This is a genomic window from Roseinatronobacter bogoriensis DSM 18756, assembly GCF_004366635.1.
Taxonomy (GTDB): Bacteria; Pseudomonadota; Alphaproteobacteria; order Rhodobacterales; family Rhodobacteraceae; genus Roseinatronobacter; species Roseinatronobacter bogoriensis.
Genome location: NZ_SORN01000016.1, coordinates 1 through 41,174, shown reverse-complemented (window position 1 = coordinate 41,174; position 41,174 = coordinate 1). Strand labels below are relative to the sequence as shown.

General features: G+C 57.5%; 36 protein-coding genes, 1 tRNA gene and 2 pseudogenes. 20 read left to right on the top strand and 19 right to left on the bottom strand.

Annotated elements, in window-relative coordinates; genetic code table 11:
- Positions 1-556 precede the first annotated feature (556 nt).
- Entirely contained in the window at positions 557-1,459 is a 903-nt protein-coding gene (locus EV660_RS17985; protein ID WP_084634772.1) for a glycosyltransferase family 2 protein, read from the bottom strand.
- 535 nt (positions 1,460-1,994) lie between these two features.
- Positions 1,995-2,372: a hypothetical protein gene (locus tag EV660_RS18875; RefSeq protein ID WP_211116220.1), complete on the bottom strand. Its 378-nt coding sequence runs from the start codon at positions 2,370-2,372 to the stop codon at positions 1,995-1,997.
- Between the two features lie 1,000 nt (positions 2,373-3,372).
- Between EV660_RS18875 and EV660_RS17975 the strand changes: the two genes are divergently transcribed.
- The gene (locus EV660_RS17975; RefSeq protein WP_134014125.1) at positions 3,373-4,260 is read left to right on the top strand and encodes a hypothetical protein; all 888 of its coding nucleotides are present in this window, start codon (positions 3,373-3,375) and stop codon (positions 4,258-4,260) included.
- A gap of 144 nt (positions 4,261-4,404) precedes the next feature.
- Positions 4,405-5,223, top strand: a complete 819-nt coding sequence (locus tag EV660_RS17970) for a capsular polysaccharide synthesis protein (RefSeq protein ID WP_071480129.1) — start codon at positions 4,405-4,407, stop codon at positions 5,221-5,223.
- A 429-nt stretch (positions 5,224-5,652) separates the two neighbouring features.
- Here EV660_RS17970 and EV660_RS17965 read toward each other — a convergent pair whose 3' ends face one another.
- From EV660_RS17965 to EV660_RS17940, 7 genes and pseudogenes are all read right to left on the bottom strand, one after another.
- The gene (locus tag EV660_RS17965; RefSeq protein WP_084634770.1) at positions 5,653-6,423 is read right to left on the bottom strand and encodes a sulfotransferase family 2 domain-containing protein; all 771 of its coding nucleotides are present in this window, start codon (positions 6,421-6,423) and stop codon (positions 5,653-5,655) included.
- Positions 6,424-6,657: 234 nt separating this feature from the next.
- A pseudogene (locus EV660_RS18980) lies at positions 6,658-6,995 on the bottom strand (IS5/IS1182 family transposase); the annotation flags it as partial.
- 409 nt (positions 6,996-7,404) lie between these two features.
- Positions 7,405-7,479, bottom strand: a tRNA-Gln gene (locus EV660_RS17960).
- Between the two features lie 422 nt (positions 7,480-7,901).
- Entirely contained in the window at positions 7,902-8,774 is an 873-nt protein-coding gene (mmsB, locus tag EV660_RS17955) for a 3-hydroxyisobutyrate dehydrogenase (RefSeq protein ID WP_071480127.1), read from the bottom strand.
- 2 nt (positions 8,775-8,776) lie between these two features.
- Positions 8,777-9,820, bottom strand: a complete 1,044-nt coding sequence (locus EV660_RS17950) for an enoyl-CoA hydratase/isomerase family protein (protein WP_071480126.1) — start codon at positions 9,818-9,820, stop codon at positions 8,777-8,779.
- Positions 9,820-10,962: an acyl-CoA dehydrogenase family protein gene (locus EV660_RS17945; protein WP_071480125.1), complete on the bottom strand. Its 1,143-nt coding sequence runs from the start codon at positions 10,960-10,962 to the stop codon at positions 9,820-9,822. Before EV660_RS17945 ends, EV660_RS17950 begins: the two co-directional genes overlap by 1 nt.
- Before the next feature lie 134 nt (positions 10,963-11,096).
- The gene (locus tag EV660_RS17940; protein ID WP_071481970.1) at positions 11,097-12,596 is read right to left on the bottom strand and encodes a CoA-acylating methylmalonate-semialdehyde dehydrogenase; all 1,500 of its coding nucleotides are present in this window, start codon (positions 12,594-12,596) and stop codon (positions 11,097-11,099) included.
- Between the two features lie 117 nt (positions 12,597-12,713).
- Here EV660_RS17940 and EV660_RS17935 point away from each other — a divergent pair, with 117 nt between their 5' ends.
- Positions 12,714-13,607, top strand: a complete 894-nt coding sequence (locus tag EV660_RS17935) for a LysR family transcriptional regulator (protein WP_071481969.1) — start codon at positions 12,714-12,716, stop codon at positions 13,605-13,607.
- 12 nt (positions 13,608-13,619) lie between these two features.
- On the opposite strand, the gene EV660_RS17930 is transcribed toward EV660_RS17935, so the two are convergent.
- Together EV660_RS17930 and xth are read right to left on the bottom strand one after the other, a co-directional pair.
- Positions 13,620-13,961, bottom strand: coding sequence for a PilZ domain-containing protein (locus tag EV660_RS17930; protein ID WP_071480124.1), 342 nt, complete (start codon positions 13,959-13,961; stop codon positions 13,620-13,622).
- 89 nt (positions 13,962-14,050) lie between these two features.
- On the bottom strand, positions 14,051-14,860 hold the full coding sequence (gene xth / locus EV660_RS17925) for an exodeoxyribonuclease III (RefSeq protein ID WP_071480123.1): 810 nt from the start codon (positions 14,858-14,860) through the stop codon (positions 14,051-14,053).
- Between the two features lie 273 nt (positions 14,861-15,133).
- Here xth and EV660_RS17920 point away from each other — a divergent pair, with 273 nt between their 5' ends.
- The 8 genes from EV660_RS17920 (at position 15,134) to ureG (ending at position 20,433) form a co-directional block, all read left to right on the top strand.
- On the top strand, positions 15,134-15,940 hold the full coding sequence (locus tag EV660_RS17920; RefSeq protein WP_071481968.1) for an urease accessory protein UreD: 807 nt from the start codon (positions 15,134-15,136) through the stop codon (positions 15,938-15,940).
- A 10-nt stretch (positions 15,941-15,950) separates the two neighbouring features.
- Complete coding sequence (locus EV660_RS17915; protein ID WP_071480122.1) at positions 15,951-16,262, top strand: urease subunit gamma; 312 nt, start codon at positions 15,951-15,953, stop codon at positions 16,260-16,262.
- A gap of 3 nt (positions 16,263-16,265) precedes the next feature.
- Positions 16,266-16,571: an urease subunit beta gene (locus EV660_RS17910; RefSeq protein ID WP_071480121.1), complete on the top strand. Its 306-nt coding sequence runs from the start codon at positions 16,266-16,268 to the stop codon at positions 16,569-16,571.
- Positions 16,572-18,290, top strand: coding sequence for an urease subunit alpha (gene ureC / locus EV660_RS17905; protein ID WP_071480120.1), 1,719 nt, complete (start codon positions 16,572-16,574; stop codon positions 18,288-18,290).
- A 145-nt stretch (positions 18,291-18,435) separates the two neighbouring features.
- A complete protein-coding gene (locus EV660_RS17900) occupies positions 18,436-18,669 on the top strand; it encodes a hypothetical protein (RefSeq protein WP_071481967.1) in 234 nt (77 codons plus the stop codon).
- A complete protein-coding gene (locus EV660_RS17895) occupies positions 18,666-19,166 on the top strand; it encodes an urease accessory protein UreE (protein WP_071480119.1) in 501 nt (166 codons plus the stop codon). The genes EV660_RS17900 and EV660_RS17895 overlap by 4 nt, the downstream gene beginning before the upstream one ends.
- Positions 19,167-19,171: 5 nt before the next feature.
- Entirely contained in the window at positions 19,172-19,807 is a 636-nt protein-coding gene (locus tag EV660_RS17890) for an urease accessory protein UreF (RefSeq protein WP_071481966.1), read from the top strand.
- Positions 19,804-20,433, top strand: a complete 630-nt coding sequence (gene ureG / locus EV660_RS17885) for an urease accessory protein UreG (RefSeq protein WP_071480118.1) — start codon at positions 19,804-19,806, stop codon at positions 20,431-20,433. Before EV660_RS17890 ends, ureG begins: the two co-directional genes overlap by 4 nt.
- Before the next feature lie 175 nt (positions 20,434-20,608).
- On the opposite strand, the gene EV660_RS17880 is transcribed toward ureG, so the two are convergent.
- The 4 genes from EV660_RS17880 to EV660_RS17865 all read right to left on the bottom strand — a co-directional run bounded on the left by EV660_RS17880 (position 20,609) and on the right by EV660_RS17865 (position 26,907).
- Positions 20,609-21,079 carry a hypothetical protein gene (locus EV660_RS17880; protein ID WP_134014123.1) on the bottom strand — a complete coding sequence of 157 codons (471 nt, stop codon included), beginning with the start codon at positions 21,077-21,079 and terminating at the stop codon, positions 20,609-20,611.
- Positions 21,080-21,521: 442 nt separating this feature from the next.
- Positions 21,522-24,956, bottom strand: a complete 3,435-nt coding sequence (locus tag EV660_RS17875; protein ID WP_071480116.1) for a PAS domain S-box protein — start codon at positions 24,954-24,956, stop codon at positions 21,522-21,524.
- Complete coding sequence (locus tag EV660_RS17870; protein ID WP_084634767.1) at positions 24,949-26,241, bottom strand: FIST signal transduction protein; 1,293 nt, start codon at positions 26,239-26,241, stop codon at positions 24,949-24,951. Before EV660_RS17870 ends, EV660_RS17875 begins: the two co-directional genes overlap by 8 nt.
- Before the next feature lie 60 nt (positions 26,242-26,301).
- Positions 26,302-26,907: a response regulator transcription factor gene (locus tag EV660_RS17865; protein WP_071481964.1), complete on the bottom strand. Its 606-nt coding sequence runs from the start codon at positions 26,905-26,907 to the stop codon at positions 26,302-26,304.
- 586 nt (positions 26,908-27,493) lie between these two features.
- Between EV660_RS17865 and EV660_RS17860 the strand changes: the two genes are divergently transcribed.
- From EV660_RS17860 to EV660_RS17845, 4 genes are all read left to right on the top strand, one after another.
- Positions 27,494-28,567: an ABC transporter ATP-binding protein gene (locus EV660_RS17860; protein WP_071480115.1), complete on the top strand. Its 1,074-nt coding sequence runs from the start codon at positions 27,494-27,496 to the stop codon at positions 28,565-28,567.
- 22 nt (positions 28,568-28,589) lie between these two features.
- Positions 28,590-29,549: an ABC transporter substrate-binding protein gene (locus tag EV660_RS17855; RefSeq protein ID WP_071480114.1), complete on the top strand. Its 960-nt coding sequence runs from the start codon at positions 28,590-28,592 to the stop codon at positions 29,547-29,549.
- 66 nt (positions 29,550-29,615) lie between these two features.
- Positions 29,616-31,289 (top strand): ABC transporter permease, encoded by a 1,674-nt coding sequence (locus EV660_RS17850; protein WP_071480113.1) that lies wholly within the window; start codon positions 29,616-29,618, stop codon positions 31,287-31,289.
- Complete coding sequence (locus tag EV660_RS17845; protein WP_246028981.1) at positions 31,255-32,052, top strand: metallophosphoesterase; 798 nt, start codon at positions 31,255-31,257, stop codon at positions 32,050-32,052. Before EV660_RS17850 ends, EV660_RS17845 begins: the two co-directional genes overlap by 35 nt.
- A 187-nt stretch (positions 32,053-32,239) precedes the next feature.
- On the opposite strand, the gene EV660_RS17840 is transcribed toward EV660_RS17845, so the two are convergent.
- Positions 32,240-32,497 carry a hypothetical protein gene (locus tag EV660_RS17840; protein WP_134014121.1) on the bottom strand — a complete coding sequence of 86 codons (258 nt, stop codon included), beginning with the start codon at positions 32,495-32,497 and terminating at the stop codon, positions 32,240-32,242.
- Positions 32,498-32,962: 465 nt separating this feature from the next.
- On the bottom strand, positions 32,963-34,048 hold the full coding sequence (locus tag EV660_RS17835) for an SLC13 family permease (protein ID WP_084635082.1): 1,086 nt from the start codon (positions 34,046-34,048) through the stop codon (positions 32,963-32,965).
- A 426-nt stretch (positions 34,049-34,474) separates the two neighbouring features.
- On the opposite strand from EV660_RS17835, the gene EV660_RS17830 reads away from it, so the two are divergent.
- Together EV660_RS17830 and arsB are read left to right on the top strand one after the other, a co-directional pair.
- The gene (locus EV660_RS17830) at positions 34,475-34,819 is read left to right on the top strand and encodes an ArsR/SmtB family transcription factor (protein WP_071481962.1); all 345 of its coding nucleotides are present in this window, start codon (positions 34,475-34,477) and stop codon (positions 34,817-34,819) included.
- Between the two features lie 10 nt (positions 34,820-34,829).
- Complete coding sequence (gene arsB / locus EV660_RS17825; protein WP_071480110.1) at positions 34,830-35,864, top strand: ACR3 family arsenite efflux transporter; 1,035 nt, start codon at positions 34,830-34,832, stop codon at positions 35,862-35,864.
- 417 nt (positions 35,865-36,281) lie between these two features.
- Here the strand turns inward: arsB and EV660_RS17820 are convergent, their stop codons facing one another.
- Positions 36,282-36,785 (bottom strand): EF-hand domain-containing protein, encoded by a 504-nt coding sequence (locus tag EV660_RS17820; RefSeq protein ID WP_157798911.1) that lies wholly within the window; start codon positions 36,783-36,785, stop codon positions 36,282-36,284.
- A 206-nt stretch (positions 36,786-36,991) separates the two neighbouring features.
- On the opposite strand from EV660_RS17820, the gene EV660_RS17815 reads away from it, so the two are divergent.
- The 3 genes from EV660_RS17815 to EV660_RS17805 are packed head-to-tail and all read left to right on the top strand — an operon-like array spanning position 36,992 to position 39,580.
- A complete protein-coding gene (locus EV660_RS17815) occupies positions 36,992-37,981 on the top strand; it encodes an ABC transporter substrate-binding protein (RefSeq protein ID WP_071481961.1) in 990 nt (329 codons plus the stop codon).
- Positions 37,971-38,795 (top strand): ABC transporter permease, encoded by an 825-nt coding sequence (locus tag EV660_RS17810; protein ID WP_157798910.1) that lies wholly within the window; start codon positions 37,971-37,973, stop codon positions 38,793-38,795. The genes EV660_RS17815 and EV660_RS17810 overlap by 11 nt, the downstream gene beginning before the upstream one ends.
- A complete protein-coding gene (locus EV660_RS17805) occupies positions 38,792-39,580 on the top strand; it encodes an ABC transporter ATP-binding protein (RefSeq protein WP_071481959.1) in 789 nt (262 codons plus the stop codon). The genes EV660_RS17810 and EV660_RS17805 overlap by 4 nt, the downstream gene beginning before the upstream one ends.
- Before the next feature lie 838 nt (positions 39,581-40,418).
- On the opposite strand, the pseudogene EV660_RS17800 reads toward EV660_RS17805, so the two are convergent.
- Positions 40,419-40,866, bottom strand: a pseudogene (locus EV660_RS17800) (transposase); the annotation flags it as partial.
- Positions 40,867-41,174: the final 308 nt, after the last annotated feature.

Genomic DNA, 41,174 nt, shown 5'->3' with positions numbered 1-41,174 from the left:
CCGCGTCGCGATGCCCCTCCACCAACTGGAGATAGCGTCGACCGCCTGATTTTGAGATGCGCGTATACATTGGGCTAACGTTAAGTCCGAATACGTCAAATATGCAAGCGATTGATTACCAAAACGTGTTACAACAAGGCTTCACCAGAACTGGAGGCTCGGGGACGGTAACTCATTGAAAACTATAGCATCGGAAAACTGCAGATGGTGAATTTACACAATTTGCTGTCGAACTTCGGGGGCTTTGCTGCGCAGGGGCAAGCGTGTTGCCCGCTCTGGATTTCCGTGGGCATGGACATCGGTGCGTATTGTGACATGGCGCTCTAGCCTCTGCGCTGGGCTGTATCAGACCCCTGCACTAATGATCCCGATAGTCGTTGTAACTGCCATCAGGATACAACTCATACCACCCTTGGTCGGTCTGACGCTCAAAGTAGACCGCTGCTCCCCCGAGCACCGAGATCGCTGGCGCCAACCGTAGCAGTCGTGCCTTAGCGATCGCTCGGGCCATAACTCTGCGGCGTTGATCAGCCAGTTCAGCAGCGCGATAGGTCAGTTATCTTCTCGACCGCAAGGAAACAGAACGTCTGACAAGTCTAATAAACTCTTTTGTAGTTCGTATCGTTATCGGGCCTTGCAAAAAAAACATGGCTGACTTCCAAATTGGCCTCGTTCCGGCAGGCGCTTTCGCATCCCACATCAGCTGTTTTCGTACTGCAAAAATATGCTGGAATCTCCTGAATCTTTTCCCCTGATTAATGATATTATTCTCACTGAATGAGATCAACGCAGGATGTTCCATACTTGTATCAAAATTTTTAACGGTAATTCCACTATTACGAATATCCCAAACAGCCGTAACCTCTGGGACCAATACGACGCGTTTGGCATTGGCCAATAATCGCGGCCAAAGCTCAGAGTCACCACCACGCAGCCAACCGCGATCCTCAAAAAAACCACCTGATTGCGTGAAAGTCTCTCGCTTAATAGCCACAGCGTTGATATGGAAAATATCTTTTTCACTAAGATATTGCATCGCCTCTGGGGCAGTCAAATCTTTCATAGAGGAAGAACAGATTCGCTCAGTCTTTTTTCCTATCTTTTCGAAGCCCGTAAAAAAAAGTGGAACATCTGGAAACTTCGCTATGGCTAATCTAACTTCTTCAAGATGATGTGGAAGCCAATAATCATCGGCATCAAGGAAGGTCAGCCAGTCCGTGCAGGCATGCATAGCACCAAAATTTCTCGCCGCATAGCCTCCTCGTCCTGGATTTTCTCTGCTCAGTATCTTGATCCTAGTATCATCAAATGACCGAACAATTTCCACGCTCCGGTCAGATGAAGCATCGTCTATCACCAAAACTTCGAAGTTCTTAAAGCTTTGATTAAGAACAGAAGTAATGCATTGATGAATGTGCTGTTGCTTGTTGTAAAGTGGAATAACAACAGAAAAGCACATATCGCGATCTCTTTCCAAACCTCTCAGTTTCACACCTTACCTCGTCGATTACAAAAAAAGTAAAACTGCATCGCTCCCCCCCCAAATTGCACTTCATTAATAAACACTTTTTCCATTTATTCAAATAAAAAGACTTCGGTATTTCAGGGGCATACAGGGCTTTGTTGCACAAGTTCGGAGAGGGATTTCGTGCTTGAATCCAGCAGGGTACCACCGCCGAAGTCGCGCAGGGACGAAGATGCGACTTTCGTCAAACTCCTTGGCCAAGGCCTCATGGTCAAGACTTCGACCGACAGATCGCTGAGCTTTAGATCCGGATGCGATACTGAACCGCTACAGCGCTCCTAGCATACCCGTCACGGAACCCGTAAGAAAAGTGTGCCCGGAGAAAACGGAAGCGCGCTCAAACCTCGATTTGTGCTATAAATCCGAATCGTTTACGAGCAAATGGCGAGGGCCGCTGGAATAATCCAGAGCGTGTTTGCGATTTTATGGCACACTTCACAAGGAATTAACGCGACCCCTGAAACGTGCGTCATTTAAAATGGCGCAGCCTGCCGAGAATCGAGCGACGTTGGTATGAATCCGCTTTGTTCAGCGCGGCATTGTGTTTGATATCCCACTCAGCAAGAGCTGCTTCGAGGTTGCCCGAAAGTTCGAGATGCGCCCATAGCTTTTCTGTATCATCGCATGCAGACTCAAGCCTGAATTCCATTTTGTTTGGCTTGTCCTGCAGAAATAGGCGGATATTCTCCGTGACCGTATCGACGTAGTCGCGTGCGAATTCATAGGGAGAGATATCCTTTGGGAGTTTCGATGTATTTAGCAAAATGCCGCGCGCATAAGCTCTCATAATGCCCTTGTTGATGCGCTGCTCATAAGATCGGGCCACTGCCTCGGGATCGCGGGTCAAATGAATGTAGAGCGCCCGTTTTCCAAAGGCCCGGTCCAATCGGCCGAGTATCCAAGATAGCCGATTGTCAGCTTCAATATGCCAACACGGGTAGTTCAATCTGTCTGGGCCAAGTAGATGACTGCGGGTCTCATGGCCACTTGTCCAGTTCGACGCGTGCTCGAATGCTCTGGTAAAAGTTGTGGAACCGCATCGCCCGGTGCAAAGGACAAAGACGTTCTTAACTTGCGTATTTTGACGCATAATGGCTCGCCCCTCTTTTCGCCTAGCAATAAGGCATCCGCGCGCGGCGCACAATAGCGCGAAGACTTGAGCCGACTCTCCCAATTTGTGTTCTGGCGAACGCGAATACCGCCTGGTCTTCTCTCCAGAGAGGCGTTTTTGGTCCGGAGTGATGCCAGCAGTCGCGCAGACTGCTGAAATCGAGCGATTCGGGCCGCGAAACCACCGCGTTGTAGCCCGGAGGCGCCGTATTTCTGCGCGGAGGGCAGACCTGCGCTGTCGCGCTTACTCGTTCTCAAGCAATTCACCAACCACCGTGTGCTTGGTGGATAGGTTTCTTTCATATCGACATCGGCGCGGTGCAGACGGCAGAGGGCAAGCTCTTCTTATCTTTAGACACTGTTCACACCAGCGAATTTGCTGTTGTTCAAATGGATGGACGGCAAACAGGAGAGCTGGCCATGACCGCGCAACCTTGGTTAATCGTACCAGTCTCTGTGCAATTGAAGGGGCACACCCCCTCGACACTGGTCAGGTAAAACCCTAGACTCGCAGCCCGAAGGCCCCATATGGCCTCATCAAGAAGCCGCTATCAGCCCCACCTGACATCAGAGACGCTGCATGAAACCGGCGGACAACTTGTTTGACAAACACCGATAATGCTCTGTACATTGCGTCACCTCAGTGGAAAGAAACCTGTTCAACCAAGATAATCGAGCGATCCAATTTGTCATATTTGGGTCACATGAGTGGATAACAGTTAATATGGTTGAAGTACGTGATTAAACTGGTACCTTACAGAATACCTGACCGCATCGCCTTACTGCGGGATTGTTTAGTCGGACCGCCTGTGTTACCTTATCTTGAGGTTCCGGGCGAGAACATCTACTCTCATAAGTGGAACCAAAACTACAAGACCCACGCATTCGCCCCGAACCTGAGGTTTATTCATATTGGGAAATGCGGCGGCACGACAATAATGGCAGAGTTTTTCGAGCAGGGGATCTATCTAGAGCAGGATCACCTTCGAAAACCACGTCAGCTCCCAGGTTGGGTTTTTCTATGGGTTCGACACCCAATCACCCGGTTTGTATCTGCATTTAATTTCGCAAAATCTCTTGTGGAATTTGACCCAAGCGGCCTTGATCCCGACAAGCTTACCCTAGATAATTGCCCAGAACCTGGGAGAATACGCAAAAAGATAACTCAAGGATATACGTTCACGCCAGAGTATGACGCACTCATCACTAAGTTTGAAAGTGCCAATGCGCTTGCAGAAAGTTTGTCGAGCTCTGAACCACGGCTGGAAAATCAAGCTGAAGAGCTGTTCTGCCATCCGAAAGAACATATTTCAAAAGGAATAGGCTTCTATCTTTCAAATGGACGCTGGGTCGCAAGAAATAGCCGGAGAATTCTTTTTGTAGGGTGCCTAGAAACAATGACGCAGGATTTTCGTCGGCTAACTGATATATTGGGCTGGGAAAACCTAGCGCAAACAATTCCTTCTCATCGGCGCTCTGGCTCTCCAAACTATAGCACCGACCTGTCGCCAACCGCCAGAAGGAATCTTGTTGCGCGCTTCCAGAAGACTGAGTATCCCGCGCTTCAGGCGCTAGTGAAATATGGGCATCTTACTCGTGAAAGGATTGATGAGTATATGAAGTGAACTCATTAGCCCTGTCCTTGCAAGGTTTTAGGTTACCCTAAAGTGCGAAAGCTGTTCTAGACTTGGTGCAAATGAATGCATGTGTCGGTTCGCCCTCAATTATACAATGCAAGTTAAGAAAGCGACTTGGGCTGGAGGCATAGAATGGCTAGAAATATTATTCGAGACATATTTACCTCAAATCTATTGAGAAGGATAACTCGGAAAGTAGAGAAGTCAAAGCATTGGAGGCAAAACCCTCCCATCCAATCATTAGAAAGAAAAATTTGGATATATTGGGCACAGGGATTGGAAGAGGCCCCAGAGATTGTTCAGTACTGCATCAACAGTTGGAAGCAGCACAATCCAACCTGGGACATCGTTTTTTTGGATGATCGAACAGTAGGCAACTTTATCAACGCATCTGACTTGAATAAAAGGATAAATAGGACTGCTTATTCAGATATTTTGCGTTGCCGTCTATTGAGGCAGTATGGTGGTGTTTGGGTGGATGCGACAGTTCTTTGCACCAAGCCTCTTGATGACTGGCTCAATGCGTTGATGTATAGTGGCTTTTTCGTGTATTCATGGCCGACGTCGGACCGCCCTATTTCGAGCTGGTTTATGGCTTCAGTTAAGGGTGGGAAGACTATAACGCGACTCACCATTGAGGTTGACGACTATTGGAGAAATAATCGTTGGAAACCTTCAACATATTTTTGGCTTCACTCCATATTTTTATATCTCATTGTCATAGATGCAGATTTCAAGAAATCTTGGAGGATGATGCCGAAAGTGAGTGCGGTTTTTCCACTTATGTTGCAGCGTTTTTTGTTGGGTTACATTCATGGTGATTACATCGATTCAATTCTTTCGTCGCCAGTCCACAAGCTTACATGGAAAAAAGAATTAACTGTTTTTCAATTGGAGAAAACTCTTGCTAGAGGGCACAACATCAATCAGCCCATATCAAGCGGCCTTTAGCAGGCTGTCGAAATAATCCCGCCTCGACAGCGGTTTGAATTCGTCATTCACTACCTGTCAGATCTTACGCCGAGGGTGTCGCGACAAGATACGCTCTTCTAGATAAAAGTAGCTGAACAACTACCCGCCCGTCTCGTCCGTACCGCGGGCCTTCACCCCCGCAATGATCACGCCAAGGGTGAATCGTGCTCACAGATCGCTGTCGAGACAGAAGTATTTCAGCAGCCTGTTAAGACCTTACTGCCAGGGCACAGGGGTTTCGGGATCGAGGGCATTCCTGGCAAGTTCTGGCCAACTATCTGATAACAAATCGGCTATCATGAAAATGGGGTCCCCGGAGGCGACGTCGGGTGCTTATTGAAGGGATAGAAACCAAAACGGTGTTCTCGCCCCCGATAAGTAGATATGAACTTTCCCAATCAAAGCCAGTCACGATAGTGGGTCTGGAAACTCTGTCGAATAGTTCAGCGCCTCGAAATCCTTGGCGTAAATGCGACGAACGATCTCGACCCTTTCTGGGGTATAGAACTGTGTCAGCTTGCTGCTCGCATTTGTTTCGTGCCCCCGATAGGTTGGATAATACTCCTCCAGCGCGCCTGCAGGCACATTCAGCCCACGCCCCTCCAGAAAACGACGCATGCTGCTGCTATACTCTTCAAAGCGGATAACAGTGTCATATTTCTCCAGTGGCAGCATCATCAGCTTTACCTGCAAGTCCCAGTGCTGGTCGCCCGTCAGGCCACCGTTTTCCAGCCATTTCAGGAATTTCCCAAAACCCTCTGGTGTCATGTCAAACACGCCATGAGCTTGTTGATAGTGCTTCTTTTTCATCTTACCAAGAAAGGCAGAAAGCACTCGGGAGTAGGGGTTTCTGATAATAATAAACAGGTTCAGATCACCGATATTCTGGAGTTCTTGAGCGGACAGATCAAAGTAAAGCCTCATCCCGGATTTGGCAGCATTGCCCTTGACCACTTCACCAGTTGAAAGCTGCTGCAACAGGATCATCGTGGACGTATTTGCATTTTTCTTGATGCGGTTATAGGCAAGGCCAAGCTCGGGGAAAACGGCTACACGGCGTATCGCAAACATCCTCACAGGGCCATAGTTTGCTCTTAAAGCCAGAGTTCCGCGAGCGCCCTTTGCCAAGAGCTTTGCTGCGCGCAAAAACTTGGTCACGACGTTTTTTTGTTTGGACATAAGCAGCCTTTACTATCTGGTCGTTGAGAAATGTCATACTACTAGAGAGGCCCGCTGTGATACAGGCGTGACGCGACACTTTTCTACTAAAGTCGTGGTTTACCCCCTGCCGCCAAAAGAAGCAATCCACTCAGCCGACACTTGTGTTTAGCTAGCAGTTTAACACTTAGATAGCCCCGCAACTCTGTTGCGCAAATCGGGTGGAAGACAGGGTTTCGAAATCCCCGGGCAGGCTCATCCCACGGTTTCCGTGACGGGGATACCGTGAGCTGTGAAGCGAATGAGCGGAGCGATACGGATATGGAACTCTACGACCCGACGCTCACAGTCCCTCGCGCTCTAACATTGCCTGAGTTGCTTCACTCAATGATTTTTGGTCTCGACACGGTTTCGGCGGCAACTCCCCGTTCCATCGTCGGCAGATGGCCCGCCCAACGCGCTTCGATGAGCGCGGGATCTTGTTCCGGGCAATGGCTTCCGGCGATGTCGGGCTGCGAGGGTTTTGGGTTTAGGTGCGCCAGGATGATCGCTGCCATCCTACGCGCGGCGATGACGTCATGGCACTTGCAGGTAACATGGACGCGCGCTCAAGCGCATTTCTGTCGCGCCGCTCGGAGAACTGCAAGAACGCCGCAGTGACGAGGGGCCATATCACCCGACTGCTCCCCCCTAAGCGCGCAGGCATGCGTGCGATCCTGCATCCACCGTTCAAGCTATTTTCGGCTGCTTTCCGGCGGGGCCTCAGCCCAGCGCGCCGCATCGATCTGCGCATGGTGTGGTCGGGCCGTGCCATCTCTCGCCCCTCTGGTTCAGGTCGGAGGGCGCGAAAAGCCTGTCGCGGATCGGGGCGGCTCAAGGGGCGATTATGGCCCCTGTGATGCACCGATGTGATGCAGTCCTGTGTCGCAGTTACCCCGAAAACAGGGGGTCACTGGGAATCAGGCCGCATTCCGCATTGTATATCAATAACTTAGGAAAGACTGGCTGGGGTGGTAGGATTCGAACCTACGATACACGGTACCAAAAACCGATGCCTTACCACTTGGCTACACCCCAACTCTGCGGCGGGTTTTATCCAAGCATGCGCGGGGCTGCAAGCCTATTCTTCGTACAATTTGGCAACAATTCAAGTTGCGTTTCATGCAAGGCAGAGTCGCCTTCATACGCTAGATCGGCCTACAACCGACAGGTGCGAACAAACAACGTCACAAACCAGGCCGATGCGTGTTGTGTGGCCTCGAAGCTTTTCAGACACGCAAAACAAGCAGTCATTCTACGAAAAACACCTGCCGCCTTGCTCTCAATGCGCTTGAAGAGAGCCTAACAGGTCAACGTCATCACGCCTGATGATTTGATTCGCAGAAGCGCCAGACAGCCGCCAAGAGGCGCGCCGTCGCGGCGCAGGCTTCGCCCGACGCGCTTCGCCCCTTATCTGGCCCGCTGGCTGAAGGTCATTGCAACAAAGCCTGCCCCCTCGTTCAAGACCTGCTGCGTGACACAAATCTTGGCAGAAGAGCAGAAAAGTCGCGGCCCTTGCCATCCTCGTTATCGACAAAGCTGGCATATAGCTCAGTAGCCCGTGCGCCCATCGGTGTATCGGCATTGACTGCTTCGGCTGCCTGCTGCGACAGGCGCAGATCCTTCAGCATCAACTCGGCCGCGAAACCCGGTTTGTAGTCGTTATCGGCCGGGCTTTGCGGGCCAATGCCCGGCGCCGGACAATAGGCATTCATCGACCAGCTATATCCTGAAGAGGTCGAGACGACATCGAACATCCGCGCGCGGTCCAAGCCCAGCTTGTCAGCCAGCGCGAATGCCTCGCAGGTCACGGCCATGGTGGCACCAAGGATCATGTTATTGCAGATTTTCGCAGCCTGTCCCGCGCCTGCCCCCCCGCAATGCACAGCCTTCTGCCCCATGATCCCGAACAATGGCTCCACAATTTTAAATGCCGCATCGGGTCCGCCGACCATGAATGTCAGAGTGCCCGCGCTTGCGCCGCCAACGCCACCGGACACAGGCGCATCCAGAGCGCCAATATTCGACGCCTGCGCCAGCTTCGAGACAGCACGGGCACTGTCCACATCGACGGTCGAGCAATCGCACAGCACCGCGCCCGCCTTCATCGCCGGGATGACCTGTGCAGCGACATCACGCAAAATCGCGCCATTGGGCAACATGGTCACAACAACATCGGCATCGCGCGCGGCCTCCTGCACATCTTGCGCGGACGTAACCCCCTCGGGACAAGGGGCGACAAGGTCGAACCCTGTCACCTCGTGACCTGCGCGGGCAAGATTGGCGGCCATGGGCGCGCCCATGTTTCCTAGCCCGATAAACCCGATTTTCATATCTACTCCTCCTCAATTATCTCGAATGTCAGTTCCTCTGATCCTAGCGCGGCCAGCATGGAGTTGACCTCCGCCTCGGTCACATCTGCAAGGCTGGCATGTCGCCAGCGCGGGTTGCGGTCCTTGTCGACAATGGCAGCCCGGATTCCTTCGAGGAAATCTGCGTGCTCCATCGCACGCCATGTGAAACGATATTCCTGCGCCAATGCCTCGCGGATACTGGACGCGGGACCAAGATTGTGCAGCATGGCAAGCGTGCAGGCCATCGCCAATGGTGAATTGCGCCGCAACGCCTCAAGGCTCTTGGCGGCAAAGGGACCCTCCATATCGCCAAGCTCTCGCGCGATCGCCACGACACTGGTTTGCATGAATGCTGCGTCAATAACCTCTTGATGCGCGGCGAATACAGGCTCCGGCGCGGGCGCAGCTTCCAGCGCAGAGACATCGCCTGACGCTATCAATTGAGCTTTCGCACCTTCCCACAAATCTTGCGGGATAAACATATCAGCAAAGCCTGCGCGCATCGCATCTGCCGGCCCCATGCGCGCCCCGGTCAAGCCCAGATAGGCCCCCAGCCCGCCCTTGGCGTGCGCCAAAATCCACGAACCGCCCACATCGGGCACCAGCCCTATTCCACATTCAGGCATAGCAACCTGGCTGGACTCTCCCACAATCCGATGACAGGCATGGCATCCCACGCCGACCCCGCCACCCATGATGAACCCTTGCAGGAAACTGACCACAGGCTTGGGATAATCTGCAAGGCGCGCATTCATGCGGTATTCGTCGGCCCAGAACTGGCGTCCATAGGTAAAATCGCCCGCCATTCCTGTAGAATACATCTTGGCAATATCGCCACCAGCGCAGAATGCCTTGTCACCTTCGGCATCTATCAAAACCAGGGTGACCGTTTCGTCGCTGACCCACGCTTTCAGCGCTGCATCAATCGCCAGACACATATCATAGCTCAGCGCATTCAGTGCCTTGGGGCGGGTCAGCGTTATCCTGCCCGCGCGCCCTTCCTTGCGAATCCATATATCCGCCATCAGCGTGCCGCCAGCATTTGCCGCGCAACGATCACACGCATGATCTCATTAGTCCCTTCCAGAATCTGGTGCACGCGCAGATCACGCACCAGTTTCTCGACCCCGTAATCCGCCAGATACCCGTAACCGCCATGCAACTGTAAACACTGGTCGGCAATCCGGCTGCCCGCCTCGGTCACGAATTTCTTGGCCATCGCGCAATATTTGGTGGCATCCGGTGCGCCCTGATCAAGCTTCCACGCAGCCTGCCGCAAAAACACCCGCGCGGCCTGTAACTCGATCTCCATATCCGCCAAGCGAAATTGCAGCGCCTGAAACTGGTCAATCGTCTGGCCAAAAGCGCGGCGCTCGCGCATATAAGCCAGCGTCGCATCAAGCGCCGCCTGCGCGCCGCCCAGCGAACAGGCAGCAATATTAAGCCGGCCGCCATCAAGCCCCGCCATCGCATAGCTGAACCCCCTGCCCTCTTCCCCCAGCAGCGCGTCGGCCTCCACCCGGCAATCATCAAGCTGCACTTGCCTTGTGGGCTGCGATCGCCAGCCCATCTTGTCTTCCAGCCCGCCAAAACTCAGCCCCGGCGCGCCATCCATCACCACCAGCGCAGAAATCCCGCGCGGCCCCTCTTCACCAGTGCGGGCCATGACGATATAGGCATCCGAATAGCCCCCCCCCGAAATGAAGGCCTTTGTGCCGTTCAACACATAGCCCGCATTGTCGCGCGCGGCCCGCGTCTTCAGCGCGGCGGCATCGGAACCAGACCCCGGTTCGGTCAGGCAATAGGACATGAAACACTCCAGCCCGACCACGCGCGGCAACAGCTCCTGACGCATCTGGTCTGACCCGAATTTGTCGATCATCGCCGCACACATGTTATGGATCGACAAAAACGCCGCAACCGACGGGCAGGATTGTGACAGGGCCTCAAAAATCAATGTCGCATCCAGCCGCGACAGCCCCGCCCCGCCCGCTCCTTCGCGCACATACAGCCCGCCAAACCCCAATTCCGCGAATTTCGTCCACAAATCTTTCGGGATTGAACCCTGTGCCTCCCAGTCACGTGCAAATGGGGCAATATGCTCATGCCCGAAGGCCAGCGCCATATCGTATATGGCCTGAGATTCTTCGCTCAGATTAAATTCCACAGCATCCTCCCTGCTTCAATCCAATCCGTTTATGGCTGGAATCTTTCTGTAATATTTCACCTTTGTCCAAATATCCTGCGGGGGTGAATTGGCCGCAGGCCAAGAGGGGGCCGCACAGGCCCCCTCCCTTTCATTTACTCCATCGCCTTGAAGTTGAAAGCCGCACCTTCCTTGATACCCGAAGGCCAGCGCGATGTGACGGTCTTGGTCCGGGTATAGAACTTGAAGCTGTCCGGCCCGTGCTGGTTCAGGTCGCCAAAGCCCGATTTTTTCCACCCGCCAAAGGTGTGATAGGCCAGCGGCACCGGGATCGGCACATTGATCCCCACCATGCCGATATTGATCCGGCTGGCAAAATCACGCGCGGCGTCACCATCGCGGGTGAAGATTGCCGTGCCGTTGCCATATTCGTGATCCATCGCCATGCCGATGGCCTCTTCATAGGTATTTGCGCGCACCATCGACAAAACAGGGCCAAAGATTTCCTGCGTGTAAATGTCCATATCTGTGGTGACATGGTCAAACAGATGCGGGCCTACGAAAAAGCCGTCTTCGTAGCCCTGCAGACTGAAATCGCGCCCGTCAATGACCAGTTCTGCACCCTGTGCTATCCCGGTTTCCACCAGCCGCAAGATGTTCGCTTTCGCCGCCGCCGTGACAACCGGGCCGTAATCCACATCATCACCAGCCGTCCAAGGGCCGACTTTCAGCGCCTCGATCTTGGGCACCAGCCGCTCGCGCAGCGCTTCTGCCGTGCCTTCACCCACCGGCACTGCGACCGAAATCGCCATGCACCGCTCACCCGCTGCGCCGTAGCCTGCGCCTACCAGCGCGTCAGCGGCCTGGTCCATATCGGCATCAGGCATGATGATCATGTGGTTCTTGGCACCACCAAAACACTGCACACGCTTGCCATTCGCGCAGCCGCGCGAATAGATATATTGCGCAATCGGGGTGGACCCGACAAAGCCAACCGCCTGAACTGTTTCATTATCAAGGATCGCATCAACGGCATCCTTGTCGCCATTGACAACCTGCAACACGCCATCAGGCAGGCCTGCTTCCTTGAAAATCTCGGCCAGCATCAGCGGCACGGACGGGTCGCGCTCGGAGGGCTTGAGGATCATCGCATTGCCACAGGCCAGCGCCGGGCCCATTTTCCATAGCGGGATCATGGCGGGAAAGTTGAAGGGCGTGATGCCGGCAACAACCCCCAGCGGCTGGCGCATGGAATACATGTCAATTCCGGGACCGGCGCTATCGGTAAACTCGCCCTTCAGCAGATGCGGTGCGCCAATGCAGAACTCGATCACTTCAAGCCCACGCTGAATATCCCCTTTGGCATCGACAAAGGTCTTGCCATGCTCGGATGACAGCTTTTCCGCTAGCTTGTCCATATCACGGTTGATCAGGCCCACTGCAGCCATCATGACACGGGCGCGTTTCTGCGGGTTGGTTGCGCCCCATTTGATCTGCGCCTCTGCGGCGCGGGCAACCGCATGATCCAGCTCTTCCTTTGAGGCTAGCGGGACACGCGCCTGCACCTCACCGGTCGCCGGGTTGAAGACATCAGCAAAGCGGCCGGACTGGCCCGCAACACGCTGTCCGTCTATCCAGTGCGAAAGTTCTTCCATCTCATCCTCCTCAAGGTGGTTCCGGCGCATGATAGGCTTGCAAATTCGCCCTTGGAATAGGGAAATTTCCAAATTGGCCTTGCAAAATTGCAAGGGGATGTCAGTGTCGGCAGCATGATTGATTGGGATGATATGCGCGTTTTCCTCGCGCTGGCACGAATGGAAAGCCTGGGGCGCGCGGGCCAGCAGCTTCGGCTTGACCCTGCCACTGTAGGACGGCGCATCGCGCGTCTGGAAGAAGGGCTGGGGCGGCGTCTGTTCACCCGCTCACATCAAGGCTATGCGCTGACAGATGAAGGCGCGCGCTTGCTGCCGCATGCTGTCGCCGCAGAAAACACCATGGCCGCCGCCGCACAGGAAGCGGGAGAGGCCAGCACCGGGCTAAGCGGCCAGATCCGGGTCGGCGCGCCGGATGGTTGCGCCAATTATCTGTTGCCTCAGGTCATCGCAACCATATGCGAGGCAAATCCCGCGCTGGATGTCCAGATAATCGCCCTGCCGCGCGTGTTCAACCTGTCCCGGAGAGAGGCGGATATGGCCATCGGCGTTTCGGCGCCGCAAACTGGGCGGCTCAGCGTGCAGAAAATCAGCGACTATCACCTGCATCTGGCTGCCTCGACCGATTATCTGTCGCGCCATCCGCCCATCACGCAACTTGCCGATCTGCGCCAGCATCGGATCATCGGTTATATCCCCGATATGATTTTCGACAGCGAGCTGGATTACCTCTCGGAACTGGGGCTGGAGCGTGTGGCACTTGGGTCCAATTCAGTTGCCGTTCAATTCAACTTCATCCGCCATGGTGCAGGGCTTGGGGTTGTGCATGATTTTGCCCTCCCCTCTGCACAGGGGCTTGCACGCATCCTGCCGGACCAATTCAGCCTGAAGCGCAGCTTTTACCTGATTCGTCATCTGGATGATCGCCGTGTCAGCCGCCTCAACCGCTTTGCCGAAATCCTGCACAAGGCGATCCGCAAGGAACTCACCGCGCTGGAAGGGCAATTGCAATAACGCGTGCAGCGATCACTGCATCCGTTTCGCGCTGCTTAGCTCGTGGAATGTCGAATCGAACCGCAGCCGGCCTTTATCATTTCCAAGAACTGCGCGCAGGAAGCGGGCAATCTCATCGCGCCCGGTATCCAACTGAAACTGCGCGCCGCAGGTCAACCCTTGCGTCCAGACAATCTTGACGAAGAAGACTGTTCCCTTTGAATGAATTTTTACAATCTCGCCAACCTCGATATTCTTGGCGCCACTTAGCTTGACCCCCTCAAGCGACACATCTTCAATACGGACAAGATCACTTTGTGTACCCCGGATAAGCTGACCGGTGGCATTTGAAACAGAACGCTTACTATGACGCATGGAACACTACCCTACTACCCTTCAAAAACACCGGAAGGATAGCAGATTAATCTTTAAAAGTGATTAACGTATCTCGCCAGCGATCGTCATCAAAGCGCTAGCTGTGCCCAGATCGGCACATGGTCGGACGGTTTCTCGCCCGCGCGCACCTCACTGTCGATACGGCAGTCCGCAAGCAGGTCAGCGGCATAGGCATTCAGCAGAATATGATCAATCCGAATGCCGTCATTGCGCTCGAACGCGCCCGCCTGATAATCCCAGAAGGTATAATGCCCCGGCCCACTGGTCCGAACGCGGAACGCCTCGGTAAAACCCAGATTCAGCAAGCGGCGATAGGCCTTGCGCGACTGAAGGCGAAACAAGGCGTCATCGCGCCAGGCATCAGGGCGGGCCGCATCTTCGCTTTGCGGAATGATATTGTAGTCGCCCATCACCGCCAGCGGCATTTCCAGCGCCAGCAAGTCGCGCAATCTTGCCTCCATGCGGCGCATCCAGCCCAGCTTATAGGCATATTTGCCGCCCTCAACCGGGGTGCCATCGTCCTGCAATTCCACCGGGTTGCCATTGGGTAAATACAGCCCCGCCACACGAAGTGCTGCGCGATCCGTGCTGACTGTCGCTTCGATCCAGCGCGCCTGCTCATCGCTTTCATCTCCGGGCAGGCCCCGCCTCACATCTTCCAGCGGCAGCTTTGACACGATGGCCACACCGTTGAACCCTTTCTGGCCATGTGTCTCAAGGTTATAACCCCGATCTTCGATGACAGCGCGGGGAAAAGCCTCATCTGTCGACTTTATCTCTTGCAACACCGCAAGATCAGGATGCGCATCGTCCAGCCAGCGCCCAAGCGCCGGGCCGCGCGCTTTGATACCATTAATATTGAAACTCGCGATTTTCATCTGCCTTGCCCCGTCATTCCTTAGGCGGACACTGCCACTCCCGCGTGCAATCAGCAAGTCAGGAAGTCACATGTATCGACTGTCAATTTTCTTGCTAAAAATACTCTCGCCGAAGGCGGCGCGAAGCGCATTTTTCAGATCGCCCAAAAAATGATCACACCGCTTAAATTTCACGCATAGCATAGCACCCCAAGACCTGTTCACGGCGCAGACGGCCCGCATGGATTGCGCAGATCATCTGCGTCAAGACATCAGGTTTCTGAGGGGATGCAGATGAACGCACAGCCAATGCTCAGTACGCACCAGCGCAGCGTAGGCCATGCCAGCGCCCGTTTTGCGCAGCGCTCTGGTCGTGCCGCACTTCTGGACCTGCGCCAGCAGGGGTCCGCCAAGGCGATCGCACTGGCTCCCTCGGAAATCGTGTTTCTTAACACATCTGGCGGGCTGACAGGGGGTGACAGGCTGGACTACCAGCTGTCGCTTGGCGCAGGCTGCCGGATGACAGCCACCACACAAACCGCAGAACGTGCATATAGCAGCACCTCGGGTGCGGCACGCATGAATGTTGACATGCATCTCGGCGAAGGCGCGCATCTCGATTGGCTGCCACAGGAAACCATTCTGTTCGACACCGCGCAACTGCGCCGCCGGTCCCGCATCACACTAGCGGAGAATGCAACCTGCCTTATGGCTGAAACAGTTGTGCTGGGCCGCGCGGCCATGGGCGAGACTGTGAGCGCGCTGGATTTCCATGATTGGCGTCAAATCAGCCGTGGCAACGCGCCCCTGCATCTGGAAGCGCTGGTTTTGAATACAGCCCGCCTTGCCGCAGGCGCGGCGGGTCTGGATGGCGCGCGCGCTTTTGCCACAGTTGTCATGGTCGCGCCCAATGCCGCCGATGCGCTTGGCCCTGTGCGCGCGATCCTGGGCGATACGCAGGTGCGCGCAGCAGCCTCGGCCCTGCAAGAGCGCCTTGTGATCCGCCTGATGGCCCCCGATGGCTGGCCCTTGCGCCGCAAGCTTGCGGAAATTCTGACCCTGCTGCGCCGCGCGCCCTTGCCGCGCGTCTGGCAAATATGAGGAAGGCTCGATGTTTCTGAACCCCCGCGAAAAGGACAAATTGCTTGTCTCTCTTGCTGCAATGGTCGCGCGCAACCGGCTTGCGCGCGGCGTGAAGCTGAACCACCCCGAAGCGATTGCGCTGATCACCGATTTTGTGGTCGAGGGAGCGCGCGATGGGCGCAGCGTTGCAGACCTGATGCAGGCAGGTGCCCATGTGGTCACAGCCGACCAATGCATGGCGGGCATCCCCGAGATGATCCATTCCGTTCAGGTCGAGGCCACATTCCCTGATGGCACCAAACTTGTCACGGTTCACCACCCGATACGCGAAAAGGACTAAGCCATGATCCCCGGTGAAATCATCTGCCCCGAGGGCGAGATAGAGGTCAATGCAGGCCAGCCCGTCACCACGCTGGAAGTGTCCAATACAGGCGACAGGCCCGTGCAGGTCGGCAGCCATTATCATTTTGCCGAAGCCAATATCGGCCTTGCCTTTGACCGAGAGGCCGCGCGCGGCCAGCGGCTGGACATTCCCGCAGGAACCGCCGTGCGGTTTGAACCCGGCCAGACCAGAGAAGTGCGCCTTGTCCCCTATGGCGGGGGGCGTGTGGTCTACGGGTTCAATGCCAAAGTCATGGGGGCGCTGTAAATGTCATACAGGATTGGGCGTGACGCCTATGCCGATATGTATGGCCCGACCGTGGGCGATAAGGTTCGTCTGGGCGACACAGACCTGACTATCGAGGTCGAGCGCGACCTGATTGTCGAGCGCGGTGGATATGGCGAAGAGGTCAAGTTCGGCGGCGGCAAGGTCATCCGCGACGGTATGGGCCAAAGTCAGGTCACCCGCGCTGACGGGGCAATGGACACGGTCATCACCAACGCGCTGATCGTCGATCACACCGGCATCTACAAGGCGGATGTGGGCTTGCGTGACGGGCGCATCCACAAGATCGGCAAGGCGGGCAATCCCGACACGCAACCCGGTGTCGATGTGATCATCGGCCCCGGCACAGAGATTATCGCGGGCGAAGGCAAGATTCTGACCGCTGGCGGGTTTGACGCGCATATTCATTTCATCTGCCCGCAGCAGATTGACGATGCCCTGCATTCCGGCCTGACCACCATGCTTGGCGGCGGGACTGGCCCTGCGCATGGCACACTGGCCACGACCTGCACGCCGGGGCCGTGGCATCTGGGCCGGATGATGCAGGCAGCGGATGCGTTTCCGATGAATTTGGCCTTTGCAGGCAAGGGCAATGCCGCGCTTCCCGCCGCGCTGCACGAACAGGCGCGCGCAGGGGCGGCTGCGTTCAAGCTGCATGAGGACTGGGGCACGACCCCTGCCGCAATCGACACGTGCCTTTCTGTCGCCGAGGAAACCGATGTGCAGGTGATGATCCACACGGACACGCTGAATGAATCCGGTTTTGTAGAAAACACGCTCAAGGCCATTGCGGGCCGCACAATTCATGCGTTCCACACCGAAGGTGCCGGAGGTGGCCATGCGCCCGATATCATCAAGGTGGTCAGTTCGCAGAATATCTTGCCCAGTTCGACCAACCCGACCATGCCCTATACCGTCAACACGATCGAGGAACACCTCGACATGCTGATGGTCTGCCACCATCTGGACCGCAAGGTGCCCGAAGATGTCGCCTTTGCCGAATCCCGCATCCGGCGCGAAACCATCGCGGCGGAGGATATCTTGCATGATATGGGGGCTTTCTCTGTCATTTCATCGGACAGTCAGGCCATGGGCCGCGTGGGCGAGGTGATAACCCGGACATGGCAGACCGCCCACAAGATGCGCCAGCAACGCGGCCGGTTGAGTCAGGAGACGGGGGAAAACGACAATTTCCGCGTGCGCCGCTATATTGCAAAATACACCATCAACCCCGCCATTGTGCATGGGATGAGCCACCATATCGGCAGCATCGAAGAAGGCAAACGCGCCGATCTGGTGCTGTGGCACCCGGCGTTCTTCGGGGCCAAGCCGGATATGGTGCTTATGGGCGGGTCAATCGTGGTTGCGCAGATGGGCGACCCGAATGGCTCTATCCCCGTGCAGCCCATGCATTCGCGGCCTATGTTCGGCGCATTCGGTCGTGCGGTAGAACGCTCTGCTGTCGTCTTTGTCTCCAACGCAGGCCAAGAGGCCGGCATCCGAGAGACACTTGGCCTTGCCAAGGATACGCTTGCCGTTGAAGGGTGCCGCGGCATTCAGAAATCAGACATGAAGCTCAACAGCGCGACACCCCATATCGAAGTGAACCCCGAAACATATGAAGTGCGCGCAGACGGTACATTGCTCACGTGCGAACCGGCCCAAAGCCTGCCTTTGGCACAGCGTTACTTCTTGTATTGAGGGCCGAATAATGCGCATAAATCCGCACCGGCAATGTGGCCTTTCTGCACCGCAGCAAAATGTGAACAGGCCAGCCGCAGCCAGCACGGAATATTCATGTTATATCTCTATCAGGGAGGGTGTCCTATGCCTGATGGAGATGCCGATGCCGCTTCGTCCCGCAAATTCCCGGCTCAGCCCGCGCCAGTCCTTGCAGCTTGACTGGTTTCTTGCCGGAACTGGCCTTGGCTGCAACCCCGCGCTTGACCGCCCCGCCCGCGAGGCAGAATTTGCGCGGCTTGCCGCCCTGCCCGATGGCGCGTTGCGATCTATGGGCTTGTCGCGCAACGACCTGCCCGCACATGTTTACCGCGACCTCTTTCACACAGGTGTTTCATGACCGACCTCCCCCCCCTTCGCCGTTTGCTGAAATCGAAACCCGAACATTGCGATGGGTCCGTCATACTGGATTATGACGCCCGCCTGATGCGTCGCAAACGCCTGATGACGGCACAGGGCCGCGGCTTTCTGGTGGATCTGGCCGAAGTCACCAATCTGGATGAGTGGTGGGGGTTCGAGTTGGAGGATGGCACCACATTGGAAATTGTTCCCGCTGACGAAAGTCTGGTCGAGGTGACAGGTGATCTGGCGCGTCTGGCATGGCATATCGGCAACCGCCATACGCCTTGCCAGATCGAAGAAAACCGCCTGTTGATACGCCATGACCATGTGATCGAAGCAATGCTTGCGCAGCTTGGGGCGCGGATGCGCCACCTGACCGGCCCCTTCACCCCAGAGGGCGGCGCATATGGGCACGGGCGCACAATGGGACATGATCACGGTTCGGCGCATGGCCATTCTCATGACCATGACCACGATCATGCCCATGCGCATTAACCATGCTGGCCACAGAAACCCTGACATTGCAGCACTGGCTGTCCCCTGCCTTTCCAACAGGGGCATTCGCCTATAGCCACGGGCTGGAACAGGTGGTCGCCCGCGCCGAAGTATCCGACGCATCCGGGCTGGAACTGTGGCTGGCTGACGTTTTGCGCTTTGGCAGCGGGTGGCAGGATGCGGTGCTGCTGGCTTGTGCACTGCGTGACGGCGCTGACCTGACTGCGCTGGATGCGCTGTGCGATGCCTTGCAACCCTGTGCCGAACGTATGCAGGAAACACGCGAGCAGGGCGCTGCTTTTGCAAGAACAGTGGGGCAGATCACGGGCCGCGACCTTTGCCCCCGCGCGCTGCCCATTGCTGTGGCCGAAGCCGCCCTGCCCCTTGGCTTGCCACCACAAACGGTGATTGCGTTCTATCTGCAAACATTTCTGACCAATCTCATCACGATCGGGATCCGGCATGTGCCTTTGGGGCAAGGCGAGGGGCATGGCGTTCTGGCTAGATTGCTGCCACTGGTCCAAAAGACGGCACACGCCGCCAGCCTTGCCTGCATGGACGATCTGGGCAATTCTTGTCTGGGCGCCGATATGGCCGCAATGGAACATGAAACCAAGGAAATAAGGTTGTTTCGAACATGAGCAAACACGGACCTCTGCGCGTGGGCATCGGTGGCCCTGTGGGCGCGGGCAAGACGACTCTGACCGAGAAACTGGCGCGCGCGCTTGCGTCGCGCTGTTCGCTGGCGGTCATTACCAATGACATCTACACCCGCGAAGATGCGGATGCGCTGCTGCGCGCACAAGTGCTGCCTGCCGAGCGTATTCGTGGTGTCGAAACCGGCGGCTGCCCCCATACCGCCATTCGAGAAGATGCCAGCATCAACCTTGCCGCAGTCGCGGATCTGACCCGCAACATCCCGGAACTTGACCTGATCCTGATCGAATCTGGCGGCGACAATCTTGCCGCGACCTTTTCACCGGAACTGGCAGATGTGACGATCTATGTCATCGACACGGCGGCAGGGCAGGACATTCCACGCAAACGCGGGCCGGGATTGACAAAATCTGATCTGCTGATCGTAAACAAGACCGATCTTGCGCCCCATGTCGGCGTTGATCTGGTGCAGCTAGAGGCAGATACACGCGCCGCCCGTGGAACGCGCCCATATGTATTGGCACGCCTGCGCGACAGTTTCGGCGTTGAGGAAATTGTCGCCTTCCTTCAACGCGAGGGCGGCTTGACCCTGCAAAAACCTGCGGCCTGATAGTAAAGTCAGGCGCAAACGTCATTACAGGTAGCATGATATTTCCTGCGGCAGTTTTGCGGGATTATTCCGCCGTTCAGCCGCCCTATGCGCAGAACAAAGGCCGCCGCGCATCACAGCGCCACGGCCCTACGTTTCACATCTTGTTGCAACCAACCGAAGTCCGCAACGCAGATCAATGCTCTGCGTGCGATCCTGTCCTGTGCGAAATCGCATTCTGAAGCGCACCCTTCAGGCGCTGCGTTGTAAGCGGCGCACGCAGCGTTGCGTCACAGATTGCCGCACGCTCTCTTCCAAGATCATCCCCGCGCACCTCAGAAGAAACAAGGACAACAGCGATTTCAGGGTATCTGGAGCGGAAGTTATATAACGTGTCCACGGCATAGATAAGGTCATCTATCGCATCGAGGTTCAGAATGATCGTGGAATATTTCTGTACCATCGCAGGTGTTTTGGAAAAGAAATCTGCAATTTTGCCAAATGCAAAGGTCGCGACATCTATCTGCGTCAGCATTTCACACATACGCAATTTTACTTGCGCATCGAACCCCAGCAGCATGACATTTGCTTCAGTGACCGGATCCGTATCGAGCTGGTCCATCATTTTGTTCAGAAGGCGCTCAATATCTTCTGGAATGAGGGTCATTGGGTCGTTGGCGAACTGCACGTCCCGGACAGCTGGAAAGACCTGGGCTTTTGACCATTCATTAAACATTTTCACTGCGAACTTCCTTTCATCCGCTTGTAGTCCGACAGAAAAAGGCTCGGCGACAATTTCATTGCAACAGTCTCGCAGCCATGCACACCTGAGAGTTGTTCAACCCTCAAGGGATCACTTCAGTCCCGGGAAATCCGGGCGCGATGCGCATCACAAAAATAACTGTTTATTTACAATGTCTCGTCGGCGTTTCCCCAAGCTGAACGGTGCCAATATTAACCTTAATGAGCCAAACTAACATCTTGGTAAACGGATGTGTTACGACCATAGGTTGCAGCTTGCGATCTTTGGGAAACCGAAAGAGGGAAATATCACCAAGCTCCCTAAAGGGAGTGGCAAACAACTTTCCGGTGTACTTCGTGGACGGAAATCAGGCGGAAACAGCCGCCCTGACATGGCGGATCAGCGCAATCGCCTCTACCGGCTTGGCCAAAATGCTGTGAAACAACTGCCGATTCTTTGCGGCATGATCTGGCAAGGCCGTCACAAGAACACAGGGCACCGGCGGATCAAGGCGCGCAGCCGCTTTGGCGATATCAACACCTGTGATGTCGATCATGTCGAAATCCGTCACAACTGCGGACCATAGGCCGGGATTTTCTGCCAAAAGGTCCAGCGCTTCTTGCGGGTCCGAGACTGCGACAGTTACAGCACCATCAGTCTCCAGCATTTCTGAAAGCACATCGCCAACATCTTCGACATCATCAACAACCAGGATATGGTGTCCGGTCAGCTTTGCGGCACTGGCAATTCTTTCGGCAAAGTGGCCACGATCCTTCGGGAGAGGCTCTTTCTCAGGCCAGGCGACTGTCACTGTAACGCCTTTTTTCGGCACGCTGTCGAACCACAAGGCACACCCATTGTCGCGCAATATTCCGGCAATGATCGCCAGCCCCATCCCGGTGCCAGCACTTCCCTTGGTGGTAACGTGGCTCTCAAACAAGCGATCCGCTATTTCCGGGTCCAGACCATCACCTGTATCGGACACCTGAAATACTGAATAACCCAAGTCAGCATTCAGTTCACCAACATCGGGCATCCGGGCCGGGATGCAATCACTACCCATGCCCATCGCGATGCTGACATGGCTGGTGCCATCAGCCGAAGATTCGCAGGCATTCAGCATAAGGTTCAAGATAACTTGCAGCAACTCGGTCTGGTTTGCCCACACTGGCATAGCAGCACCGGAAAAATCGACCATGATCCCATGTTTCTTGCGCCGTTCCGAGCCAAGAAGGTCAACTGCTTCTGACACGACATTTCGCAAGTCGAGCGTGGCGCGAGTTGCTTTGGGCCGGGTGCTGCTTCTTAGGCCGGCAACAAGGTCTTGTGCTGCATCCATTGCACGCTTGATACGGGTCAGGCCGGATTGAATTTCAGCGCTGCCTTTGCACTGCCCCTCAAGTAGCGACACGGTACCAGAAACAACAGCAACCAGATTGTTAAGATCATGCGCGACACCGGAGGCCAGATGCGCGATCGTTTCCCGCCTTTGGGCAAGCTGCAAATCATCGCGCAGGCGTGCTTGTTCTATTTCAAGGCTTCGCTTTTCGGATATGTCCCGCGTGAAGCAAACCAAACCACCGTCATCGGCAACGCTTAATGTCACTTCTTGCTGAACATGTCGTCCATCGCGGTGCAGCCCCGTCAATTCACCCCGCCACGCCCCTGTTGCCGCAAGTTTTGGCCATTCATATTTCATGAAACGGAATTTTTCTTCGGGCGATACAAAGTTCTGCCAGCTTAACTGGCTGATATCTTCGTGCGGTTCGACCCCGAACATCTCTCTATGGGCTGCATTCATGAAAATATAGCCGCCCTTGGCATCACTGATTGCGATCCCGTCACTTGCGGTTTCCATCGCCAGGGCGCGCACCCGAAGTGCGCGTTGATGCGCTTCCTGAAGTTCCGTTATGTCTGTCTGAACAGACACAAAACCGTCCAGCCGCCCTTCCTCATCGGTCAATGGCTGGATATCTTTTGCAATCCAGTAATCTTCCCCGGCGCGATTGCGGTTGAGCAACTGGGCCTGAACCGGCTTACCCTCGCGCAAAGCCGTGCTTATCCGCTGAAGCGTGTCGCGATCTGTCTCTTCGGTTTGTAGGAAATCTGCTGGATTGCGGCCCTCGATCTCAGCCAGTTTCCACCCGCTCCGGCTCTCGAAGGCGGGGTTGACCCAGTCGATCCGCCCTGCTGCATCCGTAATGATGACAAGGTTTGACGTCAGTTCCGCAATGCGGCCGAGGCGTTGGATCTGGCGCTGTTGCCGATAGGACTCGGTAATATCATGGATCAGGAAAACAAACCCGCCCCCGCCGCCCCCCTCGGACTGGGCGCATTTGCCTGCGGCAGACACTTCGAACCAGCGCTGTTCCCCACCGACAACCATGGGATACCGAAAGCCGTTCGCATAGCCCTCTTTTTCCACGGTTGCCATGATCTTGCGCATAAGCTGTGCAAGATGCGCAGGCAGCACCTCTTCCGGCAGGCGGTGAAGCACCTCTTCCAGCGGATAGGCGGGTGGTAGCTGCGCCCCGGCCCCATAACTGACGAAACGCCCCTCGGCATCCAGTTCCAGCAGCAGGTCTGGAATTGCCGCAAGCGTGGCCTGAAACCTGTCGCGTTCTTCGCGCAGACGCGCATGTGCATCGCGCGCCCGCGCCTCGGCGGCTGCACGATCCATGACCACGCCTATCGCATTGGCCACCGACTGCAACAATTCAATCTCTACCGGCAGGAATTTGCGGGTGCTTCGCACGGCATCATATCCGACAAACCCCGTCAGCTTACCATTCAACCGCATGGGCACCGCCAAAAGCGACTGAATCCCCTGCATTTGCAAGACCTCTCGCACGACAGAGTCTTCGGGCAGCGCGTTGACGTCGGGTATATCGACCGGCTCTCCGGCTTCGAATGGCCCGCGCCAATCCTCCAGCATCGAATCCGGCATATCCTGCAATTCATCGATCATGGGTTCGATGCCATCGGCAACCCATTCATGCGTATTGTCCAACCGATCCGGGGGCCGCAAGCGAAAGACATAGGTCCTGTCAGACCGGGCAAGTTTTCCGGTCCGGGCGAGCGCGGTGTTTATGGCCGGGTCGATAACCTCGCTGCGCGCGTCCAGCAGGTTGTTGGCAATGTCAACGATATGTCGTTGCCAATCGACAACATGCGCAAAAGCCCTGCTCAGGACATCGAAAGAAGAATCAGAAAAGTAGTTGCTTAGCGGTGAACTGGAACTGCGGTCCACAATGCGCGCCAGCACAGCATTGCGATGTGCAAGGCGAATACGGTCAAACACATTTTTCAGCAGATTCGCGATACGCTGAAGAAGGTCCAGATCCGCGCTGGTGAATTTCGCCACCTCGCCTGACAGCAACAAGATCACCATCGGTTCCTCGTCCGGTGCCTCGACCGGCACCGACAAGCATGACCGGAACTCTCCGGCCTGAAGCGGCATTTCCGGAAACAGCCCCGTCTCGGACAGGTCTGTCACGCGCCTTTTGCGCTGCAAGATAGACGGCTTGATCCGCCATGATGGCAGGCCGAAACCAGGATCCGTTGCCAGCTTGGTCCTGAATGTATCGTTTTCGCCCGTGACCAACAAAACGGCGAGGGTCGCCCCGGTCGCATCTCGGGTGAGTTCCAGAACCTGCTTGATACCCTGCTCGGGCTCTTCACTGGAATGCAGGGCATCAATCGCGGCAAACAGCGTCTTGGCATGACGGGCCGAAATGCGCTCTTGTTTAAGCAGTCGCTCCCGATCTGCCAGAACAGAAAGAAGCTCTTCAGACCTAGACATAGGCCAAATCTGTGGGGCGGGAAGTAGGGTCCGAATCACCCTCTACACCAAAGGTGATACAGGAAATCATCAGATTACCGTGTTCGGAACCACCAGAAAGGGTCTCACCCTGTTCGCCAAAGCTGAAGACACCAAGAAAGGGGGCTTGCTCCAGACCCTCTGCGACCTGAGCCGCGACTTCGTTCATACGCTCTGTCACCGAAAGCATGCACCCACCGCAATAAATCATCAACGCCCCGGAAACCCCCTGTGGAATCTGCCGATAGCTTTTCGACGCAATCCGCCCTGCACGTTCAACCAAACTATCCTGTGACCCATTCATCAACCAGACTTTTTGACCTTCTTGCAGATCGGCGAATAAATCAAGCGTGCCATCTGCATGGCCGACTGCGGGATGCGCCAGAATGTGAAAATCAATGCTATCCACTTGGGTCAATCGGCGCCCCAAGGGAAACATGGTCGACTGTGCAAGGATAGAGGCACTGCCTTCGGCGGGAACCGGAACAGCGCCCTTCGTCCACTCGGCATAAACCTCTCCGGCGGGCCGTCCATCAATGCTGTAGAGGCTGCGTCCTTCTGCGCGCGTGATAGTTCCGTGCTGCTCTGTCGGGGCATAGCCGCTCTCGAATGAGCAGCCAATCGGCACCGAGGGGAACAAGACAGAAACCACCACCGCTTCCGCATGTGCGCCCTCGGCGGTGAACTGACTCCATTTTCCGCTAACGTCATTATCGGCAGAACTGCCACCAATGATCAACGCGGGCGCGCCGGCAACGTCTTTTATGCCTTGCAGCACCTCTTCTTCATGCCCCGGCGCGGCAGTCAGCCAGACAAGCTCAGGTGCTTCACCCATGCGATCGGCCTGTTGTAGCGCCGCGCGCGTGGCAATCGCGGCCGCTTTTCGCGGCGACTGCCCCAAGGGACACGCCCCTGTGCCATATGCACCTTCACGATCCCATATTGCAAAAACCCCGATGGAATTGCCATTCTCGATCGCGGCACCCTTCTCGCTCATTACCCCCAGGCAAGAGGATCCACCGTGAAGTGCCCCATCGCCAAATACATCCTTGGCATTCTCCCAGACAGATTGCGCAGGACGCCCTGCCCCATAGTGCAATGTGACAAAATCCGGCGGATCGGCACGGTTGAACGACAACTGCGCAAGGATCTCCTCAAAGGCTGTTTTCGTATCATGCTGGGTCGCGACCGCAGACACGGCGCGAAAACCGGCACTATGGCCAGCACTAAAGGGTCCCTCAAGGGACTGATCCAGATAATTGTCCATTCCATCACTCGCAAAAAAATACGTTTAACCTTCAAAGGCACGAACAAGGATAAGGTGTTATCAGAGCAAGCCGCGTTTCATGGCCTCAATGACAACCTGAGTGCGGTTTCTGACCCCAAGTTTTCGGCAGATTGACTTCACATCCATCTTGATGATCGTCTCATCCACCCCAATCTCTCGGCCAATTTCCTTGTTCTGCATCCCCTCACACAAGAAACCAAGCACACGCATTTCACGTGGCTTCAGCCCCAACTCCCCTGCCGGCCCTTCAGAGGCACGGCGCATAAACTCGCCGGGAAGATACAGTTCTCCGTCAGCGATAAGGTGTATGGCGTGTTTCAGCGTCCGGAGTGGCACGGTCTTGGGAATAAAACCGCCCGCGCCCGCATCAATCGCCCGCTCCACAACAGAACGGTTCGCCACGCCGGAAAACAGCGCGACAGCGCCCGAATTCGCCTCAAGCAGCCGCCGCAATCCGTTCAACCCGTCCATGCCCGGGACTTCGTAATCCAGCAGCACCGCATCAAAACGACCGACTTCTGAAATCCTTGAAAGCCCGTCTTCCACTGTTCCAACTGTTTCTGCCACAAACCCATCCTCCGCACCCAGTGCAGCCGAGAGCATGTCAGAAACAAGTAAATGATCATCTACGATCAGAATTCGCAAAATTTCAGATTCTTGAGATTCCGCATGTGAATTTATCACCATACCACCATCACTCCGCTATTGTATGATCTTACTATCAATTTACCAAAACAGGTAAGAGGTGTAGGTCTCTATTTTACTAAATAGCAAGCGGACTCTCTTTAGAGAGTCCCGACTCATTCGAACTCACCTATTCTGTTATGGTTAGTTTGTTCTGATTTGCGCCCCCCCCTGATCTGCCACCGAAGTTTGATCACCTGATCAAACCAGACACGGGCAGATAGTCAACGACTGTCCGGAATGCGCGGATAATCGGCGCATGGGCCAGCACAGCCTCGGGGCCGGGATTGTGAAGGTTAAAGTCATCCACCACCTTTTTCCGAAAGGCGACATTGGGGCACTTCGCAGAAAGCCTGGTCAACCAGCGTGCATTGCGACACCCTCATAGAATTTCGCATTATACAATCAGTTCTCGGATTGGGGACCTGGCCCACGGCCGGGCCTCGACAGGCAAAATGGGGCGGCACAGCGGGTGCAACTGGCCGGTCACCGCCTTTATCGAGGCCTCTGACAAGAAACTGTTACATTGCACTGCTACGCGGCAGTTATGAAAGACATCACGACAGAAATTGACCAGATCGCGTTGCGTGCCACGCAGATCACCAAATCCTTCGGTGACACGCAAGTCCTGCGCAATATCGACCTGTTCCTTGCCCCGGGCGAGGTGGTCGCGCTTCTTGGTCCTTCGGGCTGCGGCAAGACCACACTGTTGCGCATCGCCGCGGGCCTTCTTTCCGCCAGTTCTGGGCAGATGGAGATTGCTGGCCAGTGCGTGGTCGATGGAAGTGAGTTCAATGCCCCGCCCGAGGCTCGCGGCATCGGCATGGTGTTTCAGGATTACGCCATCTGGCCGCATCTGAGTGTGCTGGACAACGTGGCCTTCCCGTTGCGCATGCGCAAACTGGGGCGCAGCGACCGTGAAGCCCGCGCGCGGCGTGCGCTTGACCGGGTGGGGCTGGGCCATTTGGCAGACCGTTTTCCCGGCACGCTGTCGGGCGGGCAACAGCAACGCGTCGCCCTCGCACGTGCGATTGTCGCTGAACCGCCGCTGGTGCTGTTTGACGAGCCGTTGTCCAACCTCGACCGCGAATTGCGCGAGGGGTTGGCGCTGGAGATCGGCACGCTTTTGCGCGAACTGGGCCTGTCTGCGGTCTATGTCACCCATGATCAGGCCGAAGCCTTTACCATCGCCGACCGCGTTGCGGTGATGCTGAATGGCGAGATTGCCCAGATTGATGCGCCAGAGGCGCTCTTTTCCGCGCCAAAGCGGGTCGAAGTGGCGCAGTTTCTCAATATCGGTGCGCTGGTGGATGGCAGGCTCTGCGCATCTGCGGGCTTTACCTGCGCGCGCGCGCATCTAAGCCTACCCAGCCTTGCCGGGAAAGCCCCCGAAGGCCCAGCGCGCATCCTTATCCCGCGCACGGCAATTCGACCCGATCCGCAAGGCGAGTTGAAGGCGCAGGTCATGCGCTGCCAGTTTCAGGGCGACCGGTATCTGCTGCATCTGGGGCTGAACGGCGAAAGCACTGGGCTCGTCTGCCCGACCGATCAGCCCGCCGCTGTGAACAGCCACATTCCCTTGGCGATTGATGCTGATCGTCTGCGCGTGTTCCCGTACTAACCCAAACTCGAAGGAAACCGATATGCTTCGCACGACCGCTCTTGCCGCATCCCTTGGCCTGATGGGCACGCTTGCACAGGCCGACACACTGACATTCTACACCGCTGGCCCCGGTGGGCTGGCAGACGCGCTGGCTGACGCCTTTCAGGCTGAAACCGGCATCACTGTAAACGTGTTTCAGGGCACCACCGGGCAGGTGATGGCACGGCTTGAAGCCGAAGAGGCAAACCCGCAAGCCGATGTCGTGGTCTCGGCCAGCTGGGGCTCGGCTGTGGACATGCATGAGCGTGGCTTGCTTATGGAATACCTCTCGCCCGATGCCGAAAACGTGCCGGATTTCCTTAAGCACAGCCATTATGTGGCGCAAGGTATCTCGGCGCTGGCGATTGCGTGGAACACCCAGAGCGGCACGCCGCGCCCCAACGAATGGACCGATCTGGCAAGCGAGGAGTATCGTGACCTCGTCACCATGCCCGACCCTGCGCAGTCAGGTTCTGCCTTTGACCTGATCGCCGGCCTGGAAACCGCAATGGGAGATGAGGCCTGGGAGCTTCTCGGCGCACTCGCCGATAATGGCATGATCGTGCCGGGGCCGAATGCTGCGGCCCTCAATCCGGTTCTGCAAGGCGCAGCGGCGGCTGTGTTCGGAGCTGTTGACTATATCTCTTATTCCCGAGCGGCGGCGGGCGAGACGGTCGAGGTTATCGTGCCTGAAAGCGGCACTGTGATCGCACCGCGTCCGATGTTCATCCTCGAATCCACCTCGAACGCGGACGCGGCAAAGGCCTTCGTCGATTTCGTGCTCTCGGATGCGGGTCAGGCGCTGGTTGCCGATACCTGGATGATGCCCGCCCGCGCTGATGTCGAAGGGCTGCGCCCCGGCATCAATGACCTGAACGTGATCGAGGTCGATGAGGACGCAGTCGCGGCCCGCCGTGACGAGATCATCGCGCGCTTCAACGAGACTGTTACCAACCGCTGAACATGGCCCCCCCTGTCGGATGGCCCCGCGCGTTTCGGGGCCATTCGCATTTCTGAAAGGTCCGACATGCTGCGTGCGCAATCCCTGCTGACCACGGCTGCCGCCACAGCGCTGATCATACTGGTCGGCCTGCCAGTGCTGTTCATCCTGCTACAAGCCGTCTTCCCCGAATTCGCGCGGGGCTCACTCACCGGAGCGTTTTCGAAACTTGTCATCCTGACCGAGAATGACCGCCTGATGATGCAGGCCCGAAATACACTTCTGCTGGCCTTTTCGGTGATGATCGGTTGCCTGATCTTTGGTCTGCCCATCGGCATTCTGCGCGGGCTGTTTCATGTGCCCGGCGCGCGGGTCTGGGATGTGGTGTTCCTGATCCCCTTCCTGATCCCGCCCTTCATCGCCGCCATTGCCTGGATGATGACCCTGCAACCGCGCGGCTATCTGTTCCAGCTGCTGGGCTTTGACATGGGCCGCTTCCTGTTCAGCTTCACGGGCGTTGCCTTTGTCATGACGCTGAACCTGTTCCCGCTGGTCTATTTTGCGGTATCACGCGCGCTGGAAATGGTGGGCGGGCGCTTTGCCTCGGCGGCGCGGGTGCATGGCGCGCGGCCCCTGCAGGCGTTTTTCCTGATCACGTTGCCGCTGTCGATCCCGGCCATCGCCGCAAGCCTGCTCATCGTTTTTGCCATGTCGATCGAGGAATTCGGCACACCTGCGGCGCTTGCCTCGCGCACAGGGTTCGAAGTGTTGGTAACCGGCATCTACACGCGACTGTCGGATTGGCCGATTGACCTGTCAGGCGCGGCGCTTGGCTCGGTCATGCTGATGGCAATGGTGCTGGCCGCCTTCACGCTGCAGAACTGGATCGCCACGCGGCGGTCCTATATCAGCCAGACTGGCAAGCCCGCTGATCTGGAAAAGGCCGATCTGGGGCGCTGGCGCTGGCCGGTGCTGGGACTGTTCGCGCTGGTGGCGCTGATCGGCGTGGTGATCCCGCTGGCGGCGATTGCAGTGACATCTTTCATGGGCACAATCTCGGGCGGGCTAAGTTGGTCGAATTTCGACTTGCGTCACTATGAGCCACTCTTCCGCAGTGGCAGCCGTGCATGGCAGGCTTTGATCACATCCGGCTGGCTGGCCGTGCTGACGGCCTTTGCCACAGCCGCCATTGGCGGTCTGGTCGCCTATATCGTCGTGCGCGGCACCGGGCGCGGGCGCGCGGTGATGGACGGTCTGTCGGTGCTGCCAAATGCCATTCCCGCGATCGTGCTGGCGGTGGGAATCATCCTGTTCTGGAACTCGCCCTATCAACCGCTTTCGCTTTACGGGACAGCGGCTATCTTGCTGATCGCCTATATCGGCATCCTGCTGCCCTATCCGATCCGCTATGCCGTGGCGCGGCTGCGCCAGATTTCCGGCTCGCTTGATGATGCTGCGCGGGTGGCGGGTGCAGGGCAGATGCAGGCGCTGCGCCATGTGACGCTGCCACTGATGGCCTCTTCGTTGATCGCCGCGATGATGCTCGTCTTTGCGATTGCCTCACGCGAGCTGGTAGCCTCGATCATGCTGGCCCCGGCGGGCATGCGCACGGTCGGCACCTTTGTCTTCGCGCAATTCGAGCAAGGGTCGGTGCAGACCGGAATGGCCATGAGCATGGTTGCGATTACGATCACATCTGGCATCTTGCTCGCAGTCAATCTATGGCTTGCCCGTCAGGGCAGCAGCGCGTTCTCGGGCTGAACCTGTGGCGCTTGTCGCACAACTTAGTGACCCGCATCTGCGCGATGATGGTGCCGAGCCGTTCCATGATCCGACGGAGGCTCTGCTGCGGGCCTTCGCACAGATCGCCGCGATGGATGCCAAGCCTGATGCGATTGTTCTGACGGGTGACATCATTGACCGCAGCGCAAAAGGCTATGCGCATGCTCTGCCACTTTTGCACGAGCTGCCGGTCCCGCTTTGGCCGATGCCCGGCAATCACGACGACCCCACGGGGTTTCGCATCGCCTTTGATGGCTGGGTCGATTTCGCCCCTGACCATCTGAGCTACACGGCCCCGATTGCCGATCTGCAGCTGATCGCGTTGGACAGCACGCTGCCAAACGGGTCTCCCGGACTGGACAGGTCGCGGTTAGACTGGTTGGCAGGTGTTCTTGGCAATTCGCAAAAACCCTCACTTCTGGCGCTCCACCATCCGCCCTTCGCGACCGGCGCGCCGCATCTGGACAAGCACGGCTTTCTGAACGCGGATGCGCTTTCGCATCTGATTGCGCGCAGCGCTGTGTGCCGCATCATCGCAGGCCATAGTCATCGCGCTATTCAGACGATCTGGGCCGGATGTCTTTCAAGCACGGCTCCCGCGATCGGCCATGGCCTGAGCCTGTCACTATCTGGTGCGGAGCACCACAAACCTGTCCGAATGGCGCCAGCCTTTGATCTTCATGCAATAAGTCCGGACGATTGCGTGAGTCATCAGATAGCGCTTAACCAAGTGTCGGAATAACCGGCTTAGGGTGTCCCACGGGCCAAACCACTGATGGTCAATCAGTCAGCTTCAAAATGGCGAAAGCCGCACGCAAGTGCCAAAGCTCTCCACGCGATTTCAAGGCGGTGGCAGTTTTCGCCGAGTTTGGGCCGCAGGCCGCAGCGCAACGGCACCCTATCGCGGGCAACCAGCCTGACAGAGAGGGTCAGACCAGAGGATCGGGTTTTGGCAGCATATGGCAGGCACAGCCAAAGCCATGACCGCAGCCGAAATCGCCTTCAAACGGGTTGCACTGGCCGATACCGTCAGGCGCGAATGCCGTTTCCGGGAACGCCTGTGCCACAGCCACCATCGCATAGGCCGACACGCCCATTACTGCCAAGCCTGCGGCTGGCACAAGAAGCCCGGTGCGGTGAAGGCTGAGGATCGCTCGGCCCGCTCGGCGCAATTTCGTCTCGCTCATGGAATGTCCTTTCGGGTTGCTTGCATGGTTCGACGGAAAGAAAATTAGCGCATATGGATGGGCTGACCAACAAACCATCCAGTGAGCGAGCGCAAGGCGATCGACGCCAATCTGCGAGGCACGCGCCGAAATAATCATCCGGTCCCTTCATGCAGATCGAGATCTAACAGGATCATTTTCGGGCTGTCTTGCTAGGGCATGCTCGATCCCTGTGAAATCTTGACATGCTGCGTCACGACCAGATGCGCCGTTGAACTGAATGAAACGACCATGAACACGCCCTACGCACCTAGAATGACAGCCTCTGATTAAATCATGCGACCTGCCTTTCGGCAGATGTGCCCACCTTGTCGAGTGGGGTCTGGCTTTCCGACTGCGGCCTTCAGTCCATACAGCGCATGTAAAAGCTTGCGCAAAACCGCCCCATTGCCCGGCGGAAGTGCAAAGGTGTCGCGCAGCGGTCTTTCAGATGGCCAGAAGTACCGCGCCAGCGGCGAAGCTGATACCAAATACCGGCAGCGACCAAAGGTGGAACTGCACCCACAATCCGGGCTGGCGGTACAGCCGAAGGGCGATCAGATTGGCCAGCGAGCCGAACGCAAGTCCGAAGCCTCCTACATTCACGCCCCATGCCAGCGCACGCCACTCGTCTGTGAAGGCGGCCAGAAAGATGGCGGCCGGGACATTCGAAATGACCTGCGAAAGCCCCGCGCCCAGAGCAAAGGCTGAACCCGGCCCATGCAGAAGCGCGCTGACTTGGGTCTCGATCATGGGAATTTGGCCCGCCAGCCCCATATTGACAAACATCAGGATGAAAACCAGCAACAGCGTCCAATCCACGCCGCGCAGGATATCCCGGAAGCGGATCGAAAAAACCGCGATGATCACCGCCGCCCCGGCAAGCGCAAACCCCGCATTCACGGCCCACAGAAACAGTGGATAGGCGATAAGTGACGCACCCATCAGGTCGCGTTTCAGGGGCAAAGGGCTTTTCATGTCCGCCAGCGCGAGCGGGGCCTTGCCAAAGCCGACCGGCACAAGCGCGAGGACCAGAGCAAGCATAACCCCCGATATGGGCAGCATCGTTAGTGTGAACTCGACGAACCCCATGCCCGAGACTTGCCACAGCAACAGGTTTTGCGGATTCCCCACAGGCGATAGCGCTGAACCTGCATTCACGGCAAGCGCCTGAAAGATCACCAGCCGCCCCACCGGCAGCGCGACCATGCGTGCCAGCCCCAGGGTCAGTGGCACGGTCACGAACAGCGCCACATCATTGGTGACAATCGCTGACAGGACCGCCGCCATAAGGACCAGTGTAACAGCCAGCCAACGTATGCTGTGCAGCCGCATCAAAACGGCGCGTCCCACACGATCAATCATGCCTGAGACCTCCAGCCCCCGGCTGAGGACCATCAGACCGGCAAGAGCGGATACAGTCTTCCAGTCCACAAGTCCGGGCAGAGCGCCAGAACCGGCAGGTGCCAACCAGAGCAAGAACGGTAACAATGCCAACAACGCAAGAAGTAGCCAGTCTCGGGAAAATTTCATCAGAATCTGGCGCAGCAGGTTTCTCATTTCACAATCTCAGCGGTTGCATGGTCTATGTGCGGACACAGCAATGTAGTAAAGTGGCAATCAAAGGATTCAATTCTGTCCGTTTACACGTGACAAAATAGCTTGGTGCAGATCAGGTCGGGCTTTGGGTCGGGGCCTTTCTGACGAGCTTAAGGACTTAGTACCGCAGGCCAAAGTCGCTGTAGCGCTTGTCCGCTTCCACCAATTGCAGAAGCTGCATGGCTGCGCTGCCGTCAGGCGGCTCTCACCCACCGCGAAGGTGACGGCAGGAGCGACGGATCCGCCCCCTAACGGACGTTCAGTCCATAGGGAACTCTGACGCGCAGGCTGCACGAGCTCTTGCGCCACTTCTGACTTATGCTTATTGATCGTTTAACGACGATAAACGAAGTGACATCCATGCTCTCAGACCGAACTCTTGCACAGAAGGCAGATGACGAACGGCTGGCCGCGCTGGCCAAGGCGATGGCGCATCCTGCACGGTTGAAAATCCTTGCGCTGCTTGCGCGCACGCCGGGCTGTATCGGCGGTGATATCGTGCAGGCGGTGGGGCTGGCGCAATCGACCGTGTCCGAACACTTGCGCATCTTGAAGGCGGCAGGCGTGATCGAGGGGCAGATCGACCCGCCGCGCGTCTGCTATGCGCTCGCCCCCGGTGCGCTGGCCCCGCTGGCGGATATGATTGGCACACTCGAGGCGGCGTCAACTGACCCCGCCTGCTGCGTCACCCCTGTCAGAAATTGAAAGCCCGCGCATGTCTTCATTCGAACGGTATCTCTCGATCTGGGTGACGCTGAGCATTCTCGCCGGGCTGGCGCTCGGTGCGCTATTCCCCGATCTGTTCACCAAGCTTGCCGGGTGGGAGATCGGACAGATCAACCTGGTGATCGCAGTGCTGATCTGGGTGATGATCTATCCGATGATGGTGGCGGTAAACTTCGCCGCCCTAGCGCGCGTGCATGAACGCCCCAAGGGCCTGATCATCACCCTGGCAGTGAACTGGGCGATCAAGCCCTTCACCATGGCGGTGCTGGGGATCATCTTTTTCGAGTTCATCTTCGCCCCCTTCATCGAGCCTGAAACTGCAGGCGAATACATCGCCGGGCTGATCCTGCTGGGGGCAGCACCCTGCACGGCGATGGTGTTTGTTTGGTCGCAGTTGACCAAAGGAGATCCGAACTACACGCTGGCGCAGGTGTCGGTGAACAATGTGGTGATGGTGGTGCTCTATGCGCCGCTCGTGGCGCTGCTGTTGGGTCTGACTGAACTGACCGTGCCTTGGGACACGCTGCTCTTGTCGGTGGTGCTGTTCGTGGTGGTACCGCTGGTTGCCGGGGTGTTGACGCGGCTACTCATCACCGGGCGTGCGCGCGATGCGGCGCAGGCCGAGGCCACTGTCACGGGCTTCACGGCGCGGCTCAAGCCGTTCTCGGTGCTGGGGCTCTTGGGCACGGTGGTGCTGCTGTTCGGGTTTCAGGGCGATGTGATCATCGAGCGCCCGCTGCTGATCGCCCTGATCGCGGTGCCGATCCTGATCCAGTCCTACGGCATCTTTGCGCTGGCCTATGCCGCCGCCTGGCGCTGGGGCGTGCCGCACAATGTGGCAGCCCCCTGCGCGCTGATCGGGACCTCGAACCATTTCGAGCTGGCGGTCGCCGTGGCGATCGGGCTTTTCGGCCTGAACTCGGTCGCGGCGCTGGTCACTGTGGTCGGTGTGCTGGTCGAGGTGCCGGTGATGCTGTCGCTCGTGTGGTTCGCCAACCGCACAAGACAAAGGTTCGCAGCATGATCAGTGTCACTGATCTGCCCCTTGCCAGGGTGAGAGCAGGATCGGCCCCAAGCGGTCTGCTAGGGCCGATCTGGCTGCCGCGGTGAGGCGAACCCGAAACGATCATTCGGGGCATCGTGCAGCACGGTTGCCGTTGCCGAAAAAGCGGGCGCGAACCGCGTGACTGTGGCCGAGATCGAGACGGCCGAAAAGGGGGCTCCGTCGTAACCCTGCGCGCCTTGGCTGGCGCGCTTTCGGTTAGTCTGGATGACCTGACCGAGTAGGATCGGCCCTTTGCGGTCGGTCAGCCTGTCAGGTTCGTGTCCCCAAAGCGGCCGCTCTGGAAGCAAGCACTGCTCTGGTACCTGTCGGCGCCCTGCTACTCGTGAGAAGGTCATGATCGACCCGCCGCGGTCGTACCCGCGGCGGGTGACTGTTTCAGAAATCACTCTGGCCGATGCGGCCGTCGCCATTTCGGTCAAGCGTGGCGAACAGGCGCTCGGTCGCCGTCAGGAACTCCTCTCGCGAGATGCGTCCGTCACCATTTACATCATTGAATTCGACCGACATGGCGGCATGGATGATCGCACCGCTCGGGTTGGCATTCTGGCCCTGTCCGCGACGCCCCTCGCCCTGCCGTTCTGCGCGGTTCTCGGCCTGGCGTTCCAGCCGCAATTCCCCTTGGGCCGTGACGGTTTCGGCCATCTGCGTGATCTCATCTGCCTCCAGATAGCCGTTGCCATCGTGATCGAACATGTCAAAAAAATCCCCCCGGCGCGTCTGCATATCCTCAACCGAGACAGTGCCGGTTTGCGACATATCCCATGACGCGATGAAACTTGCGCCGCGCTGGCCATTGCCCTGGCCTCCATTGCCTTGCGCATATGCGCCAGTCGCAAGCATCAGGGCGAGGGCGCTTGCGGTGATCAGGGTCGTTTTCATCTGGTTTTCCTTTGTGTCGTGATGGCCTTTCAACGGGTCCGCCCGGCCTTTCTGTCGGGCCTGCGGCAGCGGGTCGCATACGCCCCGCGACAGATGCGCACAGTTGAATGTTTTAAACCTTCCCACGCTGGAAGGTTTGATCTGCGTCATGGATGAAGGGGCGTGTGGCAGCGCAATGCACCACCAGAAACACAGAGGAATTTGCCATGGCTTCATTCGATTTCACACGCCGCAAGGCGCTGCTAGTGGGCGCGGCACTGCTGGCGACACCGGCGATCTTGCGGGCAGATTCACCCCGCCTGCCGCGCCTTGTGCTGCAAACACCCGGCTCTGGCCCCGCAATCCTGATGGCGCATGCGCGGGCTCTGGGCCTGTTCGACACCATCGCGGATGAGGTCGATCTGTCGATCTGGACCACGGGCGACGAGATGCGCGCGGGGCTGGTGTCGGGCAATGTGCCTGTCAGCGTGGTGCCGACACAAGCGGCGGCAAGCCTTTACAATCGCGGCTTCGCGATCAAGCTGGTGGCCACGCTGACCGACGGGCATTGTGGGCTAGTCGCGCGCGGGATGGAAGATTGCACCATCCCAGATCTGCGCGGCAAATCCGTGGTTGTGCCCGCCTTCAACGATTTCACTGGCCATATGATGCGGTTGGCGCTGGCGCATCATGGCGTGGGCCTCGACGCGCTGACGCTGATCCCGGCCACAACGCAGATGGAGGCCGCACAGGTGCTGCTATCAGGCCGCGCCGATGTGGCATTCTTGGCCGAACCGGGGGCCACAGCGGCCCTGATGCGGGGGCGCGCGGATGGCCAGGACCTGCATCGCGGCGTGCAGATGCGCGATGAGTTGGGCCGGGTCACTGGCCTGCGCCCGTCACTGCCGCAAGCCGCGCTGGCCATGCGTGCCGATTTTGCCAGCCAGCACCCTTGGCTGGCAGCCCCTTTGACCAAAGCGCTGGCAGAGGCCGCCGAGGATCTGAACACCAATCCTGCACAAGCCGCCGAGCACGCCGCCCCCTTTGTGGAGCGCGCAGCACCCATGCTGGCGCAGGCCATTCCCTTCGCCAATATTAATGTGTTGGCGGCCCATGTCGCACGGCCAGAAGTCGAGGCACTGTATCAGGCGCTGATTGCGGCAGATGCGGGGATCATCGGCGGCGCGTTGCCGGATGACGGGCTTTATGCCGTCTGATGCAAGCCTGACAGCGCGGCGGGCGGAATGGGCCGAGATGCTGCCCATTCTGGCCGCGCGCGCGGCCCTGCGCTTCGGCCCGCCGGCCTTTGGGACAGTGCTGTTTCTGGCCGCTTGGCAGGTCGCGCATTGGCATTACGGCGCGTTCATCCTGCCGTCACCGTGGCAAACCCTGCTGGCCGTCTGGGCCACGCTGTCAAGTGCCAGCGGCTGGGCGGCGCTGGGGGCCACCTTCGGGCGGGTCGGGCTGGCGCTTGGCCTGTCGGGGCTGATCGGCGGCGGGCTGGGGTTGGTGGCGGGCTATCTGTGGCTGATCCGCGCGACCTTGGCCCCAGTGGCCACGATCCTGCTGGGCATGCCCGCGACGGCCTGGGTGATCCTGACAATGATCTGGTTCGGCCCCTCGCATGGGTCAATCCTGTTCACCATCGCCATCGTGATCGGCCCGATCCTTTATATTGGCACGGTGGACGCCGTACTGACCCGCGACCGGCGGCTGGAGGATATGGCGACGAGTTTCGGCGCGTCCCGCTGGGCGCGCTTCCGCACCATCGCCTTGCGGCAAATCCTGTCGAGCCTCGGCCCCGTTTTCGGGATCGCGCTGGCGCTGGGGTTCAAGGTGGCGATCATGGCGGAACTGGTGACGAATGTCGCCGGGCTTGGTGCGCAGATGGCACAGGCGCGGGCGCATATGGATATCGACCTCGCCCTGGCCAATGTTGCCTTGGCGGTCGCAGGGTTGGTCATTATCGAACATCTGGTGATCCGCCCGTTTCAGACGCGGCTGGGGCAATGGAAACGGGGCGCGGCATGAGCGGGCTGACAATGGCGACGATCAGCCACAGCTTCAGCGCGCGGCGCGTGCTGGACACAGTGTCGCTGGTCATTCGTCCGGGCGAGCTGGTGGCGCTGGTCGGCCCGTCGGGCTGCGGAAAGAGCACGCTGGCGGCGATTGCCGCTGGCATAGTAAAGCCCGATCAAGGCCGTATCCTGCGCCAGTATCAGCGCCATGGCATGGTGTTCCAGCAATCGCGCCTGCTGCCCTGGGCCAGCGCGCGCGACAATATTGCCTATCCGCTGACCCTTGGAACACTGCCCCGCGCCCAGATCACCGCGCGCACCCATGCAGCCGCGCAAGCCGTGGCGCTTTTGCCCGAGGATCTGGACAAACTGCCCGCGCAACTCTCGGGTGGGATGCGCGCCCGCGCGGCCATTGCCCGCGCGCTGGTAGTGGAACCCGAATTCCTGATTTTTGACGAACCCTTCGCCGCCCTCGACCCCGCCTTGCGCCGCCGGATGCAGGATCTGGTCCTGTCACTGGCCCAGGCGCGCGGCTTTGGCGGGCTTTTCATCACCCATGACTTGCACGAGGCCGCGCGCCTGTCGCACCGGATCGCAGTCATGGACCGGCAGGGCAAGGGCATCTTGGGCAGCCTTGTCCCGCCCGGCACACCCGGTGCGCGCAGCGAAGCGCAGATATTCGACTTCACCCAAGAGGCACGCAATCACCCCTTGCTGCATGATCTGGTCAATGTCGATGAACGCGCCGTCACGCTCGATTGCGCCTGCGACACGTTGGGATTTCAGCGCTGTTGTTGAGGAAAGTCTAAACGCGCCCGGTACCCGCCCGATGCGATTGATGAGCCTCAGGAATAGCGACCCATGCTATGCTTTTCCGTCTGCAGGGCCGAGGGCATGGCGGGTTTGGAGGACTGGAATGAAGCCATGTCCTTTGATACCTTACCCGCCCTTTGCCCCACGCGTGCCCCTTGGAACAATGGCCGCATCCGGCCCCTTGCGGCCAATAGGCGAGCCTGTTGCTGTAGTTCAAAACCGTCGTTCAGGCGTTGCGCAGCATATCCACTATCAGGCTGCATCGGAGAAGCCTGTTCCAGCGTGTTATCGTCATTGCCTCCAACACGCCGATGAGGCCGAACTGGCTGGTCCACTCCTCTCAACCAGCGCGGCACCATCACGGAAGACAGACATACCTGCCGCTGGAAACTGTTGTCATGCTTGAAATTCAGTGACAACAATGGGCGGCTGCAACTGCACGTGCTCAACTATCGCCAAGCAACTTTTCCTCACGCTGCAACAAGTTGCCCGAGGCCATTGACGATAGGTCCGTGATCAGCCTGCGAATGAACCCTGTCAGAATCGGGTTACGCGCCTTGTGTCGCGCCTGCGCCGTCACTTTCGATCTAGCCGAGGTTGCCGTCACCGGCCCGATGGAGCGTGATCACGCTTCACGCCCAAGCTGAACGAAAACGGCAGGACAGGTCTGTACACTGCGCTGCAAAACACTGCCGTCGGATCAGAAAGCGCTGGCTTCACCGCAGGATTCGGCAGCATCCAGTACTGATGATCCTGCTCAGTATCGAAAGAACGCTTGTGTCATACCGCACGGCGAGTGAGACTTCAGACTCATTGATATCCAGAGCCAGAACAGCACGATTGCTGCGTGCGCGACGGCTGAGAAGACCACCTTTGGGCATCGGTCATAGCGCGTGGCGATCCTACGCCAATCCTTCTGTCGCTCGAACATGATCTCTATCCAGTTGCGTCGCTTGTCGTATTTCACCGGCACTTTGCAAGCCTTACGACCGGGAATTCAGGGCTTTATCTCATTGACGTTCAACGCATCTCTGAACCAGTCCGCCTGCTGCGGTTCACTCGGACCGGTGGCGTTCACCTTCGCAGTAGCCGCGATCTGCAATCAGCCAATCAGTTCCCGGCAACTCCCGCAGCAAAGCCGCCGCACCGGTGTAGTCGCTGACCTAGCTGGCTGACATGAAGAAGGTGATGGGGCGGCCAATCGCATCTGTGACAGCATGCAGCTTGGTGTTCATGCCGCCCTTGGTCCTCCCGATCAGGCGGCCAGGCCCCCGTTCGGCGGGAAATCGATCCCCCGGATCAATTTCTGATCTTCCTCACCTTGGAAAAGAAGGGTTACAGACGCTCCATATGGTTCAGCGGAAAAACAGTCCCCCGGACTGTTTTCTGATCCGCTTCACTCAGTCAGGCAGAAAAGATTGCTCATTGATCGGTGTCCTTAAAGAGCGTGAATCACGCCGCAAGGTTGAAATCAATGGGTCCTGTGAACCGCCCCGGGTTTACCGGAGGGTGATTTGTTCACATTTCAGGCGACCATATCGAGTGTGTTCAGGTTTGCATAGAACGCCTCCTCTGCTTC

What these genes read in the sequence shown, in the direction of transcription:
- EV660_RS17950 (WP_071480126.1), bottom strand. Translation starts at nt 9,820, where the DNA reads ATGGCGGATATATGGATTCGCAAGGAAGGGCGCGCGGGCAGGATAACG.
- EV660_RS17920 (WP_071481968.1), top strand. Translation starts at nt 15,134, where the DNA reads ATGAACGCACAGCCAATGCTCAGTACGCACCAGCGCAGCGTAGGCCAT.
- EV660_RS17850 (WP_071480113.1), top strand. Translation starts at nt 29,616, where the DNA reads ATGCTGCGTGCGCAATCCCTGCTGACCACGGCTGCCGCCACAGCGCTG.
- ureG (WP_071480118.1), top strand. Translation starts at nt 19,804, where the DNA reads ATGAGCAAACACGGACCTCTGCGCGTGGGCATCGGTGGCCCTGTGGGC.
- EV660_RS17870 (WP_084634767.1), bottom strand. Translation starts at nt 26,241, where the DNA reads ATGGACAATTATCTGGATCAGTCCCTTGAGGGACCCTTTAGTGCTGGC.
- EV660_RS17840 (WP_134014121.1), bottom strand. Translation starts at nt 32,497, where the DNA reads ATGAGCGAGACGAAATTGCGCCGAGCGGGCCGAGCGATCCTCAGCCTT.
- EV660_RS17810 (WP_157798910.1), top strand. Translation starts at nt 37,971, where the DNA reads ATGCCGTCTGATGCAAGCCTGACAGCGCGGCGGGCGGAATGGGCCGAG.
- ureC (WP_071480120.1), top strand. Translation starts at nt 16,572, where the DNA reads ATGTCATACAGGATTGGGCGTGACGCCTATGCCGATATGTATGGCCCG.
- EV660_RS17875 (WP_071480116.1), bottom strand. Translation starts at nt 24,956, where the DNA reads ATGTCTAGGTCTGAAGAGCTTCTTTCTGTTCTGGCAGATCGGGAGCGA.
- EV660_RS17985 (WP_084634772.1), bottom strand. Translation starts at nt 1,459, where the DNA reads ATGTGCTTTTCTGTTGTTATTCCACTTTACAACAAGCAACAGCACATT.
- arsB (WP_071480110.1), top strand. Translation starts at nt 34,830, where the DNA reads ATGTCTTCATTCGAACGGTATCTCTCGATCTGGGTGACGCTGAGCATT.
- EV660_RS17805 (WP_071481959.1), top strand. Translation starts at nt 38,792, where the DNA reads ATGAGCGGGCTGACAATGGCGACGATCAGCCACAGCTTCAGCGCGCGG.
- EV660_RS17815 (WP_071481961.1), top strand. Translation starts at nt 36,992, where the DNA reads ATGGCTTCATTCGATTTCACACGCCGCAAGGCGCTGCTAGTGGGCGCG.
- EV660_RS17820 (WP_157798911.1), bottom strand. Translation starts at nt 36,785, where the DNA reads ATGAAAACGACCCTGATCACCGCAAGCGCCCTCGCCCTGATGCTTGCG.
- EV660_RS17940 (WP_071481970.1), bottom strand. Translation starts at nt 12,596, where the DNA reads ATGGAAGAACTTTCGCACTGGATAGACGGACAGCGTGTTGCGGGCCAG.
- EV660_RS17915 (WP_071480122.1), top strand. Translation starts at nt 15,951, where the DNA reads ATGTTTCTGAACCCCCGCGAAAAGGACAAATTGCTTGTCTCTCTTGCT.
- xth (WP_071480123.1), bottom strand. Translation starts at nt 14,860, where the DNA reads ATGAAAATCGCGAGTTTCAATATTAATGGTATCAAAGCGCGCGGCCCG.
- EV660_RS17930 (WP_071480124.1), bottom strand. Translation starts at nt 13,961, where the DNA reads ATGCGTCATAGTAAGCGTTCTGTTTCAAATGCCACCGGTCAGCTTATC.
- mmsB (WP_071480127.1), bottom strand. Translation starts at nt 8,774, where the DNA reads ATGAAAATCGGGTTTATCGGGCTAGGAAACATGGGCGCGCCCATGGCC.
- EV660_RS17835 (WP_084635082.1), bottom strand. Translation starts at nt 34,048, where the DNA reads ATGAAATTTTCCCGAGACTGGCTACTTCTTGCGTTGTTGGCATTGTTA.
- EV660_RS17965 (WP_084634770.1), bottom strand. Translation starts at nt 6,423, where the DNA reads ATGTCCAAACAAAAAAACGTCGTGACCAAGTTTTTGCGCGCAGCAAAG.
- EV660_RS17830 (WP_071481962.1), top strand. Translation starts at nt 34,475, where the DNA reads ATGCTCTCAGACCGAACTCTTGCACAGAAGGCAGATGACGAACGGCTG.
- EV660_RS17855 (WP_071480114.1), top strand. Translation starts at nt 28,590, where the DNA reads ATGCTTCGCACGACCGCTCTTGCCGCATCCCTTGGCCTGATGGGCACG.
- EV660_RS17880 (WP_134014123.1), bottom strand. Translation starts at nt 21,079, where the DNA reads ATGACCCTCATTCCAGAAGATATTGAGCGCCTTCTGAACAAAATGATG.
- EV660_RS17900 (WP_071481967.1), top strand. Translation starts at nt 18,436, where the DNA reads ATGCCGCTTCGTCCCGCAAATTCCCGGCTCAGCCCGCGCCAGTCCTTG.
- EV660_RS17910 (WP_071480121.1), top strand. Translation starts at nt 16,266, where the DNA reads ATGATCCCCGGTGAAATCATCTGCCCCGAGGGCGAGATAGAGGTCAAT.
- EV660_RS17860 (WP_071480115.1), top strand. Translation starts at nt 27,494, where the DNA reads ATGAAAGACATCACGACAGAAATTGACCAGATCGCGTTGCGTGCCACG.
- EV660_RS17970 (WP_071480129.1), top strand. Translation starts at nt 4,405, where the DNA reads ATGGCTAGAAATATTATTCGAGACATATTTACCTCAAATCTATTGAGA.
- EV660_RS17895 (WP_071480119.1), top strand. Translation starts at nt 18,666, where the DNA reads ATGACCGACCTCCCCCCCCTTCGCCGTTTGCTGAAATCGAAACCCGAA.